Origin of the sequence: Kineococcus sp. TRM81007, assembly GCF_022669155.1 — a bacterium.
Lineage (GTDB): Bacteria > Actinomycetota > Actinomycetes > Actinomycetales > Kineococcaceae > Kineococcus.
In genome coordinates this window covers 1-44,594 of the sequence record NZ_JALBVB010000035.1, presented here as the reverse complement: position 1 = coordinate 44,594, position 44,594 = coordinate 1, and the positions used below count along the sequence as shown (strand labels likewise).

The following is a 44,594-nucleotide window of genomic DNA, read 5'->3' as shown; positions in this document are numbered from 1 at the left end:
CGGCCGCCTCGTCCCGGCGACATGAAGAACAGTACGCCGCCCCGACCCCAACCACCAAATCCGCGACCCGTCGACAGCGAAAGCGTTGCAGGGCAGGCGGTCTCGGCGCCGTGATCGCCGAGTCGGCACCGGCGAGCCCCTGTTGGCAGGATGGAGCGGTGGAAGAGCCCGCCCAGACACCGCCACCTCAGGGGCACCCGACCGCCGAGCACGGCCGGATGGCCGAGTCGCCGGGCCCCGACGGCCCCTGGCGCCTGTGGGGCCCCTACCTGTCCGGCCGGCAGTGGGGCACCGTCCGCGAGGACTACTCCGAGTCCGGGGACGCGTGGTCCGCCTTCCCCTTCGAGCACGCCCGCTCGCGCGCCTACCGGTGGGGAGAGGACGGCCTCGGCGGCATCTGCGACCGCTTCGGCTTCCTCAACCTCTCCATCGCCCTCTGGAACCGCAAGGACCCCTTCCTCAAGGAGCGCCTCTTCGGGCTCACCAACGGCGAGGGCAACCACGGCGAGGACGTCAAGGAGTACTGGTGGGCCGTCGACGGCACGCCGTCGCACAGCTGGATGCGCTGGCTCTACCGCTACCCGCAGGCCGAGTTCCCCTACGCGCAGCTGCGCGAGGAGAACGCCCGGCGCAGCCGCGAGGAGCGCGAGCACGAGCTCGGCGACACCGGCGTCCTCGACGGCAACCGCTTCTTCGACGTCGAGGTCACCTACGCCAAGGCCTCGCCCGACGACGTCTGCGCGGTGATCAGCGCCACCAACCACGGGCCCGACCCCGCCCCCCTGGACCTCGTGCCGCAGGTCTGGTTCCGCAACACCTGGTCCTGGGGCTGGGACAAGCGCCGGGGCGCCATGGAGCAGGTGCTGCCCCCCACCCTCACCGTGGGCGGCCTGGAGGCCGTGGAGTGCCAGCACGGGCACCTGGGCCGGTACTTCGTCACCGCCGAGGGTTCGCCCGAGGTGCTGTTCTGCGAGAACGAGACCAACGCCGTGGAGCTCTTCGGCGCCGAGCGCAACACCGCCGAGCACACCAAGGACGGCATCGACCGGCGCATCGTGCGCGGCGACGCCTCCGCGGTGAACCCCGCCCTGCAGGGCACCAAGGCGGCCTTCTGGTACCGCTTCGACGAGGTGCTGCCCGGGCAGACCGTCCAGGTCCGGCTGCGGCTGTCGCCGAACGAACCCGGCCGGCACACCTTCGGGGACGGCTTCGACGCCGTCCTGCGCGACCGGGCCGCCGAGAGCGACGCCTTCTACGACGCCGTCCTGCCCGAGGGGCTGACCGCCTCCGACCGGCACATCGCGCGGCGGGCCTACGCCGGGCTGCTGTGGACCAAGCAGCTGTACCGCTACGACGTGCGGCAGTGGCTCGACGGCGACCCGTGGACCGAGCCCGCCCCCGAGTCGCGCCGGGCCAAGGGCGGGCGCAACACCAGCTGGCGGCACCTCGCGCTCGCCGACGTGATCTCCATGCCGGACGAGTGGGAGTACCCCTGGTTCGCCGCCTGGGACCTCGCCTTCCACTGCATCCCGCTCGCGCACGTGGACCCCGAGTTCGCCAAGGAGCAGCTCGTCCTCATGTGCCGCGAGTGGTCCATGCACCCCAACGGGCAGCTGCCCGCGTACGAGTGGGCCTTCGGCGACGTCAACCCGCCCGTGCACGCCTGGGCCGCCTGGCACGTGTACCGCCTCGACGGGTACCGCGACCAGGGCTTCCTCGTGCGGGTGTTCACCAAGCTGCTGCTGAACTTCTCGTGGTGGGTCAACCGCAAGGACGCCGACGGCTCCAACCTCTTCGAGGGCGGCTTCCTCGGCATGGACAACATCGGCCTCTTCGACCGCTCCGCGCAGCTGCCCCCCGGGTACCGGCTCGAGCAGTCCGACGCGACCAGCTGGATGGCGTTCTACTGCCAGCAGATGTTCAAGATCGCCCTGGAGCTGTCGCGGCACGACCCCGCGTGGGAGGACGTCGCGACGAAGTTCCTGGAGCACTTCCTGTCCATCGCGCAGGCGATGATGTCCTTCGGCTCGCAGGAGGTGACGCTCTGGGACGAGGCCGACGGCTTCTTCTACGACGTCCTGCTGCACCCCGACGGCACCGCCGAGCCGATGCGGGTGCCGTCCATGGTGGGGCTCCTGCCCATCCTCGGGGCCACCGAGGTGCCGCCCTGGATCTCCGAGGAGTGCCCCGACCTCACCGCCCGGCTGCGGTGGCTGCAGCGGCGCCGACCCGAGCTGACCCTGCCGCTGCTGACGCGCTCCGGGCCCGACGGGAGGCAGATGCTGCTCTCCCTGCTCGACAAGCCGCGGCTGACGCGCATCCTCGATCGGATGTTCGACCCCGAGCAGTTCCTGTCCGACTACGGCGTCCGCTCGCTGTCCGCGTCCGTCACGGAGCACATCACCACCGAGGTCAGCGGGCAGCACTCCTCGATCGTGTACGAGCCCGGCGAGTCCCGCACCGCCCTGTTCGGCGGCAACTCCAACTGGCGCGGGCCCGTCTGGTTCCCCGTCAACGTGCTGCTGGCGGACAAGCTGCGCACCTACGGGCGCTTCTTCGGCGACGAGGTCACCGTCGAGCACCCGCGCGGCTCCGGGCGGCGCATCACGCTCGTGCAGGCCGCCGACCTCATCGACGACAGCCTCGTCTCCCTCTTCCGCCCCGTGGACGGCCGGCGACCGGCCGACGGCGAGCGCATCGAGGCCAGCGACGACCCGCTGTGGCAGGAGCACCCCACGTTCAACGAGTACTTCGACGGGGACACCGGCGAAGGGCTCGGCGCCACCCACCAGACCGGGTGGACCGCGCTGGTCGCGCACCTGCTGCACCCCCGCCTGCCCCCGGGGCCGCCGCAGCGCTGAGCGGCGCGACCGGACGACCACCACCCGTCCGGGTGGTCCACCCGGACGTGCCGGGCGCCGATGAGAAGCTCGAAGCGCGCTGGACCCAACCGGCGCGCGCAGCGGGAGGAGCGGACGGGACGGTGGGAGCGCTCACGCTCGTCGTCGCGCTGGCCTCCGTGGTCACCGCCGTCACAGCGGCGCTGACCTGGCAGCGGCGCGCGCGGACGAGCGCCGCCGTGCCGCTGACCGCGTCGCTGGTGTCGGTGAGCGTGTGGTCCACGGCCGTGGTGATGCTCAACACCGGCCAGCGGCCGGCCGTCCTCGACGCCCTCGTGCACGTGCAGTACCTCGGGATCACCGGCGCCGTCGCCGCCAACCGGCTGTTCGCGCACACCGTCACCGGTGGGCGCCTCACCGCCCGCAGGGTGCTGCTCCTGTGCGTCGAGCCGCTGCTCGTGCAGCTGGCGCTGCTGGCCGACCCGGCGACGCGGCTGTTCTACGCCAGCGTCGAGCACGTCGGCGACCCGCCCGTCCGGCAGACCACCCTCGGCCCGCTGTTCTGGGCGCACGCCCTCTACAGCTACGCGGTGGTCGCCACCGGCGTGGCGGTGCTCGCGCGCCGGCGCCGGTACGCCACCGGGCTGCTGCGGCGCCAGCTCGGCACCGTCCTGCTGGCCATGGCCCTGCCGGCCTCCGTCAACGTCGTCACCACCACGCTGCCGGCCGAGGTCCTGAACGTCGACACCACCCCCGCCGTGTTCGCCGTCACCGGTCTCCTCTTCGCGTTCTCGGTGCTGCGCCAGGACCTGCTGCACCTGCTGCCCGTGGCGCGCGGCCTCGTCGTCGACACGCTCGGCGACGCCGTCCTCGTCGTCGACGGGCAGGGGCGCGTCGTCGACCTCAACCCCGCGGCCACCGCCCTCCTGCAGCACCTCGGGCAGCCGCCCGCCGCCGTCGGGGAGGCGCTGGAGGCCGTCGCGGGCCGCGCCCTCGCCGACGCCGTGGGCGCCGGGGAGGGCGAGGACGTCGTCCAGCTCGGCGCGGTGGGCCTGGACGTGCGGGTGCGGCGCATCCACGACCCCCGCGGGCGCGTCCTCGGCCGCGTGGCCGTGCTGCGCGACGTCACCGCCCAGCGCGCGCAGCAGCGGGCGCTGGAGGAGGCCAACGCGCAGCTGCGCCGCCACGTGGAGACCATCGAGCGGCTGCGCGCCGACCTGGCCGAGGAAGCCGCCCGCGACCCCCTCACCGGGCTGCGCAACCGGCGCCGCTTCGTCGACGACCTCACCGAGCGGCTGCGCGCCGCAGCCGGCGGCGGGCACCCGGTCGCCCTCGTGCTGCTGGACGTGGACCACTTCAAGGCCGTCAACGACACCCACGGGCACGCCGTCGGTGACGCGGTGCTCGTCGCGGTGGCCGGGCTCCTGCGCGAGCACGCGCGCGCCGAGGACGTCGTGCGCTACGGCGGCGAGGAGTTCGTCGTGGTGCTGCCCGGCACCGACGCCGCCGGCGCGGCCGAACGGGCCGAGCAGCTGCGGACGGCCTGCGCCCTGCTGCGCGTGGACGGCGGCGCCGCGCGCGTCACCATCAGCGCGGGGATCGCCGCCTGCCCCGAGCACGGCACCACGCCGGACGACCTGCTGCTCGCCGCCGACCGCGCGCTGTACGCGGCCAAGGCCGGCGGGCGCGACCGGGTGGCGCTGGCCACCTGAGCGCGCCCGCCGGGCGGCACGTCACCAGATGCGGACGCGCTCCGCGGGGTCCATCCACAGCCCGTCGCCCGGCTGCACGCCGAACGCCTCGTGGAACTCCACGAGGTTGCGCACGACCGCGTTGCAGCGGAACTCCGGCGGCGAGTGCGGGTCGATCGCCAGGCGGCGCTCCACCTCGGCGGGGCGGACCTTGCCGCACCACACCCTCGCCCAGCCGAAGAAGAGGCGCTGGCTGCCGGTGAGGCCGTCCACGACGGGGGCCTCGCGGCCGCCCAGGGCGATCTCGTACGCCTTGTGGGCGATGGTCAGCCCGCCGAGGTCGCCGATGTTCTCGCCGACGGTCAGGGCGCCGTTGACGTGCTTGCCGGGGGTCTCCGGCGGCTCCAGGGCGTCGTACTGGGCGATGAGGGCGGCGGTGCGCTTGCCGAACTCCTCGCGGTCGGCGTCGGTCCACCAGTCGCGCAGGTTGCCGTCGCCGTCGTACTTCGAGCCCTGGTCGTCGAAGCCGTGGCCGATCTCGTGGCCGATGACCGCCCCGATGCCGCCGTAGTTCTCGGCGTCGTCGGCGTCCAGGGAGAAGAACGGCGGGCGCAGGATCGCCGCGGGGAAGACGATCTCGTTCATGCCCGGGTTGTAGTAGGCGTTGACCGTCTGCGGGGTCATGAACCACTCCGAGCGGTCCACGGGGCCGCCCAGCTTGGCCAGCTCCCGGTCCACCTCGAAGGCGAAGGCGCGGCGCACGTTGCCCAGCAGGTCGCCGCGCTCGATCGTCAGGGCCGAGTAGTCGCGCCACTCGTCGGGGTGGCCGATCTTGGGGGTGAACCTCGCCAGCTTCTCCAGCGCGCGGTCCTTCGTCTCGCGCGTCATCCAGTCCAGGGCCTCGATGTCCTGGCGGTAGGCCTCGACGAGGTTGGCGACGAGCTCCTCCATGCGGGCCTTCGCCTCCGGCGGGAAGTGCTCGGCGACGTACAGCTCGCCCAGCGCCTCGCCCAGGGCGCCCTCCACCAGGCCGACGCCGCGCTTCCAGCGCTCGCGCAGCTGCGGTGCGCCGGTCAGCGTCGTGCCGTAGAAGGCGAAGTTCTCCGCCACCAGCTCCTGGTGGAGGTACGGCGCGGCCTGGTGCAGGACCCGCCAGCCCAGCCACTCGCGCCACGTGGAGACCGGCGTGCCCGTGAGCACCCCGGCCATGCCCTCCAGGTAGCTGGGCTGGCGCACGACGACCTGCTCGAAGGCGGAGTCGGGCAGGCCGGCCGCGGCCGTCCAGGCGCCCAGGTCCACGCCCGGCAGCAGCGCCGCCAGACCGGCGCGGTCCAGCTTGTTGTAGGTGGCGTTCGCGTCGCGGTTGCGCACCCGGTCCCAGTGGTGGGCCGCGAGCGCCGTCTCCAGCTCCAGGACGCGGCGGGCGCTGCCGGCCGGGTCGGGGCGGCCCCCGATGGTCAGGACCCGCTCGACGTGCGCCACGTACGCCTCGCGCAGGTCGGCGTACTGCTCCTCGCGGTAGTACGACTCGTCGGGCAGGCCCAGGCCGGACTGGGTGACGTAGACGACGTACTCGTCGGACTTCGCGTTGTCGGTGTCCACCCAGTACGCGAAGGGGCCACCGACGCCGAGGCGCTCGAAGCGGCCCAGCAGCCGCACGAGGTCGTCGACGTCGGTGACGGCGTCGACCTGCTCCAGCTCACCGGCGACGGGGCTCACGCCGAGGGCCTCGACGCGGTCGGTGTCCGTGAAGGAGGCGTAGAGGTCGCCGATCTTCTGCTGCACGCTGCCGGGTGCGGCGGAGCCGTCCGCCGCGGCCGCGGCGGCGGCCTCCACGATGGTGCGGCACTCGGCCTCCGACTGGTCGCGCAGGCGCACGAAGGCGCCGTCGACCGCGCGGTCCTCGGGGATCTCGGCGGTCGCCAGCCAGCGGCCGTTGACGTGGCGGAAGAGGTCGTCCTGCGGGCGCACCGAGGAGTCGACGTCCTCGGCCGCCGGGCGCGGGTCGGTGATCGAGCTCATGGCCGGAGCCTAGGCCCGGGCCACCTGCGTGCGCCGGTCGGCGGCGGCGACGGCCGTGACGAGGGTGAGGGCGAGCGCGGTGGCGACCGCGACCACGAGGGCCATGGCGCCGGCGTCACCGCCCAGGGCGCCGGTGAGGACGCCGACGAGGCCGCCGACGCCGGACTGCAGGGCCGTGACGAGGGCGGCGGCCGAGCCGGCGCTCGCGCCGTACGGCTCCAGGGCCATCGTCACCGCGTTGGGCATGATCAGGCCGAGGCTCAGCAGCATCAGCCACAGCGGGGCGGCGAACACCACGAGGCTGTCCACGCCGGACAGGACGACGGCACCCAGGACCAGCGAGAGCGTGAACGCGGCGGTGACGCCGACGCGCAGCAGCGCCGGGGAGCCGAAGCGCTGCACCAGGGCGGCGTTGAGCTGGCTGCCGCCGACGAGGGCGGTGCCCATGACGGCGAAGAGCAGGGCGTACTGGCCCTGGCTGAGGCCGAAGCCCTCCTGGAAGACGAACGGGGAGGTCGCCACGTAGCTCATGACCACGGACATCGCCAGACCGGGCACGACGGCCAGGCCCAGGAAGCGGCGGTCGCGCACCAGGGCGCCGTAGCCGGCGAAGGCGCGCAGCACCCGGTCGCCGCGGCGGCGGGCCACCGGCACGGCCGCAGCCGGCTCGGCGGTGCGCTCGCGGGACGCCTGCGCGGGGACGGCACCGGCGCGGCCGGCGGCCAGCTCCGGGCGGGTCTCCGGCAGCCGGCGCCACACCGCGAGCATCACCAGCAGGCCGGCGACCGACAGCAGCGCCAGCACGGGGCGCCAGCCGGTGTGCGCGGCGATGGCGCCGCCGACCGTGGGGGCGAAGAGGGGGGCGACGCCGATGACGAGCACCAGCCGCGACATCAGCCGTGCGGCGCGCGGGCCGGTGAAGAGGTCGCGGATGATCGCCATGCCGACGACCGCACCGGCCGCGGCACCCGCGCCGGACAGGAACCGGAACGCCACCAGGGCGGTCAGGTTCGGCGCGACCGCGCACAGCAGGCACGCCACGACGTAGACGCTGAAGCCGACCAGGGCGGGCCGGCGGCGGCCGTAGGCGTCGCTGAGCGGGCCGCTGACCAGCTGCCCGAGGGCGGAGCCGACGAGCACGCAGGTGATGGTCAGCTGGGTGCTGGCGTCCGTCACGCCGAGGTCGCGGGCGACCTCCGGCAGGGACGGCAGGTAGAGGTCGATGGTCACCGCGCCGAGGGCGGCCATGACGCCCAGGAGCAGGATCAGCCCGAACGTCGACGAGCCGCGGGCGGGGGTGGTGTCGGTGGTGGAGGGGGTGGACGTGGGCAGCGCGGTCATCGCGGGAGCGGTCCTCGGGAGCCTGGACGAGTGGTGCGCCGCGCGACGTCGGGCGGAGCGGGACGGGGCGGGTCGCTCACCGTCACCACCCAGCGTAGGGCGGGCGGCGCCGGGAGTCTCCCCGGTTGTGCGCCGGTGCTGAACCGGATCAGCGGGGCGTCACCGGCCGACCGGCGAGCCGGATCCGGCCGCCTCGCGGCGCGGGGTCGGCACGCCCACCGCGGCGCGCCGGGCGGAGCGGGCGGCCAGCAGCAGCGAGGCGGCACCGAGCAGCGCGACGAGGGCGGCGTACCCCTCGGCGACGGTGCGCAGCCCCACGAGCGGGGTGAGCAGGCCGCCGACGACCGACGGCACGCCGAAGGCCAGGTAGCACATGACGTAGACGGCGGCGAGGACGCCGGCGCGCTCGGCCGCGGGAGCGGTGGCGACGACAGCGCGCAAGCCCCCCTGGAAGGCGGCGCCGAAACCGACGCCGGAGACCACGGAGGCGACGAAGAACAGCGGCGTGGACGCCAGCTGCAGCGCCACGACCAGCAGGGCCGGTCCCACGAGGAAGGCGGCGGAGCCGACGACGGCCACCCGGCGCGGCGGCAGGTTCCGGGTCAGGACGCCCACGAGGGCGCCGGTGCCGGTGAGGCTGGCGACGACGAGGCCGCCGACGAGGTGGTCGGTGCGACCGAGCACGCCCGCGGCGACGGAGGGGCCCAGGCCGATGAACAGCCCGCCGAGGGCCCAGCTGCCGGTCAGGGCCGGGGCCAGGGCCACCAGGACCGGGCGGGTGGCGGCGGGCACCCGCACGGACGGCACGAGGGAGGCGCGGGCGCCCGGCGTGCGCGGGGAGGTCTCCGGGGCGGCCAGCAGCAGGGCGGCGCAGGCGACGAGCAGGACGGCGAGCACCGCGTAGACGAGGCGGGCCGGTGCGGGCGCGTACTGCACGAGCAGGCCGGCGCCCAGGCCGCCGACCATGAGCCCGACCGGCGGGGCGGCGCCGTTGAGGGTCTGCGCGAGGGTGGTGCGGGAGCCGCCGAGGTCGAGCAGCCACGCGCCGAGCGCGCCGATGGCGGCGCCGGTGCCGACGCCCTGCAGGGCGCGCGCGGCGATCAGCCAGCCGGCCGACCCGGCGAGCAGGAACCCGGCCAGCGCCACCAGCACGCCGGCGAGCCCGGCCAGCACCACGGTGCGCCGGCCCAGGTGGTCCGAGAGGGAGCCGACCGTCAGCAGCGCCAGCAGCAGGGTGCCGGCGTAGACGGCGAAGACGACCGTGACGGTCGTGGCGCTCAGGCCCCACTCCTGCTGGTAGACGGGGAAGACGGGTGAGGGCGCGGAGGACGCCGACACCAGCAGGGCGAGGGTGGCGGCGACCAGCCAGAAGGCGGCGCGCTCGGGCAGGCGGCGGGTGGGGGGCACGGGACTCCTCGGTCTGGGGCTGTGGGGAGGACCGGGGACCGTTCGCCGGCACCGTCCCGAACCCGTTGCTCGGGGACCTTGTTCCCGGGCGGGCCCACCGGGTGCCGCCCGGCCCGCGCCGGTAGCGTCGGGCGGACCGGACGCCGCAGGGACGCCGCAGGGACCACGAGCGAGGAGGACCGGCATGGGCGTGACGCTGGCCAAGGGCGGCAACGTGTCGCTGACGAAGGTGGCGCCGAACCTCACCGAGGCCGCCGTCGGCCTCGGCTGGGACGTGCGCACCACCACCGGCGTCGACTTCGACCTCGACGCCAGCGCGCTGCTGCTCGGCGCCGGCGGCAAGGTGCTTTCCGACGCCCACTTCGTCTTCTACAACCAGCTCGCCAGCCCCGACGGGGCCGTGCGGCACGCCGGCGACAACCGCACCGGCGAGGGCGAGGGCGACGACGAGGTCGTCGAGGTCGACCTGCTGTCCGTGCCGCCGCAGTGCGAGCGCATCGTCTTCGCGGTGTCCATCCACGAGGCGGAGGCGCGACGGCAGAGCTTCGGGCAGGTCCACGGCGCCTTCATCCGGCTCGTGGACCGCGCCACCGGTGAGGAGGTCGTGCGCTTCGACCTGTCCGAGGACGCCTCCACCGAGACCGCCATGGTGTTCGGCGAGGTGTACCGGCGCGGCGAGGAGTGGAAGTTCCGCGCCGTCGGTCAGGGCTACGCCAGCGGCCTGCGCGGCATCGCGCAGGACTTCGGCGTCGACGTGGACTGAGGCACGTGGACCGAGCGAGGCCGGTCAGCGCCGGCGGGCGGGGCGCTCGCCGAGCACGTCGGGCAGCTCGATGCCCAGGCCGGCGCGCGGCTCCCCGGCGGAGGGGCGCGCACCCGGCCGGGACCGCGCCACGGTGCGGCCCACCAGGGCGGCGACCAGCAGGATGACGACGAGGGACACCACCAGCGTCATCGCGACCTCCTCGCGGTCGGGCCCCGGGTGAGGGGGCCGGTGTCCCACGGTCGCACGGCGCGACGCCGCGCGCGAGGGGCCCGCGGCCCGACCGGCGCCCCGGGCGGCTCCTCAGACGGCGACCGGCGCCTTGATGGCGGGGTGGTGCACGTAGCCGTCGAGCTCGAAGTCCTCGAACTCGTGCTCCAGCAGCGGCGCCCGCCGCACCCGCAACCGCGGGAACGGGTGCGGCTCGCGGCTCAGCTGCTCGGCGACCTGCTCGACGTGGTTGTCGTAGACGTGCACGTCACCGCCCGTCCAGACGAAGTCACCCACCGCCAGGCCCACCTCGTCCGCCACCAGGTGCGTCAGCAGCGCGTACGAGGCGATGTTGAACGGCACGCCGAGGAAGAGGTCCGCGGAGCGCTGGTACAGCTGGCAGGACAGCTTCCCGTCGGCGACGTGGAACTGGAACAGCGCGTGGCACGGGGCCAGCGCCATCTTCTCCAGCTCGGCCACGTTCCACGCCGAGACCACCATGCGGCGCGAGTCCGGGTCGGTGCGCAGCGTGTGCAGCACCTGCGCGATCTGGTCCACGTGCCGGCCGTCCGGGGTGGGCCAGGAACGCCACTGCACCCCGTAGACCGGGCCCAGGTCGCCGTCCGCGTCCGCCCACTCGTCCCAGATGCTCACGCCGCGCTCCTGCAGCCAGCGCACGTTGGAGTCCCCGCGCAGGAACCACAGCAGCTCCAGCGCCACCGACTTGAAGTGCACGCGCTTGGTGGTGACCAGCGGGAAGCCGGCGGAGAGGTCGTAGCGCAGCTGGGCGCCGAACCAGGAGCGGGTGCCGGTGCCGGTGCGGTCCGCCTTCGGCGTGCCGTCCGCCACCACGTGCCGCAGCAGGTCCTCGTACTGGGTGTCGACGCGAGCCACGGGGGAACTCTAGGCGCGCTCGGGCGTCGCGGGGTGCAGGCGGTGGCGGTCGCCCCCGCGGTCACCCCCGCGTCCGCCCTCGCGGTCGTCCCCGCGCTCGTCCCCGCGGTCCTCGCCCGTCCGGCCGCGGACCGCGAGGACCCGCTCCGAGCGCTCCGCGGGGGCCGGCCGCCCGAACAGGTACCCCTGAACCAGGTCGCAGTCCAGCACCCGCAGCACGTCGTGCTGGTGGGCGTGCTCGACGCCCTCGGCGACGACCGACAGGCCCAGCGCGTGCCCCACCGCCACGATCGCGTCGACGATGCGCACGTCGCCGGGACCCTCCCCCAGGCGGGCGGTGAACGAGCGGTCGATCTTGACGACGTCCACCGGCAGGGTCCGCAGCGCCGACAGGCTGGAGTAGCCGGTGCCGAAGTCGTCCACCGCCACCCGCACGCCCAGGCGGCGCAGCCGGCCCAGGATCGAGCAGGCCGCCGCCTCGTCCACCATGAGGGCCGACTCGGTGATCTCCAGGCCCAGCGCGGTGGCGGGCAGGCCCGCCTCGGCCAGGACGGCGACGACGGTGTCGGCGAACCCCTCGTCGCCGAGCTGGTGCGGGGAGACGTTCACCCACACCCGCAGGTCCCGCGCCGAGGGGTGCTCGGCGCGCCAGCGTGCCATCTGGCCGCAGGCGGACGCGAGCACCCACCGGCCCAGCTCGCCGATGAGCTCCTCGCCCTCGGCGACGGGGATGAACTCCGACGGCGGCACCGGGCCCACCCCCGGCCGCGTCCAGCGCAGCAGCGCCTCGAACCCGGCCAACCGGCCGGAGACGGTCTCCACCTCCGGCTGGTAGTGCACCTCGAACTGGCCGGTGCCCACCGCGTCGCGCAGGGCCAGCGACAGCCCCCGCCGGGCCGCCGCGCGCTGCCGCAGCTCCGCGTCGTACACCCGCACCCGGGACCGGCCCGCCCGCTTGGCGACGTGCATCGCCTCGTCCGCGTCCCCCAGCAGCACGTCGGGGTCGCCCGTCCCGCTGAGCGCCGTGGTGGTCAGGCCGGTGCTGGCGCTCAGGTGCACGACGTGGCCGGGCACGTGCACCGGCAGGGTGAAGCACGCCCCCACCCGCTCCGCCGCCTCCAGGGCGGCGCCCCGGTCGACGTGCGGCAGGACGACGGTGAACGCGTCCCCCGCGAAGCGGCAGGCGAGGTCCCGCGGGCCCAGCACCGAGCGCAGCGCACCGGCCGCCGCGCGCAGGTAGCCGTCGCCGGCAGCGTGCCCCAGGGAGTCGTTGACCAGCTTGAAGCGGTCCACGTCGGACAGCACCACCGCGTGCACCGCACCGGGTGCGGTCGGCTCGGCCAGCACGCGCCGGGCGCGCTCGAGGAACGCGGTGCGGTTCAGCAGGCCCGTCACCGTGTCGCGGGTGGCCAGCCGGTTCAGCTCCCGGGCCGCGCGGTCGCGCTCGATCACCACCCGGGTCAGGTCCCGCAGGGCCGGGACCACGCCGTCCACCGGCACGGCCCCCGGGCGGCGGCGGTACAGCGCGAACGTGCCCAGGGCGGTGCCGTCCTCCCCCAGCACCGGCAGGGACGTGCACGCCGCCAGGCCGTGCTCGGCGGCCAGCCCCCGGTGCTCGGCCCACTCGGCGGCGGTGGCGATGTCCCCGGAGACGACCGGCTCCCGCCGGAACAGCGCGGTGCCGCAGGAGCCGACGCCCTCGGCGACGGGCATCCCGTCCACGGCGGCCCGGTAGGCGGCCGGCAGGCTCGGGCCGGCGCCGTCGCGCATCGTGGTGCCGTCCTCGCCGAGCAGCAGCACCGCGCACATGACGTCCGGTCCCACCAGCGCCTCGACGTGCCGGGCCAGCCGCTCCAGCACCGCCGGCAGCCGGTGCCCGGCGACGATCGCCTCCAGCACGTCCCGCTGAGCCTCCAGCAGGCGGGCGTCGCGCTCGTGGGCGCCCGCCCGGCGGCGCAGGGCCAGCAGCGCGCGCACCAGGTGCGCCTGGCTGCGCAGCACCTCCCGGTCCGCCGCGGTGAACCGCCGAAGGTGCCGGTCGGCCACCGACAGCGCCCCCAGCACGAAGCCGTCCTCGTCGACCAGGGGCACGCCCAGGTACGAGCGCACCGCGCCGCGCGCCGCGAAGGGGTGGTGCCGGAAGACCGGGTGACCGCGGGCGTCGGCCACGTTCAGGGGTGCTCCCGCGGCGACCACGTGGGCTCCCGGGGACAGCTCGTCGGGCACCTCGGCGCCCGACGTGCGCAGGCCCCGCTCGGCGGGGAACCACTGCCGGCCGGGCCGGACCAGCTCCAGGGCCGCCACCGGCGCCGCCAGCACCCCGGCGACGTGGTCCACCACGCCCTGCAGGTCGGCGTCGCGCACCCCGAGGAGCCCGCAGGCGTCCACGGCCCCCAGGCGGGCGGGGTCGGCGACCGCCGCTCGCAGGAGCTCCCCCCTCACGACCGCGGCACCGGGTGCGTGCGCGGGTGGGGTGCGTGGAGCGGCAAGGGGCATCCCCGGTTGCTCAGCGCCGTCGGTCGCACACGCCCAGTATGGGCGTGACGGCTCAGGCCGCGAGGTGGTCGTCGAAACCGACGTCGTCGGGCGCCTCACCACGCACCACGGCCGCCAACCGCGCCAGCCACGCCGCGCCGGCCTCGTCGTTCACCGCGCGCGCCGGCAGCAGCACCGGGTACGGGCGGTCCAGGACGCCGTCCGCGGGGCGCACGTCGACGTGCGCGACGTCGTGGCCCAGCTCGTGCAGCCGGTCCGCCATCGCGTAGTCGGTGCGCGAGTCGCCCGCCGTGCGCCAGGCGCGCGGCAGCGGCCCGTCCGCCGCCAGCAGCCGCAGGGCCGTGTCCGCGCCGCGGTCCTTGCCCAGCAGCACCGACTCCACGTCCGTGGAGATGATCGTGGGGTCCACCCGCCAGCCCACCCGGCCGGCGGCGTCCGGGCTGCGCTCGCCGCGGTGCTCCACGCCCATGCCCAGGCCCGTCATGAGCTCCACCGCGGCGGCGTCGAAGCGCTCCTGCGCGGCGAGGTAGTCGGCGCTGGGCACCTCCACGCGCTGCTCGATCGAGACCATCGCGTGCTTGCCGGGGTCCACGAACATCGTGTCCGCGAAGTCGCGGCGCGCCATCGACTCCAGCGCCTCCACCGCCGCCGGCGGCACCGCCAGGTCGGCGTCCACGTGCAGGGGGCCGGCGCCGTCGGCGGTGATCGAGAAGTGCACGGCGCCCTTCTCGCACACCGCGTGCAGCCGCGCCCCCTCCGGCAGACCCTCGGCCAGCAGCGGGCCGACGACGTTCTCGCGCAGGAAGCGGTCCGAGCGGCCCGTGTTGAACACCACCGGCACGCCCGCGGCCAGCAGCTCCAGCAGGCTCCCCAGCAGCCCGGGCGCGCTGACGGTGCGGGTGACGGGGCTGGCCACGGGACCGTCGACGTCCAGGAGCAGACCGAACGGGGGGACGTCGGGGGTGCGGTTCACGTGCCGCATCCTCCCGCACCCGCGGGCGTCAGCCGCAGGCCGGGACCGACCCGCCGCCCGCCCGCTTCGCGCGGTACATCGCCTCGTCCGCCGCGCGGAGCACGCCCGGTACCGCCGCCGCGCCCGATGCCACCGGCGCGACGCCGATGCTGGCGCTGACGCGCGCGTCGAGGCCGTCCACCCGCACCGGCTCGGCGACGACCCGCTCCAGCCGGTGCGCCACGGCCAGCGCGGCCCCGGCGTCCACCGGCCGGCCGGGCTCGCCGCGCAGCAGGACCGCGAACTCGTCCCCACCCAGGCGGGCCACCAGCCCGGGCTCCGGGACCACGGCCCGCAGCCGGGCCGCGACCTGCTGCAGCAGCACGTCGCCCGCGTGGTGGCCCAGGGTGTCGTTGACCTGCTTGAAGCCGTCGAGGTCCACCAGCAGCAGCGCCGCCGGCTCCGCGCCGGCGCACGCACCCTCCAGGGCCTCCAGCAGGGCCCGGCGGTTCGGCAGGCCCGTCAGGTGGTCGGTGTGCGCCAGCTCGGTGACCTCCGCCAGGCGCGCCCGCTCCGCCTGCCGCATCCGGGCGCTGTCCACCACGAGCGCACCCTCCAGCGCCAGCTGGCGCGCCAGCTCGCGCTCGCGCGCCGTCCAGCGCCGCCCGGGGGCCACGTCGCCGCACACCGCCATCCCCACCGGCCCGCCCGCCGACAGCAGCGGCATCGCCGCGTACGAGCGCAGGCCCAGCAGCTCCACGAAGCCGCCGGAGCGGCGCGGGTCGCGGGCGGCGTCCTCGGACAGCACCGGCCCGCCCTCGCGCTCCGCGCGCCGCCACACCGGCGACTCGGCCGCCGGGCGGCCCACCAGGCAGCGCTGCAGCAGCTCCGCCACCCCCTCGGGCACCCCCACGCCGTCCACGGCGCGGATGACCCCCTCGCCGTCGGTGACGTGCACCGCGGCGAACTCCGTGCCGAACACGTCGGCGGTCACCCGCGCCAGCAGCAGGGCCGCCTCCTCCACGTCGCCGGCGCGCGAGCCCTCCTCGAACAGCCGGCGCACCGCCGCGGCCGCCGCCGCGTCGAAGGCGCGCTCGCGGCGCAGCACCTCCGTCCCCAGGACCACGGCGACGTGGTGCGCCACGGCCGCCACGACGTCCGGGCGCGGCGGCGGGCCGTCCCCGGCGGCCAGGGCCAGCTCGCCCAGGTCCTCCCCGCACAGCCGCAGCCGTACGCGCGTCGCCCCCGAACCCGCGGGCGCGCCGACGCTCGTACCTCCGCGGCCACGCTCCTCGAGCGATCGAGCGGTGGCGCCCGAGACGACCCCCACCGGCGCCAGGCGGTCCACCACCGCGCCGAGGACGCCGTCGAGCGTGACGGGCCCGGCGGTCAGCGCCGGCAGCTCGGCGAGCAGCGCGTCCTGCGCGGCGCCGGGGGTGGTCTCCACCCCCCGGTACTCGGCACGCCGGGCGCGCAGCTCGAGGGCCCCGCCCGACCGGGCGGACCCGCGCAGCGCGCGCGGGGCCGGGACGGCGATCACGTCCAGTACAGGTACCGGGCCGCGGGCAGCTCGCGGGCCAGCACCTGCTCGAACCACGAGCGCAGCTCGCGCGTCGTCGCGGCGTCGTAGACGAACTTCACGGCGCCGAAGCGCCCGTGCTTGCGCACGCGGGTGGACTCCTCCAGGTCCAGCTTCGTGCGCGGGTACCAGCCCAGCTGGACCTCCTTGCTGCGCGGGGTGAAGCGGTGGGTGATGCACTCGACGGTGAGGTCGAGGCCGGGCACGCCCGCCAGCTCCGCGGCCGCGTCGGCCAGCAGCCGCCCGTACGCCTCGCGCCAGTCGTCGACCGGCACGATCGGGGCGATCGTCAGACCCACGGGGTAGCCGGCGCGGGCGAGGCGCCCCAGGGCGTGCAGGCGCGCCGGCACGCGCGCCGTGCCGCCCTCGAACCGCTCCACCCCCGGCACGTTCACGGACGCCCGCACGCGGGTGCGCCCGCCGTGCGGCAGGTCCAGCAGACCGTCGACGTCGTCGTACTTCGTCGTCAGGCGCAGCTGGACGGGCCCGCCGAAGTCGTGGGTGCCGAAGTGCGCGATCGTCGCGGACAGGGAACCGGTGACGTGCTCGACGGCGAGCGGGTCGGTGTAGCAGGACGCCTCGAAGGTGGTGCCCTCGTGGCCGCGCGCGGCGGTGCCGGAGGTGACCGTGCCGGTGCCGACGACGTCGTCCAGGCCGGCGAGGATCCGCGGCAGGTCCGCGTACGCGCGGGTGATCGGCGGGCCCGACAGGGACCCGGCGAGGTAGCAGTACTGGCAGTGGCCGGGGCAGCCCTCGGCGATCGGGAAGGCGAAGTCCGCGCTCGGCGGGATGGGCGAGGGGCGGCGCTTGGAGGCGGGGCTGGTGACGACGGCGAGGGTGCGCTTCGCGGCGGCGTAGGTGGCGCGCTCGTCGGCGCCGCGCAGGCTCGGCAGGCGGTCGCCGCTCAGCAGCCGCACGTCCTCGACGCCGGCTGCGGCGAGGCGGTCCAGGATCGCGCGGCCGTGCGGCTCGGCCTGCGCGGAGGCGGTGACGTAGGCGGTGGTGGGGGTCCACGGGCGGGGACGGGTGAGCTGCTCGCTCTGCACGTCCTGTTCAACGCCGGTGACGCTGTGGACCCTCCCGCGGGGCGCGTGGGCCTCACCACAACCGCTCCCCTCCCCCACCGTGATCTTGCGGGGTTGAGTGCTCAACCGCGCAAGGTCACGGTGGGGTCGTCGAGAGGGGCGGGGTGGGTGCGGGTGCGGGGTGCGGGCGGGGGTCCCAGGATGGCGGCGTGGACGAGACGCTGCGCCGGACCAGTCCCGCACCGGACGGCACGCCGCCCCGCCCGCCCGCCGGGACACCCGGGCCGGACGCCGGCCACCGCGTGCCGGAGGCGGGTGCCCCCGTCCCCGACGTGCCCGGCGCCGTCCCCGACAGCCCCGCCCTGCGCACCGCGTTCCGCCTCGCCGCCTCGCTGCGCCGCGGCAAGGCCGTGCACACGCGCGGGGCGGTCGTCGCCGGCGAGGTCGTCCGGCACGGGCTGACCGACCCCGTCGGGGTCCCGTGGGTCGACGAGCCCGGCACCGACCGGGCAGTGGTGCGACTCTCCCGCGCCGCGGGGGTGCCGCGTCCGCTGCCCGACGTCCTCGGCCTGGCCGTGCGCGTGAGCGGCCCCGACGGGGAACCGCGCGACCTGCTGCTGTCCACCACGTTCGACACCGGCGCGGGCCGCCGGCTGCTGCGGCCCGCGCTCGACCACCGCTCCGGCACCCACAGCAGCGTCGCGGCGTTCCGCACCCCCACCGGCCCCCTGCTCGCCGGCGCGCGCTGGCGCGACGGGGCGTACACGCTGGCCGTCGCCGCCCCGCGCGGGCCGTGGCGGCCGTTCGCGCGGCTGCACCTGCACCAGGACCCGGCCACCGCGCCCGACCGCACGATCACCTTCGACCCCGGCCGCTACCCCGTGCCCGGCCTGGAGATGCCCGCCGGGTGGCTGCGGCTGCGGGAGCCCGCCTACGCCGGCTCGCGTGCCGGGCGCTCCCGGCACGACCGCTAGGGACCACCCGCCGACGACCACCACGAGGGGGCCCGCGTGCCGACCACCAGCACCGCCCGACGCGCCTGGCACCTGTACCGGGCCTGGCGGAACCTGCCGGCCACGCTCGTCGCCGTGGGGTGGGCGCGGGCGCACGGGGTGCGCCCCGTCCTCGGCGCGGACCTGCTGGTGGAGTGCGCGCCCATGCCGCCGCGCACCTACGGGCGCGGCGGCACCACCGTCGGCAACGCCTGGCTGCACGGCGGGCTGGGCGGTGAGCGGCGCCGCCGGCACGAGTCCCGGCACGCCGACCAGTACGCGCTGCTGGGGACCGTGCCGTTCCTGGCCCTGTACGGGCTGAACGCGCTGGTCACCCGCAACGACCCGCGGCTGAACGTGTTCGAGCGGTGGGCGGGCCTGGCCGACGGCGGCTACGCGCCGGCGCGGGGGGCGACCCCCGGTTCCGGGCGCACCCGCACCGCCAGGACGGCGACGTCGTCCTCGGCGTGACCGGCGACCTCCGCCAGCACCGCGTCGCAGATGCCGTCCGGGCCCAGGTCCGCGAAGCGGGCGGCGGTGGCCGCCAGCCAGTCCACTCCGTCGTCGATGGAGGCGCCGCGGCGCTCCACGAGGCCGTCGGTGTACAGCAGCACCGTGGCGCCGGGAACCATGCCGTGGACGTGGTCGGCGCGCTGGAAGCCCGCGTCCATACCCAGCAGCAGGTCCGGGTCGGTGCGCAGCACCTCCACCCGCCCGTCGGGGGTGAGGACCACCGGCGGCGGGTGCCCGGCGTTGGACCAGCGCAGCCGCCACGCGCGGGCGCCCTCCACCGGTTCCACGGTGGCCAGCACGCCGGTGGCCAGCGCCCCCACGCCCAGGTCGCGCATGGCGCGGTCCAGCGCGGACAGCGCCGAGGCGGGCGAGACCTCCAGGGAGTAGCCGATGCCGCGCAGCAGGTTGCGCACCTGGCCCATCGCGGCGGCGGCGTCCTGGTCGTGACCGGTGACGTCGCCGATGACGAGGCACGCGGTGCCGGAGGCGGTGAGGAAGGCGTCGTGCCAGTCGCCGCCGACCTGGGCGTGCTCGGCCGCCGGCAGGTACCGCACCGCGATCTCCAGGTGCTCCGGCTGCGGCGCCGACGTCAGCAGGCTGCGCTGGAGCGTCTCGGCCAGCGAGCGCACCGCGTCGGCGGCCTCCCGCTCGGCGCGCCGGGCCCGCACCCGGTCCACGGCCTGCGCGGCGGAGGCGGCCAGCGCGGTGAGCAGGTCGCGGTCCTCCGGGCGCAGCTCGCGCGGGCGGCGCCAGGACAGGCTCAGGACACCGACGGTGCGGTCGGTCAGCCGCAGCGGCCAGGCGGCCGTCCCGGCGGCGGCGTCGACGACCGGCACGCCGCGCAGTGCCGCCGGCAGGGCCGCCGCGGCCGGGTCGGCGGTGTCGCCGAGGACGTCGAGGCGGCCGGTGCCGCTCTCGTCGGGCTCCAGCAGGCCCAGCACGATGCCGTCCGCGCCGAGCAGGGCCGCCGCGCCCCGGCCCAGCACGCGCAGCACGTCGACCTCGGCGTCCACGTCGGGCAGCGCCTGCGCGACGGCGACGAGGCCACCGAGGCGCTGCGCCTGCCACGCCTGGAGGTCCGCGCGCCGGCGCTCGGCCTCGTAGGAGGCGGCCGCGGACAGCCCGTCGCCGACGGTGGCGGCGACCAGGCGCAGGAAGTCGCGGTAGCTGGCGTCGGGGGCGATGCGCGGGCTCAGGCGCGCGGCGAGGACCCCGGGCGAGCCGCCGCCGAGGGCGGCGGGGATCGGCGCCCACGCCAGCGGGCCGGCGCCGCCGTCCTCGCGCACGAGCACCCGGCGGGGGCGCAGCGGCTCGGGCGCGGGCGGCAGCACGTGCTCGTGGCGCCCGCCCGCCGCGCCCGGCAGGTGCAGGTCCACCTCGGGCAGGTCCAGCGGGGCGGTGCGCAGGACGTCGAGGGCGCGGGCGGCGACCTCGGCCGGGGAGTCCAGGTCGGTGGCGAGGTCGCCCAGGAGGGTGAGCAGCTCGAGGCGGCGGTGGTCCTGCACCTGCCCGGTGGTCTCCACCGCGATGTCCATGACGCCCTCGACGGCGCCGGTCTCGCCGAGCAGCGGCGAGTAGGAGAACGTGAAGTACGACTCCTCCAGGAAGCCCCTGCGGTGCAGCGGCAGGTAGAGGTCCACCGACCAGGTGGCCTCGCCGGCGAGCGCCTTGTCGAAGAGGGGGCGCAGCTCGTCCCAGGCCTCGGGGAACACCTCGCGCACCGGGCGGCCCAGCGCGCCGGGGTGCTTGCCCTCGACCATGTCGGCGTAGGGCTGGTTGTAGAGCATCACCAGCTGCGGGCCCCAGCAGACGAGGGCGGGGAAGCGGGTGCCCAGGGCCAGCTCGAGGGCCTGGCGCAGCGGGCGCGGCCAGCCCGCGGGGTCGCCGACGGGGGTGGCGGTCCAGTCGACCGCCTCGTAGGCCTCGCGGAGGCCGCTGGCCTCGGCGAACGGCAACCTCTTCACGGAGGCTGAACCTAGTCGAGACCCCAGACGGCGGGCACACCGCCGGAAGCCGGGAAGACGCAGCAGCCACAGATCGTTGAACGCGCAACGAGGTGCCGTCCGGCACCCGCGACGAGGCGCCCGACGGGCGCCGGGGAGGGGACCAGGGTGGAGATCGGCATCAGCGCCTTCGCGGAGACCACGCCCGACAGCACCGGGACCACGATCAGCCACGCGGAGCGGCTGCGCGAGGTCGTCGAGGAGATCGAGCTGGCGGACCAGGTCGGCCTGGACGTCTACGGCCTCGGCGAGCACCACCGGCCCGACTACGCCGCCTCCGCACCCGCCGTCGCGCTCGCCGCGGCCGCTTCCCGCACCTCCCGCATCCGGCTCTCCAGCGCCGTCACCGTCCTGTCCTCCGACGACCCGGTGCGCGTCTTCCAGCAGTTCGCCACCCTCGACGGCCTCTCCGGCGGGCGGGCGGAGGTCCTCGCCGGGCGAGGTTCCTTCATCGAGTCCTTCCCGCTGTTCGGGTACGACCTCGACGACTACGACGAGCTGTTCACGGAGAAGCTGGACCTGCTCCTGACGATCCGGCGCGACCCCGCGCACGTCGTCTGGCCCGGCGGCCGGCACCGCGCCGGGATCGACGGCCTCGGCGTGTACCCGCTGCCCGTGCAGCAGCCGCTGCCCGTGTGGATCGGGGTGGGCGGCAACCCCGCCTCCGTCGTGCGCGCCGGGACGCTGGGCCTGCCCCTGGCGGTCGCCATCATCGGCGGCGAGCCCGCGCAGTTCCGCCCCCTGGTGGACCTCTACCGCGAGGCCGCCCGCCGCGCCGGCCACGACCCGGCGACGCTCCCGGTGGCGACCCACTCGCACGGCTTCGTCGCCGACACCTCGCAGCGGGCCGTCGACGTCCACTTCGAGCCGTACCGGTACGCGATGGACGCCATCGGCCGCGAGCGCGGCTGGCGGCCCTTCAGCCGCACCGGCTACGAGGCGGCCCGCAGCCGCCGCGGGGCGCTGCTCGTCGGCTCGGCGCAGGAGGTCGCGGAGAAGGTCCTGCTGCAGCGCGAGCAGCTGGGGATCGACCGGTTCATGCTGCACCTGAGCGCGGGGACGGTGCCGCACCGCGAGGTGATGCGCGCGATCGAGCTGCTGGGCACCGAGGTCGCCCCGGTCGTGCGCGCCGAGGCGGGCGGCACGGTGCCCGCCTCACCCCTGTCGGCCGCCCCGTCCCCCACCGCCTGACCCCGCACGCGCAGGACCCGCCGTGATCTCGCGCTGCCGAGCTCTCGACAGCGCAGGGCCACGGCGGGTTCCGGCACCCGCGAGGGGGAGGGAACGGGGTCAGCGGCGCCCGCGGCGCACGACCAGCCAGACCGTCAGCGCCACGGCCACCACGACGGCACCCGCCAGCGCGCCACCCTGCGCCTTCGGGCTGCCCGGGGCGCTGTCGCTGGCGCCGTGCACGGAGGACACGGCGCGGTCCTTCACGCCCGTCACCTTGTGCTGCGCCTGCGCCTTCACGTCGTCGACCTTGTGCTGGGCCTGCGCCTTGAGGTCGTCGACCTTGTGCTGCGCCTGCGCCTTCACGTCCGCCTTCGCGGCCAGCGCGTCGGCGGTCTCCGCCAGTCGCTCCCGCGTCCGCACGATGTCGCGCTCGAGCGCCTCGCGGTCGGCGGGCGGGGTGGGCTGAGTGCTGCTCATCGCTTGAAACCCTCCTTGACGGCGTCGATGTCCTTCTTCACACCGTCCACCGCCGCCTGCGGCACGGGCGGGGTCGCCTGCTGGACCTCCTTCTTGCCCACCAGGGCGGCCACGGCGGCCACCGCCAGCAGCACCACGGCCACGATGAGCGCCGACAGCCACACGTCCAGGACGAGCGCCAGCGCCGCGATGGCGGTGGTCACCAGTGCGGCGATCCCGAAGAACGCCAGCAGTCCCGCGACGGAGAAGGCACCCAGGCCCTTCCCGGCCTTCTTGCCCTTCTCCGTCAGGTCCATCTTCGCCAGCTGCACCTCGTCGCGCACGAGGTGCGACACCTGCTGCGTCAGGTCGCTGACGAGCTGACCGACGGACTCCCCCGCCGGGGCGGCGGACACCACGGGGCCGGGGCCGGGCACGGGCGCGGCGGCGGGCTCGGCGCCGGCCGAAGCGGCGCGTGAGCCGGTGCGGTGGACGACCGACAGGTCGTCCGTGCGCGTGGAGCTCCTGTCGTGGCTCATGGTCGTTCACTACCCGCCGCGGGCCCCGGCGAAACGACGGGCGATCACCGGGGCCGCGGGGGTGTCAGCGCATGTGCGGGTACACGTGCGTGGTCGGCGCCACGAACGTCTCCTTCACGGCGCGCGGGCTGGTCCACCGCTGCAGGTTCAGGATCGAGCCGGCCTTGTCGTTGGTGCCCGAGCCGCGCGAGCCGCCGAACGGCTGCTGGCCCACGACGGCGCCCGTGGGCTTGTCGTTGACGTAGAAGTTCCCGGCCGCGAAGCGCAGGGCGTCCTGCGCCTGCCGCACCGCGACGCGGTCGTCCGCGATGACGGCACCGGTCAGGCCGTACTGCGAGCCGGAGTCCACCAGGCGCAGGACGTCCTCCCACGCGCCCGGGCGGGAGTCGTCGTAGACGTGCACGGCGAGGATCGGGCCGAAGTACTCGGTGGAGAACAGCTCGTCGGCCGGGTCCTCGCCCAGCAGGACCGTCGGCCGCACGAAGTACCCCTCGGAGTCGTCGTACGTGCCGCCCGCGGCGACCTCGACACCGGCGGTGGCCCTCGCGCGGTCGATCGCGGCGGCGTTCTTCGCGAACGAGCGGGCGTCGATGACGGCACCGCCGAAGTTCGACAGGTCGGTGACGTCGCCGTAGGTCAGCGAGTCCACCCGGGCCAGGAACCCGGACCCCATCCGCTCCCACACCGAGCGCGGCACGAACGCCCGCGAGGCCGCCGAGCACTTCTGGCCCTGGTACTCGAACGCGCCCAGCAGCATCGCGGTGGCGAGCACCTCCGGGTCGGCCGACGGGTGCGCCACCACGAAGTCCTTGCCGCCGGTCTCCCCCACCAGGCGCGGGTAGGTGCGGTAACCCGCGATGTTCTCCCCCACCGTGCGCCACAGGTGCTGGAAGGTGGCGGTGGAACCGGTGAAGTGGATGCCGGCCAGGCGGGGGTCGGCGAGCGCCACGTCGGAGACGGCGCGCCCGTCGCCGCCGACGAGGTTCACCACGCCGGGCGGCAGGCCCGCCGCCTCCAGCAGCCGCATCGTCCAGTGCGCCGACAGCATCTGCGTCGGGCTGGGCTTCCACACCACGGTGTTGCCCATCAGCGCCGGGGCGGTGGGCAGGTTGCCGGCGATGGCGGTGAAGTTGAACGGGGTGACCGCGTAGACGAAACCCTCCAGCGGGCGGTGGTCCAGGCGGTTCCACACCCCCGGCGAGGACACCGGCTGCTCGGCGATGAGGCGGCGGCCAAACGCGACGTTGAACCGCCAGAAGTCCACCAGCTCGCAGGGCGCGTCGATCTCCGCCTGCTGCGCGGTCTTCGACTGGCCCAGCATCGTGGCGGCGGCGAGCTTCTCCCGCCACGGGCCGGCCAGCAGGTCCGCGGCGCGCAGGAACACCGCGGCGCGGTCCTCGTAGTCCATCGCCGCCCACTGCGGCCCGGCGGCCACGGCGGCCTCCACGGCGGCGCTCGCGTCCTGGTGCGTGGCGGCGGCGAACGTGCCGAGCACGCTCGCGTGCCGGTGCGGCTGCACGACGTCGATGCGCTCACCGCCGCCGGGCGACTGCACGCCGCCGATGGTCTGGGTGATCTCGACGGGGTTCGCGGCCTGCTCGGCGAGCTGGTCGGTGAGCAGCTTGCGCTCGGTGCTGCCGGGCGCGTAGCCGTGCACCGGCTCGTTGCGGGGGGCGGGGACCTCGGTCACGGACTGCACGACGACCTCCGGGTCGGGTTCTGGGGTTCTGGGGGTTTCTCAGGCGTGGGCGAGGGAGCGCGCGAAGAACGCGAGGTTGGCGGGGCGCTCGGCCAGGCGGCGGGAGAAGTACGCGTACCAGTCGGTGCCGAACGGCACGTAGGTGCGCACCACGTGCCCGGCCGCGGCCAGGCGGCGCTGCTCGTCGGTGCGGATGCCGTAGAGCATCTGGAACTCCGCCGCCCCGGGGGCGCGTCCGGCCAGCAGCTCCTCGGCGATGCGCACGACGCGCAGGTCGTGGGTGGCGACCATCGGGTACGCGCCGCCGTCCAGCAGGGTGCGCAGGCAGCGCACGTAGGCGCGGTCCACGTCCTTCTTCGCGGGGTGGGCGACCTCGGCGGGTTCGGCGTAGGCGCCCTTGACCAGCCGCACCCGCGACCCGGGGTGCGCCAGGTCGGCGGCGTCGCCGGGGGTGCGCCGCAGCATGGACTGCAGCACGCAGCCGGTGCGGGGGAAGTCGGCGCGCAGCGCGCGCAGCGTCTCCAGGGTGGCGTCGACGCGCGTGTGGTCCTCCATGTCGAGGGTGACGTCCACGCCGTGCGCGTGGGCGTGCTCGACGAGGGCGCGGGCGCGCTCGGTGGCGCGCGCCGGGCCGTCCGGGAGGAGGCCCTGCCCGAGGGCGGACAGCTTCACCGACACCTCGTTGCCGTCGGCCAGGCCGGCGTCGGCGAGCCGGGTGACCAGGTCGCGGTAGGAGGCGACGGTCTCGTCGGCCTGCTCGGGGCGGGTGGTGTCCTCGCCGAGGACGTCGAGGGTGGTGCGCACGCCGTCGGCGGCGAGGGCGCGGACCGCGCGCAGCGCGGCGTCGGCGTCTTCCCCGGCGACGAAGCGCTGCACGACGGGGCGGCTGAGGCCGCTCCCGGTCACGAGGGAGCGCACGCGCGGCGAGCCCGCCACGCCGAGGACCACTTGTCCGAACACCCTGACGACGCTAAGCCCGCAAGGGCGCCGGGGCCAGGGACGAGTGGATGAAGATGCCCGGAGCTCGTCATCCAGGTGGATGACGGGTGGCAGGGTGAGGACGTGAGCACCCCCTCCGCCCCGGGTCTGCAGGACCTCGTCGACACCGTCGCCGACCTCACCGGCGCCCCCACCACGCTGGAGGACCGGGACCTGCACCTCGTGGCCGCCTCCGGCCACGACGACGTCGTCGACGAGGTGCGCCGCAGCTCGATCCTGCGCCGGCGCTCGGACGCCGCGGTGCAGGAGGCGTTCGCCGCGTTCGGCATCGCCCGCGCCCGCGGGCCGCTGCGGGTGCCCGCCGACCCCGCGGCCGGCCGGCTGGCCCGCTGGTGCGTGCCGGTGCGCTGGCGCGGGGTGACGTACGGGTACCTGTGGTTGCTGGATCCCGGCGGCCACGTCGAGGAGCACCGGCTGGCGCAGCTGCACGACGTCGTCGACGCCGTCGCCGCCACGCTGGCCACCCGTTCACGCACCGCCGACCGCACCGCCTGGGCCGTCGGGGAGCTGCTGTCGCCGGACGCCGCAGCGCGCGGCCGCGCCACCGAGGAGCTGGCGCGCGAGGCCGTCCTGCCGGCCGGGGAGCTGCGCGTGGTGGCCCTGGCCCCCACCGGCGGGGAGGCCGCCGGGCCCGTCAACGCCTGGCTGCTGCCGCGCGCCGTGGTGGTGGCGCCCGTGGGCTCGCGGGCGGCGCTGCTCGTGCCGGGGGCGCTGCCGGCCGCGGACGTCGCCGCCCGGGCCGCCGGCGCCCTGCTGGCGCAGCACCCCGCGGGCGTGGCGGCCGGGGTGTCCGGGCCCGTCACGGCGGCCGGTGCGCACACCGGGTGGCGGCAGGCGCAGGCCGCGCTGCGGGCCGCGCTGACGGCGCTGCCGCACGGGGCGGCGGCGGTGCGCGGGTGGGAGGAGCTGGGCACGCTGCGGCTGCTGGCGCTGGCCGAGGCGGGCGACCTGGCGGCCGTGGCGGTGGACGAGCGGGCGCGGCGGCTGCTGGCCGGCGACCCGGAGCTGGTGCGCACCGCGCGCACCTACCTGGACCTGGCGGGGTCGGCGCAGCGCACCGCGGCGGCCCTGGCCGTGCACCGCCAGACGCTGTACCACCGGCTGCGGAGGGTGCGGGAGGTCAGCGGGTACGACCTGGACGACGGCGCGGACCGCCTGGCGCTGCACCTGGCGCTGACCCTGGCCGACCTGGCCCGGCCCGCCTGACCCGCCCCCCCCCCGCGGTGAGGGAAGGAGGGTGGCGGGTGGGGGTGGAGGGTCAGCGGCCGGGGAGGGGGAGGTCGTCGGGGACGCGGTGCGGACCGGCGACCTCGGGGCGCGGGCCGTCCTGGGGGTGCAGGCGCACCGCCACCAGCGCCACGTCGTCCTCCGGCTCCGGCGGCAACAACCGGTCCAGGATCCCGTCGCACAGGTCGTCCAGGCGCGCGCCCGCCAGCTCCGCCACGACCTCGCGCAGCAGATCCAGCCCCTCGTCGATGTCCTGCCCGCGCCGCTCCACCAGGCCGTCGGTGAACAGCAGCACCGTCGAGCCGCGCTCCAGCTCCACCTGCTCGTCCCGGCGCGACAGGTGCGGGGCGATGCCCAGCAGCAGGTCCGGCTCCTCGCCGTCCAGGTCAGAGACGGTGCCGTCGCGGCGCAGCAGCACCGGCGGCGGGTGGCCCGCGTTCGACCAGCGCAGCCGCGTGACCCCCCGCGCCCGCTCGTCCGCGGTCTGCTCCAGTCGCGCCACCACGGCCGTCGCGGTCGTCGCCACGGCCAGCCCGCGCATCGCCGCGTCCAGCGTGGCCAGCACCGCGGCCGGCGAGCCGCCGCTGGAGTAGGCGATGCCGCGCAGCAGGTTGCGCACCTGGCTCATCGCGGCGGCGGCGTCCACGTCGTGGCCCATGACGTCGCCGATGACCAGGACCGTGTCGCCGTCCGGCTGCAGGAACGAGTCGTACCAGTCGCCGCCCACCTGCACCGCGCGCGCCGCGGGCCGGTAGCGCACCCGCACCTCCAGGTGGTCCGGTTCGACGGGGGCGCTGAGCAGGCTGCGCTGCAGCCCCTCCGCGACGTGCTGCTGGCGCGCGTACAGCGAGGCGTTGTCCAGGGCGAGCCCCGCCCGGTCGGCGACCTGCACCGCCGTCGCCAGGTCGTCCGCGGACAGGGGCCCGTCCTCGGCGGAGCGGAACAGCGACATCATGCCCAGCAGGCGTCCCCGCGCTCGCAGGGGCATCACGTACGCCGATTCCGGCGCCAGCTGCAGGAGCAGTTCGCGCGCCTCGTCCGACAGCACGCTCGACAGCCGCTCGGCCGCGCGCGACTCGATGACGACGGCGCCCTGGCGCGCCTGCGAGCGCCGCAGCGGCGCCTCGGCGGCCAGGCCCGCCTGGCGCACCCGCCGGTAGCGGTCGGTGAGCTCGCGCAGGTCGGGGTCGGCGTGCCAGGAGCCGATGTCGCGCAGCGCGCCGCTGTCGTCGACGAGGGTGACCACGGCCCACCGGGCCAGGGCGGGCACGACGTGGCGGGCCAGGCGCGCCACGGCCGCGTCGGCGTCGAGGGTGGCGACGAGGTCGGCGCTGACGGTGGCGAGCAGCTCCAGGCGGCGCGCGGTGCGCTCCGCCTCCTCCTGCGCGGCCCGGCGGGCGCTGACGTCGAGGAAGTACACGGACAGCCCGTCGGGGTCGGGCCAGGCGCGCACCTCGAACCAGGCCTGCAGCGGGGCGAAGTGCGCCTCGAACATCACCGGCTCGCCGGTGGCCACCGCGTGCCGGAACCGCTCCTCGAACACGGTCCCGGTGACCTCGGGGAACAGCTCCCACGCGTCGCCGTCGAGCAGCTCCTCGCGCGGGCGCTGCAGCAGCCGCTCGGCCTCGGCGTTGACGTGGCTGAAGCGCCAGTCGCGGTCCAGGGAGTAGAACGCCGAGGGCATCGACTCCAGCAGCCGGGAGACGCGGGCGTCGCCGCGCTTCTCCGCGGTGGTGTCGTAGGCGGCGCCGACCAGGCGCAGGGCGCGGCCGGCCTCGTCGCGCAGCACCTCGCCGCGGGCCTTGACCCACCGGGTGGTGCCGGAGGGGAGCAGGACGCGGTACTCCGCCTGGAAGGCGGCGGGGCCCTCCACCGCGGCGGTGACGGCCTCGTGCACGCGGGGCAGGTCGTCGGGGTGCACGCGCGCGTCGAAGGCGGCGAGGGTGCCGTCGAACTCCGCGGCGGTGTACCCGAACATCTCGAGCATCCGCTCGTCCCAGGTGACGAGGCCGGTGGCGAGGTCGAGGTCGAAGCTGCCGACCCCGCCCGCGGCGACGCCCAGCCGCCACCGGAGCCGGTCGGCCTCGTGCTGGACCGCCAGCGCCGACAGCTGCAGCTCGCCGACGGCGACGGCGGCGAGGTCGACGAGCAGCTCCACGTCGGTGCGCGACCAGCGCCTCGGCAGGGGGTCGAACACCGCCAGGACCCCGACGACCTGCCCGTCCGTGCCGATCATCGGGACCCCGAGGTAGCAGCCGACGACGCCGGAGACGACGGCGGGCAGCGCGGCCCACCGGGCGTCGGCGCGGGTGTCGGCCACGGCGAGGGCGCCGGCGCCCCGGGCGGTGGCGGTGAGCAGCTCGTCGACGGGGGCGAGCAGCCCGGCGGACGCACCGGCGCCGGTGGGGGCGGCGTCCTCGGTGAGCTCGGTGCGCGCGGAGGACGTGCCCAGGGCCCGGGCGGCCAGCGCGGCCAGGCGCTCCAGGGCCGGGTGGGGGACGCCGGCGGGCGGGCGCGGCGCGAGGGCGGCGGACCCGCCGTCCCCGCCCGTTGCGGGCCTCGCCTGCATGTGGCACAACCTTCGGATCCGCGCCCGGGCCTGCCGGGCGCACCCTGTCGACCGAGGGCTCCGGTCGTCGCGGCACCGACCGAGGTCGTCACCTGCAGTCACAGGATAGGGGCGCACCGCGATGCGGCGCTGCTGTCCGGGGCCGCTCCTACGCTGACGGCACACGCCCCCGTCCCGGGAGCACCGGACGCGAGGAGAGCACGTGCGCGGTGACCCCACCCGTGACCCGTTCCGCCCGGGGAGGGTGGAGCCGCCCTCCGAGCGCCCGCAGCGCGCGGAGGTGGTGCGGGCGCTGCGGCTGTTCCGCCCGCACGCGCGCACGCTGTCGGTGGTGGCCGGCCTCATCGCCCTGTCGGCGCTGGCGGGGGTGGCGTCCCCCTTCCTGCTGCGCGAGATCGTCGACGAGGCGCTGCCGGAGCAGGACCTCGGGCTGCTGGCCGCGCTGGCCGGCGGGCTGGTGGCGATCGCCGCGGTCACGACCGTGCTGGACGTGGTGCAGGGGCTGCTGACCACCCGGGTGGGGCAGGGCGTCATGCACGGGCTGCGCACGTCGCTGTACGCGCACCTGCAGCGCATGTCGCTGGGCTTCTTCGCCCGCACCCGCACCGGCGAGGTGCAGTCGCGCATCGCCAGCGACATCGGCGCCCTGCAGACGGTGGTGACCACCACCGGTGCCGAGCTGGTGCAGAACCTCGCCACGGTGGTCGTGACGGTGGTGGCGATGCTCGCGCTGGACTGGCGGCTGGCGCTGTTCTCCTTCACGGTGCTGCCGCTGGCGGTGCACCTGAACCGGCGGGTGGGGCGGCTGCGCCGGCGGATCACGGCGCAGCGGCAGCGGCAGCTGGCGGAGATGTCCGCGACGGTGGAGGAGACGCTGTCGGTCTCGGGGATCCTGCTGACCCGCACCACGGGCCGCACCCGCGAGGTCGTGGAGCGCTTCACCGCCCAGTCGGACGGGGTGTCCCGCCTGGAGGTCGGCTCGGAGATGGCCGGGCGCTGGCAGTGGTCGCTCATCACGCTGACGATGGCGGCGGTGCCGGCGCTGACGTACCTGCTGGGCGGGTGGCTGCGCGGCACGGGCGCCGCGCTGAGCATCGGGACGCTGGTGGCGCTGGTGACGCTGCAGGCGCAGCTGTTCCGGCCGCTGGCGGCGCTGCTGCGCATCCTGGTGCGGCTGCACGCCTCGATGGCGCTGTTCACGCGCGTGTTCGAGTACCTGGACAGCGTCCCGGAGGTCGCCGAGGCGCCGGGCGCGGTGGAGCTGCCCCGCCCGCGCGGGCGGGTGGAGTTCCGCGACGTGACGTTCCGCTACCCGGGGGCGGACCGGCCCGCGCTGGAGGGGATCGACCTGGTGGTGCCGGCGGGCACGTCGCTGGCGGTGGTGGGGGCCACCGGTTCGGGCAAGACGACCCTGGGGTACCTGCTGGCCCGGCTGTACGACGTGGACTCCGGCGCGGTGCTGATCGACGGGCGGGACGTGCGCGACGTGAGCGCCCGCTCGCTGGCGGAGGCGGTGGGGGTGGTCACGCAGGAGACGTTCCTGCTGCACGCGAGCATCGCGGAGAACCTGCGCTTCGCGGCGCCGGGCGCCTCGGACGAGGACCTGCGCCGGGCGGCGCGCACCGCGCAGGTGGACGCCGTGGTGGACGCGCTGCCCGAGGGGTTCGGCACGGTCGTCGGCGAGCGCGGCTACCGCTTCTCCGGGGGTGAGAAGCAGCGGCTCGCGCTGGCCCGGGCGGTGCTGCGGGACCCGCCGGTGCTGCTGCTGGACGAGGCGACGAGCGCGCTGGACGTGCGCACCGAGCGGGCGATGTCCGCGGCGCTGCGCGAGGTCTCCAGCGGCCGCACCACGATCACGATCGCGCACCGGCTGTCCACGGTGCGCGAGGCGGACCAGATCGTGGTGCTGGAGGGCGGGCGGGTCGCCGAGCGCGGCGGCCACGACGAGCTGCTGGCGCTCGGCGGGCGCTACGCGCAGCTGGTGGCCGCCGACGCGGAGCGCTCGGCGGTGGAGCCGTCGGCGTGAGCGGCGGGCGCGGTGGCCCCGGCCCGGTCAGGCGGGGCGGGGCGGCTCACCCAGCAGGCGGGTGACGCCGGCGACGACGTCGTCGAGGTCGTCGGGGGCGACACCGATGGAGGAGCCGGCCCACAGCCCGTCCCCGACGAGCTGGACCACGCGGGAGAGCACGCGGTCGCCGACCTGCTCCTCGATGGCGGCGCGCCAGCCCTCGGTGGCGTCGGTGAAGGCGGCCGTGGCGCGCGCGTCGCCCTCCTGCGCCAGGTGCAGGACCGCGACGCCGGTCCGGGCCAGCGGGTCGTCGCGCTCCACGACGGAGGTGCGCAGGTAGTAGGCGGTGGCCCCCTCGGGAGCGGTGCGCATCTCGCGGACGTCGTCGTCCGCCATGCGGCGCCAGCGGTGGACGAGGCCGTCGACGAGGGCGTCCTTGCTGCCGAAGTGGTACAGCAGCCCGCCCTTGGAGACGCCGGCGGCGGCGGCGACGGCGTCGAGGGTGGCGGCGCGGGAGCCGGCGGCGACGAGCAGCTCGCTGAAGGCGTCGAGGAGCTTCTCGCGCGTGCTGGGGGCGCTCGTCACGCCCAGGAGGTTAATCGAAAGCAGCTGTACCGTCCGGACGGTACAGTCGGGGCTGCGCCGTCCGGACGGTGCACCTCCGAGCCACCGATCGAGGACTCCCCCGTGACCACGCCCGGCCCCCGCACCTCCCCCGAGACCCCCGCGACCCGCGCCGGCGCCCGCCAGTGGGTCGCACTGGCCGTTCTCATGCTGCCCGTGCTGATGATCTCGGTGGACACCACCGTGCTGAGCTTCGCCGTCCCGCACCTGAGCACCGCCCTGGCACCCACCGGGACCGAGCTGCTGTGGATCGTGGACGGCTACTCCCTGGCCATCGCCGGGCTGCTCGTGACGATGGGCGCCCTCGGTGACCGCTCCGGCCGGCGGCGCCTGCTGCTGATCGGCGCCGCCGGGTTCGGCGCCGTCTCCGCGCTCGCGGCGTTCGCCCCCTCCGCGGAGGCGCTCATCGCCGCCCGCGTGGCCCTGGGCGTCTTCGGCGCCACCCTCATGCCGTCCACGCTGGCGCTGCTGCGCAGCGTCTTCCCGGACCGCGAGCAGCGGCGCACCGCGTTCGCCGTGTGGGCCGGGGCCTTCGCCGGCGGCGCCGCGCTCGGCCCCGTGGTGGGCGGGGTGCTGCTGGAGCGGTTCTGGTGGGGCTCGGTGTTCCTGGTCAACGTGCCGGTCGTGGCGCTGGTCCTGGTGCTGCTGCCGCTGCTGGTGCGCGAGTCGCGCTCCTCGGCGCCGGCGCGGCTGGACCCGCTCAGCGCCGCGCTCGCCACCCTGGCCATGACGGGCGTCGTCTACGGGGTCAAGGCGCTGGCCGACCACGGCCCGGGCGCCGCAGCGCTGTCGGCGCTCGCGCTGGGCGTCGCGCTGGGCGTGACCTTCGTGCGGCGGCAGCAGGCGCTGGCCGAGCCGCTGCTGGACGTGGGGCTGTTCCGGCTGCCGGTGTTCCGCACCGCGGTGCTGGCCAACCTCATGAGCATCTGCGGCATGACGGGGATGCTGTTCGCCGTCTCGCAGTACCTGCAGCTGGTGCTGGGGCTGTCGCCGGTGCGCGCGGGCCTGCTGCTGCTGCCCGGTGCGGTGTTCTCGGTGGGTGCCGGGCTGCTGGCCGCGCGGCTGGCCCGGCGCGCCCGCCTGGACGTGCTCATCGCGACCGGGCTGCTGCTGGGCACCGCCGGGTACGCGGTGGCCGCGACCCTGGGGCCGGCCGACGACGGGGCCGCCACCCGCAGCGCGGTGCAGCTGGCGGTGGCGTTCGTGGTGCTGTCCGCCGGCGCGGGCCTGGCCGAGACCCTCACGAACGACGCGATCCTGTCCACGGCACCCGCCGACCGCGCCGGCGCCGCCTCCGCGATCTCCGAGACGGCCTACGAGGTGGGGGCGGTGCTGGGCACGACGGTCCTGGGCAGCGTGCTCAACGCCGTCTACAGCGCGCAGGTGCGGGTGCCGGCGGCCGCGGGCGCGGGGCAGGTCACCGCCGCCACCGAGACCCTCGGCGGCGCGGTCGAGGTCGCCGGGCAGCTGCCGGGCGCCGCCGGCGCGCAACTGCTGGACTCCGCCCGCGGGGCCTTCGCGCACGGCCTGGACACCACCGCCGTGGCCGGGGCGGTGCTCACCGCGCTGGCCGCGCTGGTGGTGCACCGGCAGCTGCGCCCGCGGGCGCGGGACGCGCGCGAGGTGGGCACCGCGGTCGCCGGCCGCTCCGGGTCGTGAGCGCGGGACCCCCCGCGGCCGGGGTGGACGGGCGGGCTGCGCGGCTGAACCGCCGCCACCACCGGCCGTTCGCGCGGCCGCCGGTGATCCGTGCGAACGTGGGAGCACGAGGCCGCCGAAGCCGCCGGGAGGCGCAGTGATCGTCGCGATGCTCATCACCACGGCCGTCGTCGTCGTCGCACTGATCACCGTGCTGATCGTGCGCGACCGCGGACGCGACCGCTCCGCTGCGCGCCCGCCCGAGCGCGGGGACTGGGACCAGGCGCTGTCCACCGGTGTGCCCGGCCACCACCGCGAGCAGGGCGGCCCCGGCGGGCAGTGACGGTGTCGGGGCCACCGGTCCAGCGGGCGGGGTGACCCGGCCGCTGATCGCCGTGCTGCCGACCGCGTGGGCCACCGGGGCGGCACCGCGGTCCCTCCACCGGTGACCTCCGAGCAGGTGCGGCAGCGCTGCTCGGCGGTCGCCGGGCAGTACGTCGACCTGGTGCCGGAGTTCATCGCCCACGCCCGGGCGGCTCGGCGAGGTCCTGACCGGCACCCGGCGGGCGATCCGGCCCGGTGGCGTCCTGGTCGCGGGTCTCTTCGACGCGGACGTGCTGGAGCCCTTCGAGCGCGTGGTCGTCACCGCCCACCGCTGGCCGGTCGGCGTGTTCTCCTCGCGGCTGGCCGACGCCGGTCTCGTGGAGGTGGAGCGCCTGCGACGGGCGCGGGACGGCGAGCGGCGGCCGCACGCGGCCATCGCTGCGCGTGCGGTGCAGCCGCTGCGCGCGGCGCGGTGGGTCACCCGGTGGAGCGGTCGAGCGCCTCCCCGCGCGCGGGTGCCGGGACCGGGGTGCGCTCGGGTGGGGCGACGCGCACGATCACCGCGCGGGGCGCGGCAGCAGGGCGGCGGCGCGGCGGCGGTGCAGCTCCTCGGCGGCGCGCAACTGCTGCTCGGCGCGGGCGGGCAGGGCCCGCACGGCGAGCGCCCAGTCCCCGTCGGGCCCGGCGCCGGCGTCGACGGCGTCGGCGAGCACGCGGGCGGCGACCTGGCGGCGGTGCAGGCCGGCGAGGAGGTCCTCCAGCTCCAGCAGGACCTGCACGGCGTCCTGCCTGCCGGAGGGCACGCTGGGGATGCGGTCGAGGACGGGCATCCGGTGCAGCAGCGGCAGCAGGCGGGCGGCTCGGGTGGAGGCCCACCCGACGCCGAGGACCGCCCAGTCGTGCGGTGCGCCGAGCCGGCGCATGGCGAGGCGGACGGTGGCGCGGTCGGCGGTGACCTGGCGGCGCAGGTCCCCGAGCACGGCGCGCTCGGCGGCGAGACCGGGGTCCCGGGAGACGCGGCGCAGCTGGTCCAGCAGGGCGCTCACCCGGGCGAGCTGCTCGTTGAGGTAGGCGGCCAGCGCGGGGTCGGCGGCCGCGCGCGGGCTCCGCAGGCGCATCAGCACACGGGTGACGCTACGGGGGTCGCACGGGGGTGGTCGAGCCGGGGCGGCCGGGCCGGGCGACCGGGTCGGGAGCGGTGGCGGTGGTGACCTCCACCCGTCCGGGGGGGTGGAGCCCGAACGGGTGGAAGCGCCCCCTGGCGTGACGTAGCGTGTTGATGAAACTACTCATGGCTGATGCAGGGGGACGGATGAACAGCGCTCAGGGTGGTCTGCTCACGGGCGGGCCCGCGGTCGACACGACCGTGACCCTCATGCCCGCGACCGGCGCCGTCGACCACGGCCCCAGCGTGCACACCGGCACCGTCCTCTCCTGGACCGCCGGGGCCGCCGGTCTCGTCGTCACCAGCCACGTCGCCGCCCCGCCCGACACCGTGCAGGCCCTCGACGGCCAGCGCGTCTGGGTCAGCACCGAGGCCGGCGAGCCCGGCGCCGTCGTGCCGCACGCCGTCTTCCAGGCCGTCGCCCAGGCCCACCGCGCCGACGAGCTCGCCCTGACCGGCGTCATGCTGCTGGCCTCCGAGACCCGCCGCGGCGCCGTGCGCGTGCCCGCCTCGCTGCCCGTGCACCTGACCACCCCCGAGGGCGTCGCCGACGCCCGCACCGTCGACCTCTCGCGCAGCGGCCTGCGCCTGGAGACCGAGGACCTGCCCGCCGAGCACACCGAGGTCGACGTCGCCCTCGAGCTCGACAACGGCCAGGAGGTGCACGCCCGCGGCGAGGTCGTGCGCGTCGACGACGCCTCCCGCGAGGCGGTCGTGCGTTTCGTCGAGCTCGACGAGGGCGCCGCGGAGGTCCTCGAGCGCAGCGTCCTGTCGGAGCTGGCGAAGCAGAACCGGGGTTCCTGACCCCTCCCGAGCCGGTGGCCGGGCGGCCCCTCCCCCGCCCGGCCACCGTCGTGGCGCGGCAGGGGGGCCGCGGCGCGTTTGACGGGGTGCCCAGCGGGTAGCGGACGAGTGCGGCGCCGACCGCGCCGCGACACCGACGACGCGATCCGCCAGGAGGCGACGACCCGTGGCCAACGTCCCGCAGCCCGTCAACGACAACACCATCAAGGTCCGCCAGCTCAGCCACTACCAGTTCTCCTGGGTGGCCGGTGAGCCCGGGCAGAACGGCACCTACACGCTGCAGCTCGTCCTCGACGAGGGGGCGTGGGAGGAGGTCCTCACGCTCACGGCGGATGACGCGGACGCCCTGCAGGACCTGCTGGAGAACACCGAGGTCGTGCACTACGACATCGAGCGCCGCACGCTGATGTTCGGGGTCACCCGGACCGGGGACTGAGCGGAACCGCTCGGAAGGCGGCGACCCGGGGGATCCGCGGGCGTTCTTCCCCAACACTCGAAGCCCCCCGGGCCGCCGTCACCAGTTGACCACGAACCGTTCGCGCAGGCCACCCCGGCGTTCAGGTCGAGGCGTCACCGTCGACGTCCCGCCCGGACCGCCCGGTCCAACCGCGGACCAGCAGCCAGGCACCACCGGCGACACCCGCCCACGCCGGCCAGCGCAGCACCCACCACCACTCCTGCACGACGGGCGGGGCGCCCAGCCCGTTCGGCCCGTTCGGGCGCAGGTGGGTGGACACGGCGTGCAGCGCGATCCCCCGCGACGAGCACGAGGACGCCGAGGACCAGCAGCCCGCCGTCCCGGCGGGCGGGTGGTCGCCGGGTGCCGGGGCGTCGCCCTCCGCGCGAGCTCACCCCTCCACCCTGCAGGACACCCCCGGCACCCCGCGTCCCCCGATCGGCGCGCCGCCCCNNCCCCGGGGCGGCGCCGCGGTCCTACCCCCGGGTGGAGGCGTCCGCGTAGCGCAGCACCGCACCGATGCCCTCGACGAGGTCGGGGCGCTCGGCGACCAGCTCGATCTCGGCGTCGGAGGCGGCCAGCGCCCGCACGACGGCCGCGTCCGCGCGCACCTCGACCGGGTCGGTGGCGCCCAGGGCGCGCACCTCCTCCGCGGAGGTGCCGATCTCCAGCGGCGAGGCGCCGACCCAGAGGGTCCTGGAGTCCTCGCCGGGGCTCGGGTCGTCGCGCAGCAGCACGGTGCGCACCTGCCCGCGCCGCAGCGCGTCCACCACCGGCGCCAGGCCCTTCACGGCCCGGCCCTCGCGGCCGACCTCCTGCTCGAACTCGTCGACGACCGCGTCGCGGCGGCGGCGGCGCACCTCCTCCAGCGCCTCGGCGACGGCGGCGTTGAACGACTCCTCGTGCACGCCGGGGTGCCGGCTGCCGCCGGGCACGTCCACGAGCAGCTCCAGCACGGGCTTGGCGGCCTTGCCGCGCAGCGCGGCGGCGGCCTTGGTGTCGCCCGTCAGCAGCACCACCTCAGGGTGCTGCTCGCGCACGATCGTGAGGAGCTCCTCCGCGACGGCGGCCGCGTTGTGGTCCCAGGAGTCCTGCACGGCGTGCTGGAAGCGCAGGTGCGCCCAGCCGCCGCCGGGGATCTTGTGCAGCAGGTCGTGCCCGGCGGTGACCTCGCGGACCTCCTCGCTGCCGCGGGGCGCGTCGGAGCTGGTGACGGTGATGTCGGCGCCGGCCCGGTCCAGCTCGACGAGCACGTAGCGCACGTCGTCGGCGAGGGAGCGCACGAGCGGCATCAGGTGCGCCACCGGGCCGCTGACGGCCTCGTCCTGCGCGGGCGGGTCCGGCAGGAGCACGTCGATCTCGATGCCGCCGGCGGAGGCGATCAGGCCGCGCCCCACGGGACCGCCCACCTCCGGCGGCGTGGTGGCGATCCCGTCCAGCGCGACCAGCGCGGGTTCAGGAGCCCCCTGACCGGCGAGCGACTCGCGGGCGTCCTTCCAGCGCACCTCCAACTCGTGCGCGCCCTTCTCCCTGTTGCGGGAGACGTCGACGTAGACGCAGACGTGGGGGCCGGGATCGGTGGCGACGGGCTTGAGCCAGTCCAGCTTCACGGACGGTTCCTCCTCGGCAGGTTGCGACCGGGTGTCCTTCGTCCTTACCCACCGTGCTGGGCCTCAACCCCGCGACACGCCGCCCACGGGACCGGTGTACGTCCAGCGCCCGCCGTCGCGGCGGAACGCGGACACCTCGTGCTGCACGTCGCGGCGGCCGCCGTCGCGGGCGTGCGCCTCGAACTCCACGGTGCCGGTGTCGTCGAAGGGGCCGCCGGCGGTCGTGGACAGGACGAGCAGCCGCCGCCAGCGCGTGCCGGTGCCGGTGAGGTCCAGCTCGGCGGGGCGGGTCGCCGGGTCCCACGTGCGCAGCAGGTACGCGCGGTCCTCGCGGACGAAGGCGGTGTAGCGCGAGCGCATCAGCGTCTCGGCGGTGGGTGCGTGCTCCCCCGCGTGGTACCGCCCGCAGCAGGCGGCGTACGGCTCGCCCCACCCGCAGGGACAGGGCGCCCGGTCGTCGATCTCGCGCACGCGTTCACCATCCCACCGATCCCGAACCGGGTCGCAGCCCCGGCGGACGGGGCGACAGCGGGGGTCGTCGTCCAGCGCACCGGGGGACCGGACGCTCACGGGTGCGGAGTGGGCGGAGGCGGCGGCGCTGTTCGCCGAGGTGACGGGCCTCGACGAGCGGGTCCGGCACGCCCGGAACGACCACCGCCGGGCGCAGGCGGCCTGCGCGCAGCAGGCTTCGGCCGCTCTTAGCCTGACTGACGTGCAGCAGGCGCGCAGAGACGTCAGGACCCGCCCGGTCCTGCTGCGCGTGCTGCTCGTCGTGGCTGTCGTGGTGGGTTTGTGCTCCATGCACGTGCTGGCCGCCGCGGTCAGCCAGCACCACGCCGCGGTCCACGAGACGTCGAGGCCGACGGTGGTCGCGGCCGCAGCAGATCCTGCTGCCGGTGCGGCTGGCGGATCTAGCTCCTCAGCTGGTCATGCGGCAGCGTCCGCGGCGCGCCACCGAAGCTCCTCGCGCGCTGAGGTGCCCACCTTCGCGGGCGCCGCACAAGCCGGCGTGCAAGCGGCTGACGATCACCACGACCACCACGGGGTGCTCGACTGCGTGCTGTTCCTCAGCGCCGGCATAGCGGTGCTGCTGGTGCTGGTGGCCTGGGCGGCTCACTGCGCGCTGCGCCGCTCGTACCGGCTGCTGCCCGCGTGGCGGCGTGCACTGCTCACGCTCACGCCCTGGCGTGGTCCACCGCCGATGCGCTGGCCACGCACCTGCCTGTGCGTGATCCGGGTCTAGACCCAGCGAACGCGCCCGGCTGCTCGATGCGATCGACGCACCAGCGGCTCGCGGTGCTGCTTCGTCGTGCCTGAACCCCACCTCGTGCAAGGAGCTTTCGCGTGCGTACCACTCTCGTGTCCACCCACCTGGCTGCCGTGGTTCCCACCCGGGCCAGCGCCCCTGCGTGGCGGCGTTTCAGTGTCCTGGTCGCGGCCGGGACCTTGTCGCTGACCTCGACCGCCTGCGGTGGCCAGGACGCTGGATCGATGGACCACTCCGCCATGGGCGGCTCCTCGGCCGAAGCCTCGCCGAGTTCCACAGCCGGCACCCCGAGCAGTGCGACGACCGGCTCGAGCACCGCGGTCGAGGCCGAGCACAACGACCAGGACGTGATGTTCGCCCAGATGATGGTCGTGCACCACCGAGGCGCGATCGAGATGGCGCAGATGGCCACCACCCGAGCCTCCGACCAGGAGGTCAAGACGCTGGCTGCGGCCATCGAGGCCACCCAGCAGCCGGAGATCGAGGAGATGACGTCCTGGCTGCAGGCCTGGGGCGAGCCGGTCGAAGCGGGCTCCTCCGTGAGCGGTGACACGAGCGGCGACACGAGTGGCGATATGGACGGCATGGACCACTCGATGGCCGGGATGATGAGCGAGGAGCAGATGACGCAGCTGCACAACGCCACCGGCGCCGACTTCGACCGCATGTTCTTGCAGTTGATGATCGAGCACCACACCGGCGCGGTGCGCATGGCCGAGACCGAGCAGCAGCACGGCCTGAACACCGAGGCGCTGGAGCTGGCCGACTCCGTCGTGATCTCGCAGAACGCCGAGATCGACCAGATGAAGCAGGTGCTGGCAGCGATGGGCTGAGCCCACCCCCTCAGCAGTGCTCGCTCAGCAGTGCCTGATCGTCGCTGAGCGCCGGCAGCGTCCTCGCCGGCACCGTCGGCCCCACCCGCACGACTGGTCGGGCCGACGGTGCCGGCGAGGACCAGCGCACGTCGGCAGGCGCTGAAGGGGTCAGAGGAAGGGGTCCCTCCAGCGTGCCGCCCGTGCTGCAGCAGACCTGCCGACGCCTCCCGCCGGAATACCCCCGTGGGGTACCTGCTTGCAGGAGAGAGCCACGTCCGGCACGGGTGCTGCCCCGGGCGTGCGCCTGCAGCAGCCCCCGGAGCTTTCCCCGCCCCCCCTCCAAGGAGAAGCCGTGATCCAGGACATCGCCCTGACCGACGGACCCGTCCAGACCAGCACCGGGTGCGCCTGCTGCGCCCCGGCCCAGGACGCAGCCGACACGACCGCCAGCCCGGCCACCGCCAGCCCGGCCACCGCCAGCCCGGTCATCGCCAGTCCGGTGCTCGGCAGCCCGGTCACCGGCCAGGACACCGGGTCCCGGGAGGTGAGTACGGTCTACGGCGTCTCCGGGATGACGTGCGGGCACTGCGTGGCCGCCGTGCGCGAAGAGCTCAGCTCCCTGGCCGGTGTCACCGACGTCGAGGTCGACCTCGTCGCCGGCGGCACCTCGACGGTGACGATCACCGCCACCGTCCCGCTGCAGCAGGCGGCCGTGGCCGCCGCCGTCGACGAAGCCGGCTACGCGCTGGCTGCTTCGCCCCGCTGACGTGCACCACTGACGTGCACCACTGACGTCCACGACTGACCTCCGCCACCGTCTCGACGCCCTCGAGGAGGCCGTGATGTCCCACGACCACACCGGTCCGCACACCGGTCCGCACACCAGCGCGCGCACCGCCGGTTCGCCGGCCGCTCAGCACCAGCAGGTGGACGGCCTCAGCGTCCACCACACCGGCGCCGACCAGGAAGCCGACGCCGGGCACGGGACCCACGCAGGGCACGGCTCGGGGCACGGTTCGTCCCGTGGTGCGACGTCGTGGGCGATGGCTGCCCAGGCCACGCTGCACTGCCTGACCGGCTGCGCCATCGGCGAGGTCCTGGGCATGGTCATCGGCACCGCGCTGGGCTGGAGCGCGGTGGCCACCATCGCCCTGGCGGTCGCCCTCGCCTTCGTCTTCGGCTACGCGCTGACCGTGCGCGGGGTGCTCAAGGCCGGCGTGGGCTTCCGCACCGCGCTGAAGGTCGCCCTGGCCGCCGACACCGTCTCCATCGCCGTCATGGAGATCATCGACAACACCGCCATGGTGGCCATCCCCGGCGCCATGCACGCCGGCGTCGCCAGCTGGATCTTCTGGGCCTCCTTGGCCGGCGCCCTGGCCCTGGCCTTCGTGATCACCACGCCGCTCAACCGGTGGATGATCTCCCGCGGCAAGGGCCACGCCGTGGTCCACGCCTACCACCACTAGGCAGCACTGAGCGAGGTCTGCGTACTACGAGCCGAGAAGGACTGATGACTGCACGCTCCCGCAGGCGAAGCCGGTTCCTGCTGCGGACCGCCACGTTCAGCGCCGCGGTCCTGCTGGCCGGTTGCTCCGGTGCCGAACCCGCAGCCGTGGAGCACCACGGTGGTGATGCTGAGCGCGGTGACGCCGCGGCCGCCACCGCTGCTGCCACCGCCTTGCCCAGTGCTCACGTGCACGGCGTGGCCGTCAACCCTGCCGACGGCCGGGTGCACCTGGCCACCCACGACGGGCTGTTCCGCTACGAGGACTCCGGCCCGGTGCGAGTGGGACCGGCCATCGACCTGATGGGCTTCACCGTCGCCGGCCCGGACCACTTCTACGCCTCGGGCCACCCCGGTCCCGGCGTGGACCTGCCCGATCCGGTGGGCCTGATCGAGTCCACCGACGGCGGGCGCACCTGGCAGGTGCTGTCACGGCAAGGGCAGTCGGACTTCCACGCCCTGGCCGCCTCCGACGCCGGCGTCGTCGGCTTCGACGGCGCCGTGCGCTCGAGCCTGGACGGGACGACGTGGCACGTCCTGGACGCTCCCGTCGATCCGCACGACCTGGCCGCCTCCCCCGACGGAGCGGTGCTGATCGGAACCAGCGAGACCGGCCCGGTCCGCTCCACCGACGCCGGGCGCACCTGGTCGGCGATCGAGGAGGCGCCGCTGCTGCAGCTGGTGGACTGGGCCGGTGGTGGCACTGTCGCAGGGGTGAGCCCGGACGGGACGGTGGCGCTGAGCACCGATGCCGGCACGACGTGGAGCACGCGGGGGCAGGTCCCAGGAGCACCGCAGGCGGTGGGCGCCGACCTGCAGCCCGACGGCACAGCACGGATCCTGATCGTCACCGAAGAAGGCGTCCACGACTCCCGCAACGGCGGGGCGAGCTTCGCCCCGGTCCCGTCCTGAGGACGAAGACGGGATGGGGATGTGTCGCGCCGGTCAGTCGTCCTCGCGCCGCCGGCACCGGCAAGGCTGCGCAGGCAGTGCTCCAGCAGCGGCTCGGGGAAGCCGTCCGCCAGGCGATAGCACACGACGCGGCCCTGCTTGCGCCGGGTGATCGGCCCGGCGGTGCGCCAGCGGGTCGAAGCACCACTGGAAGTCAGCCTGGAGCCCGGTTTGAAGGTGCTCGGCACCCGCTACGCCCGGCTGCTGGACACCTCCGTCGTCTTGGACGTCATCTTCCAGGACGGCAGCGGTGACCTGCACCTGGTGCGGGTGGACCTCACCGCCTTCTCCGAGAGCTCGGGAGGAGTCACGGACGTGGAGCAGTTGGCGCAGGAAGTGGTGACGTCCGTGGAGAACGTGGGCTCGAACGTCAGCGTGGGAGTGCAGCGGACCACGCTGCACCACTGGCGCTGACCAAGCCCAGACCCGATCGCTGAGCACCGGCTCGCCGTGCCGTCCTGGCCAGTGCCATGTGCGGACGCGCCGCAGCGCGGGATGACCGTGACGTCGTAGCAGCTGTCGAACACCGCTTCCACGCGGTGGACTTAGTCCGACTTAGTCCTTACCGTGGGGTCATGACGCAGACGGTGAACGTGCACGAGGCGAAGACGCACCTGTCGCGCCTGCTCGAAGCGGTCGAGCGGGGTGAGGACGTGGTGATCGCCCGTTCCGGGAAGCCCGTGGCTCGCCTGGTGCCCGCCCGCTCGCGCGGAACGCGTCGTCCCGGGGCGTGGAAGGGCCGAGTGGTCATCGCCGCTGACTTCGACCACACCTCCGAGGACCTGGTGGCCGCCTTCCACGACGACGTCGAGCCGCACCTGTGACGACCTTCCTCCTCGACACCCACGTCCTGCTGTGGTGGCTGAGCGACGACGAACGACTGCCCGAGCGCATGCGAGCCGCCGTGGCCGACGGCGAGAACGAGGTGTTCGTCTCCGCGGCCTCGGCGTGGGAGATGTCGATCAAGGCTGCGCTGGGCAAGCTGACCGTCCCGGACGGTCTGCACGAAGAGTTGGAGCGGCAGGGCTTCACCGAGTTGCCGGTCACCGTGGACGACGGCCTGGCCGCCGGCGCCTTGCCGCGCCACCACGACGACCCCTTCGACCGCATGCTCATCGCGCAGGCCGCCCGTCGAGGGCTGCGACTGCTCAGCGTCGATCGACGCTTCAGCGACTACGACGTCCGACTCCTGTAACCGGTCAGGGACTCCCCCGACAGCGGGATGAGCGCGCGGTGCGCCCGACCTCGGCTTCACGACGCTCGGGCGAGGTCGTGGGTAGGGTGCGCCCGGTGAGCTCGCTCGACGTGCAGCGGGCCTACTCCTCGCTCGCGCAGCAGTACATCGACCTGCTGGGTTCGGTGGAGACCGTGCACCCTGACGACCTGCGGCTGATCGAGCAGCACCTGGGGCACCTGAACGGCCCGGTCCTGGATCTGGGGTGCGGTCCCGGGCACCTGACGGGCTTCCTGCAGTCCTCGGGGTGCCAGGTGGCGGGCATCGACCTGGTGCCGGAGTTCATCACCCACGCGCGCCAGGCGCACCCGGACGTGCCCTTCGAGGTGGGCTCTCTAACCGACGTGGCTCGCCCGGACGCCTCGGTCGCCGGGGTGCTGGCGTGGTACTCCCTCATCCACCTCGAGCCCGGGCAGCTGGACGGGGCGCTGGCCAGCATCCGCCGGCTCCTGGCCCCTGGTGGGTCGCTGGTCGTGGGCTTCTTCGAGGGTCAGGCGTGCGAGCCGTTCGAGCACAAGGTCACCACGGCGTACCGGTGGCCGGTGGACGAGCTGGCGAACCGCCTGGCCTCGGCGGGGTTCGTGGAGGTCGAACGCTCGCAACGGCCTCAGGGGGGCGAGCGACGTCCCCATGCGGTCCTCGCTGCCCGGGCGGTCTGACGGCATCGGTGATCAGCCGTTGGCAAGGTGGGGATGAACTCTGCCATCGACAGATCCGGGCGGTCGGCGACGTCCTGGCCAGCGGGATGACCGTGAAGTCGCATACCGACGTACCACCTCCGCGACGGGCTGGCCCTACCCGGC

41 protein-coding genes are annotated in these 44,594 nt (G+C 75.6%); 21 read left to right on the top strand and 20 right to left on the bottom strand.

Annotation, left to right across the window (positions count from 1 at the left end):
* Nucleotides 1–218 precede the first annotated feature (218 nt).
* Together MN205_RS04950 and MN205_RS04945 are read left to right on the top strand one after the other, a co-directional pair.
* Complete coding sequence (locus MN205_RS04950) at nucleotides 219–2,861, top strand: glucosidase (protein ID WP_255818038.1); 2,643 nt, start codon at nucleotides 219–221, stop codon at nucleotides 2,859–2,861.
* Between the two features lie 122 nt (nucleotides 2,862–2,983).
* Entirely contained in the window at nucleotides 2,984–4,552 is a 1,569-nt protein-coding gene (locus MN205_RS04945; protein WP_242124890.1) for a diguanylate cyclase, read from the top strand.
* A gap of 21 nt (nucleotides 4,553–4,573) precedes the next feature.
* Here the strand turns inward: MN205_RS04945 and MN205_RS04940 are convergent, their stop codons facing one another.
* The 3 genes from MN205_RS04940 to MN205_RS04930 all read right to left on the bottom strand — a co-directional run bounded on the left by MN205_RS04940 (nucleotide 4,574) and on the right by MN205_RS04930 (nucleotide 9,301).
* Nucleotides 4,574–6,553: a M13 family metallopeptidase gene (locus tag MN205_RS04940; protein ID WP_242124888.1), complete on the bottom strand. Its 1,980-nt coding sequence runs from the start codon at nucleotides 6,551–6,553 to the stop codon at nucleotides 4,574–4,576.
* Between the two features lie 9 nt (nucleotides 6,554–6,562).
* Nucleotides 6,563–7,894: a multidrug effflux MFS transporter gene (locus MN205_RS04935; protein WP_242124886.1), complete on the bottom strand. Its 1,332-nt coding sequence runs from the start codon at nucleotides 7,892–7,894 to the stop codon at nucleotides 6,563–6,565.
* A gap of 159 nt (nucleotides 7,895–8,053) precedes the next feature.
* A complete protein-coding gene (locus tag MN205_RS04930) occupies nucleotides 8,054–9,301 on the bottom strand; it encodes an MFS transporter (protein WP_242124884.1) in 1,248 nt (415 codons plus the stop codon).
* A gap of 184 nt (nucleotides 9,302–9,485) precedes the next feature.
* On the opposite strand from MN205_RS04930, the gene MN205_RS04925 reads away from it, so the two are divergent.
* A complete protein-coding gene (locus MN205_RS04925; protein WP_242124881.1) occupies nucleotides 9,486–10,064 on the top strand; it encodes a TerD family protein in 579 nt (192 codons plus the stop codon).
* Between the two features lie 24 nt (nucleotides 10,065–10,088).
* Here MN205_RS04925 and MN205_RS04920 read toward each other — a convergent pair whose 3' ends face one another.
* The 6 genes from MN205_RS04920 to MN205_RS04895 all read right to left on the bottom strand — a co-directional run bounded on the left by MN205_RS04920 (nucleotide 10,089) and on the right by MN205_RS04895 (nucleotide 17,241).
* Complete coding sequence (locus tag MN205_RS04920) at nucleotides 10,089–10,256, bottom strand: hypothetical protein (RefSeq protein ID WP_242124879.1); 168 nt, start codon at nucleotides 10,254–10,256, stop codon at nucleotides 10,089–10,091.
* Between the two features lie 111 nt (nucleotides 10,257–10,367).
* Nucleotides 10,368–11,168, bottom strand: a complete 801-nt coding sequence (locus tag MN205_RS04915; RefSeq protein ID WP_242124878.1) for a thymidylate synthase — start codon at nucleotides 11,166–11,168, stop codon at nucleotides 10,368–10,370.
* A gap of 9 nt (nucleotides 11,169–11,177) precedes the next feature.
* Nucleotides 11,178–13,610, bottom strand: coding sequence for an EAL domain-containing protein (locus tag MN205_RS04910; protein ID WP_242124876.1), 2,433 nt, complete (start codon nucleotides 13,608–13,610; stop codon nucleotides 11,178–11,180).
* Between the two features lie 106 nt (nucleotides 13,611–13,716).
* Entirely contained in the window at nucleotides 13,717–14,646 is a 930-nt protein-coding gene (locus MN205_RS04905; protein WP_242124874.1) for a hypothetical protein, read from the bottom strand.
* A 19-nt stretch (nucleotides 14,647–14,665) separates the two neighbouring features.
* The gene (locus MN205_RS04900) at nucleotides 14,666–16,156 is read right to left on the bottom strand and encodes a diguanylate cyclase (RefSeq protein WP_242124872.1); all 1,491 of its coding nucleotides are present in this window, start codon (nucleotides 16,154–16,156) and stop codon (nucleotides 14,666–14,668) included.
* A complete protein-coding gene (locus tag MN205_RS04895) occupies nucleotides 16,153–17,241 on the bottom strand; it encodes a spore photoproduct lyase family protein (protein ID WP_242124870.1) in 1,089 nt (362 codons plus the stop codon). The genes MN205_RS04900 and MN205_RS04895 overlap by 4 nt, the downstream gene beginning before the upstream one ends.
* A gap of 188 nt (nucleotides 17,242–17,429) precedes the next feature.
* Between MN205_RS04895 and MN205_RS04890 the strand changes: the two genes are divergently transcribed.
* Both MN205_RS04890 and MN205_RS04885 read left to right on the top strand, forming a co-directional pair.
* Nucleotides 17,430–18,194, top strand: a complete 765-nt coding sequence (locus tag MN205_RS04890; protein WP_242124868.1) for a hypothetical protein — start codon at nucleotides 17,430–17,432, stop codon at nucleotides 18,192–18,194.
* 36 nt (nucleotides 18,195–18,230) lie between these two features.
* On the top strand, nucleotides 18,231–18,683 hold the full coding sequence (locus tag MN205_RS04885) for a hypothetical protein (protein ID WP_242124866.1): 453 nt from the start codon (nucleotides 18,231–18,233) through the stop codon (nucleotides 18,681–18,683).
* Here the strand turns inward: MN205_RS04885 and MN205_RS04880 are convergent.
* Nucleotides 18,605–20,689, bottom strand: a complete 2,085-nt coding sequence (locus MN205_RS04880; RefSeq protein WP_242124864.1) for a SpoIIE family protein phosphatase — start codon at nucleotides 20,687–20,689, stop codon at nucleotides 18,605–18,607. The genes MN205_RS04885 and MN205_RS04880 overlap by 79 nt on opposite strands.
* Before the next feature lie 147 nt (nucleotides 20,690–20,836).
* Here MN205_RS04880 and MN205_RS04875 point away from each other — a divergent pair, with 147 nt between their 5' ends.
* Nucleotides 20,837–21,919 (top strand): LLM class flavin-dependent oxidoreductase, encoded by a 1,083-nt coding sequence (locus tag MN205_RS04875; protein WP_242124862.1) that lies wholly within the window; start codon nucleotides 20,837–20,839, stop codon nucleotides 21,917–21,919.
* A 99-nt stretch (nucleotides 21,920–22,018) separates the two neighbouring features.
* Here MN205_RS04875 and MN205_RS04870 read toward each other — a convergent pair whose 3' ends face one another.
* The 4 genes from MN205_RS04870 to MN205_RS04855 form a co-directional block, all read right to left on the bottom strand.
* Nucleotides 22,019–22,378 (bottom strand): DUF3618 domain-containing protein, encoded by a 360-nt coding sequence (locus tag MN205_RS04870; RefSeq protein WP_242124860.1) that lies wholly within the window; start codon nucleotides 22,376–22,378, stop codon nucleotides 22,019–22,021.
* The gene (locus MN205_RS04865) at nucleotides 22,375–22,896 is read right to left on the bottom strand and encodes a phage holin family protein (protein ID WP_242124857.1); all 522 of its coding nucleotides are present in this window, start codon (nucleotides 22,894–22,896) and stop codon (nucleotides 22,375–22,377) included. Before MN205_RS04865 ends, MN205_RS04870 begins: the two co-directional genes overlap by 4 nt.
* A 64-nt stretch (nucleotides 22,897–22,960) precedes the next feature.
* Entirely contained in the window at nucleotides 22,961–24,595 is a 1,635-nt protein-coding gene (gene pruA / locus MN205_RS04860) for an L-glutamate gamma-semialdehyde dehydrogenase (protein WP_242124854.1), read from the bottom strand.
* A 39-nt stretch (nucleotides 24,596–24,634) separates the two neighbouring features.
* The gene (locus MN205_RS04855; protein WP_242124852.1) at nucleotides 24,635–25,555 is read right to left on the bottom strand and encodes a proline dehydrogenase family protein; all 921 of its coding nucleotides are present in this window, start codon (nucleotides 25,553–25,555) and stop codon (nucleotides 24,635–24,637) included.
* 102 nt (nucleotides 25,556–25,657) lie between these two features.
* Here MN205_RS04855 and MN205_RS21170 point away from each other — a divergent pair, with 102 nt between their 5' ends.
* Nucleotides 25,658–26,800 carry a CdaR family transcriptional regulator gene (locus MN205_RS21170; protein ID WP_242739406.1) on the top strand — a complete coding sequence of 381 codons (1,143 nt, stop codon included), beginning with the start codon at nucleotides 25,658–25,660 and terminating at the stop codon, nucleotides 26,798–26,800.
* A gap of 52 nt (nucleotides 26,801–26,852) precedes the next feature.
* Here MN205_RS21170 and MN205_RS04845 read toward each other — a convergent pair whose 3' ends face one another.
* On the bottom strand, nucleotides 26,853–29,390 hold the full coding sequence (locus MN205_RS04845; RefSeq protein WP_242124850.1) for a SpoIIE family protein phosphatase: 2,538 nt from the start codon (nucleotides 29,388–29,390) through the stop codon (nucleotides 26,853–26,855).
* 202 nt (nucleotides 29,391–29,592) lie between these two features.
* Between MN205_RS04845 and MN205_RS04840 the strand changes: the two genes are divergently transcribed.
* Complete coding sequence (locus MN205_RS04840; protein ID WP_242124849.1) at nucleotides 29,593–31,416, top strand: ABC transporter ATP-binding protein; 1,824 nt, start codon at nucleotides 29,593–29,595, stop codon at nucleotides 31,414–31,416.
* Nucleotides 31,417–31,443: 27 nt separating this feature from the next.
* Here the strand turns inward: MN205_RS04840 and MN205_RS04835 are convergent, their stop codons facing one another.
* Entirely contained in the window at nucleotides 31,444–31,983 is a 540-nt protein-coding gene (locus MN205_RS04835) for a TetR/AcrR family transcriptional regulator (protein WP_242124847.1), read from the bottom strand.
* Nucleotides 31,984–32,085: 102 nt separating this feature from the next.
* Here MN205_RS04835 and MN205_RS04830 point away from each other — a divergent pair, with 102 nt between their 5' ends.
* Nucleotides 32,086–33,681, top strand: coding sequence for an MFS transporter (locus MN205_RS04830; RefSeq protein WP_242124845.1), 1,596 nt, complete (start codon nucleotides 32,086–32,088; stop codon nucleotides 33,679–33,681).
* A gap of 136 nt (nucleotides 33,682–33,817) precedes the next feature.
* Nucleotides 33,818–34,003, top strand: coding sequence for a hypothetical protein (locus tag MN205_RS04825; RefSeq protein WP_242124843.1), 186 nt, complete (start codon nucleotides 33,818–33,820; stop codon nucleotides 34,001–34,003).
* Nucleotides 34,004–34,541: 538 nt separating this feature from the next.
* Here MN205_RS04825 and MN205_RS04820 read toward each other — a convergent pair.
* Complete coding sequence (locus tag MN205_RS04820; protein WP_242124841.1) at nucleotides 34,542–35,102, bottom strand: hypothetical protein; 561 nt, start codon at nucleotides 35,100–35,102, stop codon at nucleotides 34,542–34,544.
* Nucleotides 35,103–35,296: 194 nt separating this feature from the next.
* Between MN205_RS04820 and MN205_RS21165 the strand changes: the two genes are divergently transcribed.
* Both MN205_RS21165 and MN205_RS04810 read left to right on the top strand, forming a co-directional pair.
* Complete coding sequence (locus MN205_RS21165; protein ID WP_305037166.1) at nucleotides 35,297–35,953, top strand: PilZ domain-containing protein; 657 nt, start codon at nucleotides 35,297–35,299, stop codon at nucleotides 35,951–35,953.
* A gap of 166 nt (nucleotides 35,954–36,119) precedes the next feature.
* Nucleotides 36,120–36,389, top strand: coding sequence for a hypothetical protein (locus tag MN205_RS04810; protein WP_242124839.1), 270 nt, complete (start codon nucleotides 36,120–36,122; stop codon nucleotides 36,387–36,389).
* Between the two features lie 121 nt (nucleotides 36,390–36,510).
* On the opposite strand, the gene MN205_RS04805 is transcribed toward MN205_RS04810, so the two are convergent.
* The 3 genes from MN205_RS04805 to MN205_RS21540 all read right to left on the bottom strand — a co-directional run bounded on the left by MN205_RS04805 (nucleotide 36,511) and on the right by MN205_RS21540 (nucleotide 38,491).
* Nucleotides 36,511–36,690: a hypothetical protein gene (locus MN205_RS04805; RefSeq protein ID WP_242124838.1), complete on the bottom strand. Its 180-nt coding sequence runs from the start codon at nucleotides 36,688–36,690 to the stop codon at nucleotides 36,511–36,513.
* 196 nt (nucleotides 36,691–36,886) lie between these two features.
* Nucleotides 36,887–38,020, bottom strand: coding sequence for a Vms1/Ankzf1 family peptidyl-tRNA hydrolase (locus MN205_RS04800; protein ID WP_242124836.1), 1,134 nt, complete (start codon nucleotides 38,018–38,020; stop codon nucleotides 36,887–36,889).
* A gap of 63 nt (nucleotides 38,021–38,083) precedes the next feature.
* Nucleotides 38,084–38,491, bottom strand: coding sequence for a YchJ family metal-binding protein (locus MN205_RS21540; protein WP_242124835.1), 408 nt, complete (start codon nucleotides 38,489–38,491; stop codon nucleotides 38,084–38,086).
* 241 nt (nucleotides 38,492–38,732) lie between these two features.
* On the opposite strand from MN205_RS21540, the gene MN205_RS04790 reads away from it, so the two are divergent.
* From MN205_RS04790 to MN205_RS04750, 9 genes are all read left to right on the top strand, one after another.
* On the top strand, nucleotides 38,733–39,263 hold the full coding sequence (locus tag MN205_RS04790; RefSeq protein WP_242124833.1) for a hypothetical protein: 531 nt from the start codon (nucleotides 38,733–38,735) through the stop codon (nucleotides 39,261–39,263).
* 248 nt (nucleotides 39,264–39,511) lie between these two features.
* On the top strand, nucleotides 39,512–40,120 hold the full coding sequence (locus MN205_RS04785; protein WP_242124831.1) for a DUF305 domain-containing protein: 609 nt from the start codon (nucleotides 39,512–39,514) through the stop codon (nucleotides 40,118–40,120).
* Nucleotides 40,121–40,454: 334 nt separating this feature from the next.
* Nucleotides 40,455–40,868, top strand: coding sequence for a heavy-metal-associated domain-containing protein (locus MN205_RS21535; protein ID WP_242739410.1), 414 nt, complete (start codon nucleotides 40,455–40,457; stop codon nucleotides 40,866–40,868).
* A gap of 160 nt (nucleotides 40,869–41,028) precedes the next feature.
* The gene (locus tag MN205_RS04775) at nucleotides 41,029–41,568 is read left to right on the top strand and encodes a DUF4396 domain-containing protein (protein WP_374115843.1); all 540 of its coding nucleotides are present in this window, start codon (nucleotides 41,029–41,031) and stop codon (nucleotides 41,566–41,568) included.
* Nucleotides 41,569–41,612: 44 nt separating this feature from the next.
* Nucleotides 41,613–42,518 carry a F510_1955 family glycosylhydrolase gene (locus MN205_RS04770; protein WP_242124827.1) on the top strand — a complete coding sequence of 302 codons (906 nt, stop codon included), beginning with the start codon at nucleotides 41,613–41,615 and terminating at the stop codon, nucleotides 42,516–42,518.
* A gap of 147 nt (nucleotides 42,519–42,665) precedes the next feature.
* Nucleotides 42,666–42,971 (top strand): hypothetical protein, encoded by a 306-nt coding sequence (locus MN205_RS04765; RefSeq protein WP_242124825.1) that lies wholly within the window; start codon nucleotides 42,666–42,668, stop codon nucleotides 42,969–42,971.
* A gap of 161 nt (nucleotides 42,972–43,132) precedes the next feature.
* Nucleotides 43,133–43,381, top strand: coding sequence for a type II toxin-antitoxin system Phd/YefM family antitoxin (locus MN205_RS04760; protein ID WP_242124823.1), 249 nt, complete (start codon nucleotides 43,133–43,135; stop codon nucleotides 43,379–43,381).
* Nucleotides 43,378–43,752, top strand: a complete 375-nt coding sequence (locus MN205_RS04755; RefSeq protein ID WP_242124821.1) for a type II toxin-antitoxin system VapC family toxin — start codon at nucleotides 43,378–43,380, stop codon at nucleotides 43,750–43,752. The genes MN205_RS04760 and MN205_RS04755 overlap by 4 nt, the downstream gene beginning before the upstream one ends.
* A 95-nt stretch (nucleotides 43,753–43,847) precedes the next feature.
* Complete coding sequence (locus MN205_RS04750) at nucleotides 43,848–44,450, top strand: trans-aconitate 2-methyltransferase (RefSeq protein WP_242124815.1); 603 nt, start codon at nucleotides 43,848–43,850, stop codon at nucleotides 44,448–44,450.
* Nucleotides 44,451–44,594 lie beyond the last annotated feature (144 nt).

Excerpts from the sequence above, each read along its gene's own strand:
- MN205_RS04950 (WP_255818038.1), top strand. The coding sequence starts at position 219 with ATGGCCGAGTCGCCGGGCCCCGACGGCCCCTGGCGCCTGTGGGGCCCC.
- MN205_RS04940 (WP_242124888.1), bottom strand. The coding sequence starts at position 6,553 with ATGAGCTCGATCACCGACCCGCGCCCGGCGGCCGAGGACGTCGACTCC.
- MN205_RS04935 (WP_242124886.1), bottom strand. The coding sequence starts at position 7,894 with ATGACCGCGCTGCCCACGTCCACCCCCTCCACCACCGACACCACCCCC.
- MN205_RS04925 (WP_242124881.1), top strand. The coding sequence starts at position 9,486 with ATGGGCGTGACGCTGGCCAAGGGCGGCAACGTGTCGCTGACGAAGGTG.
- MN205_RS04920 (WP_242124879.1), bottom strand. The coding sequence starts at position 10,256 with ATGACGCTGGTGGTGTCCCTCGTCGTCATCCTGCTGGTCGCCGCCCTG.
- MN205_RS04905 (WP_242124874.1), bottom strand. The coding sequence starts at position 14,646 with ATGCGGCACGTGAACCGCACCCCCGACGTCCCCCCGTTCGGTCTGCTC.
- MN205_RS04870 (WP_242124860.1), bottom strand. The coding sequence starts at position 22,378 with ATGAGCAGCACTCAGCCCACCCCGCCCGCCGACCGCGAGGCGCTCGAG.
- MN205_RS04865 (WP_242124857.1), bottom strand. The coding sequence starts at position 22,896 with ATGAGCCACGACAGGAGCTCCACGCGCACGGACGACCTGTCGGTCGTC.
- MN205_RS04845 (WP_242124850.1), bottom strand. The coding sequence starts at position 29,390 with ATGCAGGCGAGGCCCGCAACGGGCGGGGACGGCGGGTCCGCCGCCCTC.
- MN205_RS04820 (WP_242124841.1), bottom strand. The coding sequence starts at position 35,102 with ATGCGCCTGCGGAGCCCGCGCGCGGCCGCCGACCCCGCGCTGGCCGCC.
- MN205_RS21165 (WP_305037166.1), top strand. The coding sequence starts at position 35,297 with ATGAACAGCGCTCAGGGTGGTCTGCTCACGGGCGGGCCCGCGGTCGAC.
- MN205_RS04785 (WP_242124831.1), top strand. The coding sequence starts at position 39,512 with ATGGACCACTCCGCCATGGGCGGCTCCTCGGCCGAAGCCTCGCCGAGT.
- MN205_RS04770 (WP_242124827.1), top strand. The coding sequence starts at position 41,613 with ATGACTGCACGCTCCCGCAGGCGAAGCCGGTTCCTGCTGCGGACCGCC.
- MN205_RS04760 (WP_242124823.1), top strand. The coding sequence starts at position 43,133 with ATGACGCAGACGGTGAACGTGCACGAGGCGAAGACGCACCTGTCGCGC.